The organism is Curtobacterium sp. 9128 (assembly GCF_900086645.1).
GTDB lineage: Bacteria > Actinomycetota > Actinomycetes > Actinomycetales > Microbacteriaceae > Curtobacterium.
On record NZ_LT576451.1, the window covers coordinates 953577 to 1009323 of the forward strand.

Sequence of the window (55747 nt, forward strand, 5' to 3'; positions counted from 1 at the left end):
CCGTACGTCGTGTTCGTCGTCGCGCTCGTCGTCGCCTTCGTGGCGGTCCTCGCCGCCCCGGAGACCGTCGGCCGTCCCGAGGAGCGTGTGCCCTACCGACCGCAGCGCGTGCAGGCCCCTGCTGGCAAGGGCGGCGCGTTCTGGACCGCGGGCATCGCGGCGTTCGCGGCCTTCGGGGTGCAGGGGCTCTTCACGTCGGTCGCGCCGTCGTTCCTCGGTTCGACGTTCCACGTGACCGACCGTCTGGCCGCAGGAGCCACGACCTTCGGGGTGTTCGCCGCGAGTTCCGTCTCCCAGCTCGTGTTCGCCCGGCTCTCGCAGCGCGCCCAGATCCGGCTCGGCGTCGTCCTCCTCGTCGGCGGGCTCGTCGTGCTCGGTGTCGCGGCGGTCCTGCTGCAGGTCACCGGGTTCATCGGCGGGGGCGTCGTCGCCGGCGCGGGGGTGGGGCTGCTCTTCCGGGCGGCGATCGCGAGCGCGGGTGCCCTGGTCGGCCCCGAGCAACGCGGCGGGGTGCTCGCGGCGACGTTCCTCGTCGCGTACGCCGGGCTGACGGTGCCCGTCGTGGCGGTCGGCGCGGCGCTCCTCGTGCTCCCGACGCTCCCCGTGCTCCTCGGGTACGTCGTGCTCGTCGCCGCGCTCGCCGCCGTCGCCGGGACGCGACTGGCCGCGCGCGCCTGACGCACCCCGAGCCTCCCGTCCGGAACCCTGGTCGGCGCCACCGGACGGGAGGCTCGCCCCACCTCCGGCATACTGGCCGCATGCCGTCGAGACGCAACCGTTCCGTCGTCACCGGTGTCGCCGCGGTCGTGGCCGCCGGTCTCGTGGTCGGCGGGCTCTTCCTCACGGCGCAGCAGGGTGCGGACGACCCGGTGCTCTCCGGGCCGACGACCGCGCCGACCGCCGTCGCGACGAGTGACGGCACCGTCGTCATCGACCGGACCGGTCCGGACCTGCCGGGTGGCTCCGTGCTCGCGTCCTGCGATCGGGACTCCCGCGCGACCGTCGCTCGCTACGACACGGCCGCGCTCGGCGACGTCGTGCTGCAGTGCGGGAACTCGAGTCAGGGGTACGAGCACATCCGCGTGCGGCACACCGCTGACTGGGAGGACGTCCTCGCGGGCCACGGCGACCGTGACTGGGACGACGCGATGCTCACCGCGGTGCAGACGGCGCTCACCAGCCCGCGGGACGGGTTCCCGATCGACGCCGGCGACGGCAAGGTCTGCTACGCCGCTGCCGTCCGGTTCGACGACGGGACCGCGCCGAGTCCCGACGGCTTCGTGAAGGTCATCGTCTCCGCGACGACCGATCGCGTGATCACCGCGTACCCCACGAACGACGACGACTGCTGACGGGTCGCGCCGCCCGTCGCGCGTCCCGCCCCGCCCGCCCGCGCCTGCCCCGCGTGGTGCGCCCGCCCTTCCCGCGCGCGCCTGCCCCGTCCCGCCCGTTCGCGCCTGCCTCGTCCCGACTCCGAACGACAGCGTCGTTGTCGTACGACAGCGCGCGTGTCGCCCGTTGCACGCGCGGGCAGTTGCGCACGCGTGGGAGCGACAGCGTCGTTGTCGTACGACAGCGACTGTGTCGTTCCGAGTCGGCAACGGCGTCACAGCCCCGCGAGGACCTGCCCTGCCCCGCCCCGCCCCGCCAGCCAGACCGCTCCGGCCGTACCCGCCCTACGCGTGCACGTCGTGCTCGTGCCGACGGTGCGACGCGGGCTCGAGCTGGAACGTGGAGTGCTCGACCGGCACGTCGAAGTGCTCCGCCACGCACTGCTGCAACTCGTCGAGGATCGCCGGGGCGTGCGCCGTCGTGAAGCAGTGGTCGTCCACCACCACGTGCGCCGTCAGGTTCGGCACCCCGGTCGCGACGAGCGTCGCGTGCAGGTCGTGCACCGCGATCACGTGGTCGAGCTCCAGGATGTGGCCGCGCACGTCCTCCAGGTCGAGCCCCGGCGGCGTGGCCTCGAGCAGCACGTTCGCGGTCTCCCGCAGCAACCGGATCGCCCGCGGCAGGATCAGCCCACCGATGACGAGCGCAGCGACCGAGTCCGCTCGCTCCCACCCCGTCAGCGCCAACACGACGGCCGCGGCGATGACCGCGACGGAGCCGAGCGTGTCGTTGAGGACCTCGAGCCGCGCAGCCCGCGACGTGAAGTTCTCGCCGGAAGCCCGCAGCAGCACGGCGTAGGCCACCAGGTTCCCGACGAGCCCGATCACCCCGAACACGAGCAGCGGCCCGGAGTGGATCTCGGCGGGGACGAACAGTCGCTGGATCGCCGAGATGATCACGTACACGCCGACCGCCAGCAGGATCGCCGCCTGCGCGGTGGCACCGAGCACCTCGGCCCGCTGGAACCCCCAGGTGCGCTGCGAGGTCGGGGAGCGTCGGGCCAGCCGCGTCGCGACGAGTCCGATCCCGATGCCGCCGGTGTCGACGACCATGTGTCCGGCGTCGACGAGGAGCGCGAGGGACCCGGTCACGACGGCGCCGACGACCTCGGCCAGCAGGATCGTCGCGGAGATGCAGAACGCCACCCACAGGGCGCGTTCGTTCGCACCCCCGTGCGCGTGTCCGTGGTCGTGTCCCATGCACACGATCGTACGGATCCGCAGCGCCGACATGCCAGGATCGAGGCGTGACCCGGTCGCCCTACGAGCTGAGCACCACGCCCGACGTCGTCGAACGGCTGCACCCCCGTCTCCGGACGTACTTCGGGGCGATCCCACCGGGGCACGTCGGCCGCGGCGACGGCGTCTTCGACGTCGTCGGGACACCGCGCCGGTGGCTCTGGCCGGTCCTCGCGCTGTTCGCGCGCGACGCGGTGATGTTCCCGGTCTGGGAACGGCAGGTCCCCTTCACCGTCGAGAACCAGCCGGCGCGCGTCGGTCGGGGCAGCAGCCTGGAGGCTCGTGTCGCGGTCCGCGCGCACCGCACCTTCCACCTCCGCTCCGGAGACCGCACGATGGTGGACGCCATCACCGCTGAACCGGACGGCCTGGTCGACCACCTCGGTCGCCACGGGCGCGTCAGCGCCCGTCTGCGCGTGGAGGTCGACGCCGACGGGCCGGACGCGGGTGCCCTGCGCCTGGTCTCCACTCGTGTGGCGTTCCGTGCGCTCGGACGCGGGTGGAGCCTCCCGGCCCTGATCGCACCGCGTGTGACGCTCACGGAACGATTCGATGACGAAGCCGACCTTCAGCGCGTGTCCCTGGTGCTGACGGCACCGATCGTCGGCACGCTGTACCGGTACGAGGGGGCGTTCCGGTACGTGATCGCGCCGGACGAGGAGACGGGGACGAGATGAACGACGACAGCGCCGACGCGCGCAGGGGTCGCGCGGTGATCGCGGGGGCGAGCGGCTTCGTGGGCAGGTACCTGCAGGACGCCTTCCGCGAGGAGGGCTACGACGTCGTCACGATCGGCCGGACGGGCGATGCCGTGTGGGGCAACACCCTTCGTATCCGCGAGCTCGTGGACGGTGCCGCGATCGTCGTGAACATGGCCGGCAAGACCGTCAACTGCCGCTACGGACGCCGGAACCGCGCCGAGATCATCCGTTCCCGGGTGGACACCACGCTCGAACTCGCCGAGGCGATCCGCACGTCGGAGCACCCGCCGCCGCTGTGGTTGAACGCCTCGACCGCGACGATCTACCGGCACGCCGACGACCGGCCGCAGGACGAGGCGACGGGGGAGCTCGGCGAGGGCTTCTCGGTCGGGGTCGCCCGCGCGTGGGAGGACGCCTTCTTCGGGACGGACCTGCCCGGTACCCGCCGTGTGGCGCTCCGGATGGCGATCGTCCTCGGTGACGGCAGCGCCCTGGTCCCGCTGATCCGGCTCGCGCAGGCCGGGCTCGGCGGCCCGCAGTACGACGGTGCCTGGTTCCCGACGCCGGCGCGCCTGGCCGCGGGCACCTACCACCACGACCGGCACACCCGGGGCCGGCAGCGGTTCAGCTGGGTGCACATCGCGGACGTCCTCGGCTCCGTCCGGTTCATCCGCGACCACGACGCGATCGACGGCGTCGTGAACGTCACGAGCCCGAACCCGTCGGACAACCGCACGGTGATGGCGACGATCCGGGACGCGGTCGGGCGACGGTTCGGCCTGCCGACCCGGCGGTGGACGCTCGAGATCGGGTCCTTCGCGATCCGGACCGAGACCGAGCTCGTGCTGAAGAGCCGGTGGGTCGTCCCGACACGTCTGGTCGAGGCGGGCTACGAGTTCCGGTACCCGCTGCTGCGCGGCGCCCTCGCGAACATCATCGCCGAGCGTCGACAGCACCGGGGCTGAGCACCGGCAACGCCACCGGAACCGCGGCCCGCGGCGGCCTGGACGCCCACAGCACCCCGCCGACGACGACCGCGCCCGCCAGCACCTCGACCAGGTCGGGCACCTCGCCGAAGGCCGCCCACGATGCGAGCACCCCGACGACGGGGACGAGCATCGAGAACGGTGCGACGGTACTCGACGGGTACGTCGCCAGCAGCCGCGACCAGATCCCGTACCCGACGAGCGTCGCCACGAGCACGATGTACAGCAGTCCGAGGTCTGCGGGCAGCGCTGCCGGCGTGAAGGCCGTGCCGAGCGCGCGACCGATGCGCGCCGGCCCCTCGACCGTCAGCGACAGCACGGCCATCGGGATCGGCGGCACGACCGACCACCAGAGCGTCAGGTGCAGCGGGTTCGCGGCCCCCGCACGACGGGTCGCGACGTTGCCGATCGCCCACCCCATCGCACCGCACAGCGCGAGCACGACGGGCAGCAGCGCCGCCGTCTGCGACCGGTGCACGGCGATGGCGGCGAGCGCGCACACGGCGATCGTCACGCCGGCGACCTGCCGACCGCTGAGCCGTTCGCGGAGGAACACCCCGGCGAGCACGACCGTGAACGGCGCAGAGGCCTGCAGCACGAGCGACGCGAGCCCCGACGGCATGCCCGACGCCATGCTGAGGTACAGGAAGGCGAACTGCAGGACCCCGAGCCCGAACCCGACCAGCAGCAGCCGCGCGAACGGGATCCGCGGCCGCGGGACGAACAACAGCGTCGGGATCGCGAGCAGCGTGAACCGCAGGGCGGCGAGCAGGAACGGCGGGAAGTGCTCCAGGGCGAGCGCCGTCGCGGGGAAGTTCAGTCCCCAGACGACGGCGACGACGAGGGCGAGGAGACGGTCACGAACGAGCACACCACGATGGTGGCGCGGAGAACGCGGTAGCACCAGCGAACGTTTCTGCACCGACGTTGTAGGGTCACTGCATGTTCGACGTCACGCTGTTGCCGGTGCTCCGCGAGCTCGCCGAACGCGGCTCCGTGACCGCGGTCGCAACGGCCACCCACCGCACGCCGAGCGCGGTCTCGCAGCAGCTCCAGACGCTGCAGCGCCAGGTCGGCGTTCCGCTCGTCGAACGGGTCGGCCGCGGCGTCCGGCTCACCGAGCACGGCCGGGTGCTCGCCGGCCTCGCGAACGGCGTCGCCACTGCGATCGCGACCGTCGACGCGGCCTGGCAGGAACACCTCGGCGGCGGATCGGGGACCGTCGACCTGGCGATCTTCCCGTCAGCGGCCGAGCTGTTGCTGCCGGGTCTCCTGACCCGGATGCGCGCCCACCCCGGCATCCGACTGACCCTGTCCGACGTGGACGTCAGCGAGGGGGAGTTCGCCCCGCTCACCGCCGACCACGACGTCGTCGTCGGGCACCGGCCCGACGGTGCCGCTCCCGCCGGCCGGGCAGCGCTCGAGACCGTTCCGCTGCTCCGGGAACCGCTCGACGTCGCGTTGCCGCCCGGACACCGACTGGCGGGCCACGACCGCGTGCACATCGACGAGGTCCTCGACGAGACCTGGATCGGCGTCCCCGAGGACTACCCGATCGACCGGGTGCTCACCGCGATGGCGGCGGCCACGGACACCCCTCCGGAGGTCGCGTTCCGCACGATCCACCTGCCCGTGATCGAGAACCTCGTGGCAGCGGGACACGGTGTCGCGCTCGTCCCGCGCTACACCTCCGGCACGCGTGCGCCGGGGCGCTTCCACCTGGCGGAGCTGGCGGACGTCCGCGCCGGCCGCCGGATCGAGGCGCTGGTCCGGCAGGACCGTGCGGTCCGTCCCGTGGTCCGCACCGTCCTGGAGGCACTGGTCGCGACCGCCCTGGACGTCACCACCTGAGCTGGTGCGGTCCCCACCGGACCCGCCCGAGCCTCCCGTCAGCCAGATCGCACCACGAGGCGGACTCGCGCGTCGGGGGGGGGGGGGGGGGCGAATCGCGCGTAGGGGGTCGAATCGCGCGTGGGCGGTCGGTTCTTCCGACCACCCACGCGCGATCCGACATCCCATCGCGAACGTTGTGGGACGGACCGTCAGCGGACCTGGAAGGGCGTGCCGAGCGGCAGGAGCTTCGCCAGCGCGGTGATGTCGGCGTTGTGCATGCGGACGCACCCGTGCGAGGCACCCGACCCGATGCTCGACGAGTCGTTGGTGCCGTGCAGCCCGATCTGACCGGGGCCGCCACCGAACGAGTTGAGGACGTCCGAGAACGCCGTCGTGCCGTACGCGTACGGGCCGTACCCGTCGTTCGTCGGCGCGAGGAGCTCCGTGAGCGCGAACCGCCCGGTGGGGGTCGGTGTGCCGCCGGTGCCGGTCGCGACCGGGTAGCTGTGCAGGACCGAGCCGTCCTTGTACAGGTCGAGCGTGTTCGTCGACTCGGTGACGACGATCGCGTACGGCGTGCTGGACAGCGTCACGGCGCTCGTCGGCACCCAGCCCGTGCTGCCGTTCGGGCGCTGCGCGAGCTGCACCTGCGCCCAGCCGTCCCGCTGGTCCACCACCCGGAGGACGAGCGGAGCACCGGACTTCTGGGGGTTGGACAGGCGTTCCGTCACGGCGCCGTCCGGCTCGGCGCTCACCGGGACCGAGTCACCCGTGGCCGCGGCGACCGTGGTCGTCGCAGGGGCGTCGATCGCGTCCTGTGGGGCCGGTGAACCGGAGGCGCGCGGAGTGGGCGTCGCGCTGGGCGCCGCCGCGACCGCGCTGTGGGACGGCGCCGGGGTCCCGGTGGACATCGTGCTGGTCACGACGATGGCGACGGCACCCGCGCACACGACGGCCACGGCGGCGGCGACCAGGGTCGCGCGCCGCCGTGGCTCGGTCGGGATGAACCGCAAGGTCAGCCGGTGAAGGTCGCCCGACCCGAGACCGGGGTCGCGACGGGTGCCACGGCCGGGTCGGCGGTCACGGTGATCGCGACCGAGGCGGTCTGCGCCGAGGAGGTCCCGACGAACACCAGCGTCCAGGCACCGGCGGTCGCGCCGGCCGGCAGGACGACGGTGCCGGTGATGTTGCCGTCGGCGTCCGCGGTCAGCGTTCCGGGCAGCTCGGTGCCGGACTGGCCCTGGGCGAGGGCGACACCGACGGTCTCGCCCGGTGCGAAGCCGGACCCCGTCACGGGGAAGCCGGTGCTGGTGGCCTGGCTGACGGTCAGCGACAGCGAGGTGCTCGACACCGCTGCGGTGGGCTGCGGGGTGAAGTACGTCGTGCTGTCGTCGATCACCAGGTCGGCGATGCCGGAGTCGGCGGGGACGGCGGCGCGCGCGGCGAACGTGCTCGCGGCCGATGCCTGCGGCAGGAGCTTCTCGACACCCTGTTCCGGTGCGGCCGAGCGGGCGGCCGGGGTGCTGGTCGGAGCCGTGGTCTCGCTCGGAGCGGGCGTCTCGGTCGGTGCCGGCGTCTCGGTCGGTGCGGGCGTCTCGGTCGGGGCCGGCGTGGGCTCGTCGGTCGCGGGCGGCGTCGCGGTCGCGCCGTTCAGGACGACGGCGTACCCGAAGACGACGTCACCATCGGCCTGCAGCTGGGTCGCGAGCTCGTCGGTCGACTCCCCGCCGGCCCAGACGGTGTCGGCGCCCTGCAGGCCACCCGTCGTGTAGACGGTCTCCTCGACGAGGGTCGGTGAGCTCGCCTTCGCGACGAGGAGGCCGACCTCGGTGTCGCCACCGGCGTTCGCGGCCGCATCGTCGATGAGTCCGGCGAGTGCGTTCGGGGCGACCGTGGACTGCAGCGGGTGCAGCAGCAGCACCGCGGAGCCGTCCTTCGCCGTGACGCCGTCGGCGCCGAACGAAGCAACCTGGTCCAGGGAGGTCGCGTAGTCGCTCCCGTCCTGCTGGATGCCCAACCAGGACCAGCCGGCCGGGATCGCCGGCGTCGAGGAGTCGGTGTCGATGGCGGTGAAGTCGGCGGCGCTGTCGGCCCACGTGACCACGGAGGTGGCCGGCGCGACGGAGTCGTCCGCTGCGTTGGAGACGGTGGGGACGAGTGCGGCGGTGACGCCGAGCACGGTGACGCCGACGGCGGCCGCGGCGATTCGGGAGCGAAGCACGGTGTGGAGTTCCATCCGGTCGTGAGGGACGCAGGGTGCATCTCCTGCGACGCCCCCCGGCCTGAGTTGTACTCAGCTCGTCGAACCTAGCAGGAACCTGGGGATCGGTGGGAATCCCTGTCGGAAAACGCAGCACACCCGGCAGGACGGCCTGCCGGGTGTGCGTTCGACGTGCGGGTGTGCGGGCGCTCAGACCTCGAGGTGGTCGACGAGCTCGTCCGCGAGACCCGTGTAGGTCGCCGGGGTGAGGTTCGTCAGCCGGGCCTTCGCGCCGTCCGAGATGTCGAGTCCGTTCACGAACGCGATCAGGTCCTGCTGGCCGATGCGCTTGCCGCGGGTCAGTTCCTTCAGCATCGCGTAGGGGTCCTCGATGTCGGACTGCCCTGCGGTGACCTCGGCGCGGATGACCGTCTGGATCGCCTCCCCGAGCACCTCCCAGTTGCCGTCGAGGTCCTCGGCCAGGCGCTGCTCGTTCACGGCGATCTCGCCGAGCCCGCGACGGAGGTTGTCGAGCGCGAGCAGCGAGTGCCCGACCGCGACACCGACGTTGCGCTGCGTGGTGGAGTCCGTGAGGTCGCGCTGCAGGCGGCTCGTGACGAGGGTCTCGGACAGGGTCGAGAAGAGCGCCGACGAGATCTCGAGGTTCGCCTCCGCGTTCTCGAAGCGGATCGGGTTGATCTTGTGCGGCATCGTCGACGAGCCCGTGGCGCCGGCGACGGGGATCTGCGTGAAGTACCCCATCGAGATGTAGGTCCACACGTCGGTCGCCAGGTTGTGCAGGATCCGGTTCGCGTGGCGGATCCGGTCGTAGAGCTCCGCCTGCCAGTCGTGCGACTCGATCTGCGTGGTCAGCGGGTTCCACGTCAGGCCGAGGCCCTCGACGAACTCGCGGCTGAGCGCGGGCCAGTCGGCCTCGGGATCCGCGGCGAGGTGTGCCGAGAACGTGCCGGTCGCGCCGGAGAACTTGCCGAGGTACTCGCCGCCCTCGATCTGGGCGAGGACGCGCTCCAGGCGGTACACGACCACTGCGAGCTCCTTGCCGAGCGTCGTCGGGGTCGCGGGCTGCCCGTGCGTGTGGGACAGCATCGGGACGGCGCGGAGCTCCGTGGCGATCTCGGTCAGACGGGCGACGACGGCCTTGAACGCGGGCAGCCAGACCTGTTCGACGGCGTCCTTGATCGTCAGCGCGTAGGAGAGGTTGTTGATGTCCTCGCTCGTGCAGGCGAAGTGCGTCAGCTCGGCGATGGCGTCGAGGCCGAGGTCGGAGAGCCGACGGCGCACGAAGTACTCGACCGCCTTGACGTCGTGCCGGGTCGTCGCCTCGATCTCCGCGAGCTCGGCGATCTGCGCCTGGCCGAAGTCGGTGACGACGGCGCGGAGGGCGGCCTTGTCGTCGACGGACAGCGGCGACGTGGTGAACATCGCGTGGTCGGTGAGGAACACGAGCCACTCCACCTCGACGGTGATGCGGGCACGGTTCAGGCCGGCCTCGGAGAGGTGCTCGCCCACCGTGTGCACGACCGGGTAGTACCGCCCGTCGAGGGGGCTGATCGGCTGCGGGGGAAGGGGGGTCATGGTGCTCCCTGGCGGACGGCCGGTTCGATCTGGTGGAAGAGTGCTCGGCAGGCCCGTTCGACCGTGCTGAGGACCCGGTCGAACTCGTGCCGGTCCGCGTAATACGGATCCGGAACGTCGGCCTGCTCGGGCCAGGCGTCGTCGTACCGCAGCAACAGCGTCACCTTCGCGGCGTCGTCCATCGTGGGTGCCCACGAGCGCAGGATGCGTTCGTGGGAGCGGTCGAGTGCGACCACCAGGTCGAGTTCCGGGAACCGGTCCGGGTCGAACTGACGGGCGCGATGCCTGCTGCCATCGTATCCGCGCGCCGCGAGTGCTGCGATCGTGCGCTCGTCGGCGGGTTCACCCACGTGCCAGTCACCCGTGCCGGCCGACTCGACCTGGAACTGCTCGGTCAGACCGGCGTCCTCGACGATCTTCGCGAAGACGATCTCGGCCATCGGCGACCGGCAGATGTTCCCGCTGCAGACGAACGAGACGCGGAAGGACGGTCCGGTCACGCGCGCTGACGGTTGAGGACCGGGCGGACGAAGAGCCCGATGAGCCACGCGAAGACGGCGAGCACGAGGGCGCCGACGACACCCCAGCCGAACGAGTCGACCTGCAGGCCGAAGCCGATCGCGGACGAGATCCCGGCGACGATGAGCAGCAGGATGGCGTTCACGACGAGGGAGATGAGCCCGAGGGTGAGGATGTAGATCGGGAACGCCACGATCCGGATGAGCGTGCCGATCACCGCGTTGACGAGTCCGAAGACGAACGCGACGAGCAGGTAGGTGAGGACGGTCGCGATCGCGCCGCCGTCCCCGAAGGCGATGACGGAGACACCGCTGACGATGAGCGTGGTGAGCCACAGCGCGACGGCGTTGATGACGAGGCGGACGAGGAATCGCATGCACCCATGATGCCCGGGACCGGCCGGTTACGCTTGCAAGGTGACTGTGCACATCCGCCCCGAGATCGCATCGCTGCCCGCCTACAAGCAGGGCCGACAGGCCGCGGCGGACGCCTTCAAGCTCTCCAGCAACGAGAACCCGTTCCCGCCGCTGCCCGGCGTGATCGAGGCCGTGCAGGCGCAGACGGCGTACAACCGCTACCCGGACGCCTCGGCGCTCGCGCTGCGGGCCGAGCTCGCGAACCGTTTCGGGACCACCGTCGACGAGGTCCACATCGCCCCTGGGAGCGTCGCGATCCTGCACGAGCTCGCCAAGGCCACGTCCGGCCCCGGTGACGAGATCGTCTACGCCTGGCGCTCCTTCGAGGCGTACCCGGGCGTCGTCACGGTCGCCGGTGCCACGAGCGTGCAGGTCCCGAACCGCGCAGACGGCGGGCACGACCTCGACGCCATGGCTGCCGCGGTGACCGATCGCACCCGCATGGTGATCGTCTGCACGCCCAACAACCCGACCGGGCCGATCGTGACCGCGGCCGAGTTCCAGGCGTTCATGGGCGCAGTTCCGGAGTCCGTGCTGGTCGTCCTGGACGAGGCCTACGCCGAGTTCGTCACCGACCCCGACGCCGTGCACGGTGTCCCGCTGCTGGAGCGCCACCCGAACCTCGTCGTGCTCCGCACCTTCTCGAAGGCGTACGGCCTCGCCGGCCTCCGCGTCGGGTACGCGCTCGGACCGGCATACGTCCTCGACGCCGTCCGCGCGTGTGCCATCCCGCTCAGCGTGACGGCGCAGGGCCAGGCGGCAGCGCTCGCCAGCCTGGAGCGCGAGGACGAGCTCCTGGCGCGCGTCGCCGAGCTGGCCGAGCGCCGGGACACCATCGTCACGGAGCTGCGTGCCCAGGGCTGGGACGTCCCGGACGCCCAGGGCAACTTCGTGTGGCTCGCGACGCGGGAGCGCACGGCGGTCGCCGCCGAGCGGTTCGAGCAGGCCGGGATCATCGTCCGGGCGTTCGCCGACGAAGGGGTCCGCATCTCGATCGGCGAGCACGAGGCTGTCGGGAAGCTCCTCGAAACGGCCCGTTCGCTTGTCGGGGGACTCACAAGGGTGGCCGAAGCCCGGCCGCTACGCTGACCCGCATGTCCTTCCACGCCGCGGCTCCCGCGACGACCACCATCCGGCTCCTCGACTCAGAGGGCCGGTTCGTGGAGACCGACGAGAACGCCGAGTACGCCGCCGCCGCGCGGGCCATCCCGGACGAGACCCTGCTGGCGATGCACCGTCGCATGGTCATCACCCGTCGGTTCGACCACGCCGCCCACAACCTCCAGCGCACGGGCCAGCTCGGCCTGTGGGTGCCGAGCCACGGACAGGAAGCGGCGCAGGTCGGCTCGGTGTTCGCGCTCCGCCCGCAGGACCACGTGTTCCCGTCGTACCGCGAGCACGCCGTCACGATGACCCGTGGTGTCGAGCCGATGGAGATCATCAGTCTGTACCGCGGGCTGACCCACGGCGGCTGGGACCCGGACGAGCGCGGCAACACCCACATCTCGACGCTCGTGATCGGGTCGCAGACCCTGCACGCGACCGGCTACGCGATGGGCATGCGGCTCGACGGCGACGTCGGCACGGGCGACCCGGACCGCGACGCCTGCTCGATCGTGTACTTCGGCGACGGCGCCACCAGCCAGGGTGACGTGAACGAGGCGTACGTCTTCGCCGCGTCCTACAAGGCACCGGTCGTCTTCTTTCTGCAGAACAACCACTGGGCGATCTCGGTCCCGGTGTCGGTGCAGTCGCCGACACCGCTGGTCGACCGGCCCCGCGGCTTCGGCATCCCCGCGATCAAGGTGGACGGCAACGACATCCTGGCGTCCTACACGGCGAGCGTCGTCGCGACCGACCACGCCAGGAGCGGACAGGGCCCGGCGTTCGTCGAGGCCGAGACGTACCGCATCGGTGCGCACACCAGCTCCGACGACCCGACCCGCTACCGCGGCGACGACGAGCTCGCGAGCTGGGTCGAGCGGGACCCGATCGCTCGATCAGAGGGCTACCTCCGCAGCCGTGGCGTCACCGACGCCCAGCTCGCCGAGTTCGACGCAGAGGGCGAAGCCGTCGCGGCTGACATCCGCACGCGCACGCCGCAGCTCGTCGCGCCGCCGATGCAGGTGATGTTCGACCACGTCTACCGCGAGCCCCACCCCAGGATCGACGAGCAGCGCGGGTGGCTCGAAGCGTACGAAGCCGACCAGGACGGAGCATCGCACGCATGAGCACCACCGAGCAGCTCTTCGACTACACGCTGCGCTCGCACCCGGGCGCCGGCGAGGTCCCGACCGACCCGACCCCGACGCTCCCGATGGCCAAGGCGCTCAACGCCGGACTGGCCGCCGCGATGCAGGCGGACGACAAGGTCCTGCTGATGGGCGAGGACATCGGCCGCCTCGGCGGTGTCTTCCGCATCACCGAGGGCCTGCAGGAACGCTTCGGCGACACCCGCGTGATGGACACCCCGCTCGCGGAGTCCGGCATCATCGGCACCGCGATCGGCCTGGCGCTCCGCGGCTACCGGCCCGTCATCGAGATCCAGTTCGACGGGTTCGTCTGGCCCGGCTTCGACCAGATCACGTCGCAGCTCGCGAAGATGGCGAACCGTCTCCCCGAGCACATGTCGCTGCCGATCGTCATCCGCATCCCCTACGGCGGGCACATCGGCGCGGTGGAGCACCACCAGGAGTCCCCGGAGACGTACTTCGCGCACACCCCCGGCCTGCGCGTGGTGAGCCCGAGCACCCCGAACGACGCCTACTGGATGATCCAGGAGGCGATCGCGTCGAAGGACCCCGTGATCTTCATGGAGCCCAAGTCGCGGTACTGGCCGAAGGGGCAGGTCGACCTGGTCGACGGGCACGTGCCCATGCACACCACCCGCGTCGCCCGCACCGGCACCGAGGTCACGCTCGTGGGCCACGGCGCCATGGTCGCGACGCTCATGCAGGCCGCGGACATCGCCGAGGGCGAAGGGACGAGCTGCGAGGTCGTCGACCTCCGCTCGATCTCGCCGATCGACTGGGAGCCGCTGCTGGCATCGGTCCGCAAGACCGGCCGGCTCGTCATCGCGCAGGAAGCCTCCGGCTTCGTGAGCGTGGGCAGCGAGATCGCCGCGACGGTCGCCGAGCGGACCTTCTACACGCTGCAGGCGCCACCGCTCCGGGTGTCCGGGTTCGACATCCCGTTCCCGGTCTCGAAGCTCGAACACCTGCACCTGCCGGACGCCGACCGCGTCCTCGAGGCCGTCGACCGCGCCCTCGCCTACTGACCCGGACCATCCCCGCACGACCGACCGACGAAGGAGCCGACGTGGCCGTCGCCGAATTCCCCCTCCCCGACGTGGGTGAAGGCCTGACCGAGGCCGAGATCGTGCAGTGGCGCGTGGCGATCGGCGACGACATCGCGGTGGACCAGGTCCTCGTCGAGATCGAGACCGCCAAGTCCCTCGTCGAGCTGCCGTCGCCCTTCGCGGGCAAGGTCACCGGGCTGCTCGTCAGCGAGGGCGACACGGTCGAGGTCGGCAAGCCGATCATCCGGGTCGAGTCCGACGCGCACGTCCCGTCGGCACAGCCGGGAGGCTCGGCTCCTGTTGCCGACGTCGCTCCGGTCTCGCCCGACGTGACGCCCGCCATCCCGACGCCTCCGGCGCCGCCTGCGGCCTCGACGCCCGCAGCACCGGCTCCGGCACCCGCCGTGCCCGTTCCCGCCCCGGCACGCGCTGCCGAGGCACCCGCGTCCCCGATCCAGGCCGCCGACGGCGCCTCGGTCATCGGCACCGACGAGTCCTCCGGCGCCGTCCTCGTCGGCTACGGCTCCGCGACCAGCGCACCGTCCCGCCGGAAGCCGGGCGCCCGCCGGGCCGCAGCCGTCGCTGCGGAGGCGAGCCGTGCCTCCAGTCGGGAAGCCGACCTCGACCTGGTCACCGACGACGGCGAGGCGAGCACCGCCGATGCCGTGGCCGAGCAGGGCAAGCGTCCAGCGCGCCCGTCGTCCGTGCCCGCTTCCCACGCGCTGCCGGTGATCGCGAAGCCGCCGATCCGGAAGCTCGCGAAGGACCTCGGGGTCGACCTGACCACCGTCGTCGCGACCGGGCTCGCCGGCGAGGTGACCCGTGACGACGTGATCCGTCACGCGACGCAGGCCACCGTCTTCCGCAACATCGAGACGCCCGAGTGGGGCGACGTCCGCCAGGAGACCATCCCGGTCAAGGGCGTCCGCAAGGCGATCGCGACCGCGATGACCACGTCGGCCTTCACGGCGCCGCACGTCTCCCTGTTCGTCGACGTCGACGCGACCCGCACCATGGAGTTCGTCAAGCGGCTGAAGTCCTCGCCGACGTTCGCCGGGGTCAAGGTGTCGCCGCTGCTCATCATGGCGAAGGCCGTGATCTGGGCCGTGCGCCGCAACCGCTCGGTCAACTCGTCGTGGACCGACCGCGAGATCATCGTGCACCACTTCGTGAACCTCGGCATCGCGGCGGCGACCCCCCGCGGGCTCATCGTGCCGAACATCAAGGACGCGCAGGACATGTCGCTCCTCGAGCTCGCGAAGGCGCTCGAGCAGATGACGCTCACGGCGCGTGACGGCAAGACCAGCCCGGCCGAGATGGCCGACGGCACGATCACCGTGACGAACATCGGGGTGTTCGGCATGGACACCGGCACGCCGATCCTCAACCCGGGGCAGGTCGCCATCGTCGCGATGGGCACGATCAAGCCGAAGCCGTGGGTCGTCGACGGCGAGGTCCGCTCGCGCATGGTGACCACGATCGGTGCCTCGTTCGACCACCGCGTGGTGGACGGCGACGTCGCGTCGCGGTTCGTGCACGACGTGGCCTCGGTGCTCGAGGAGCCGGCGCTCCTGCTCGACTGAGCTGTTGTTGGCGTGGTGTTCACGCGGATGTCGGTGGTCGGGGCGATGATCGACACATGGTCCACCAGCTCCTGAGCGCCCCGCAGGAGATCCGAACGGATCGCCTCGTCCTGACCCCCGTGACACCGGCGGACATCGACGCCGTGCACGCGATCTACTCCGATGCCCGGACCTGGACCCACCTGCCTTCTGGTCGACACGTGTCGCGCGAGCAGACGCAGGACCTCGTCCAGCGGAAGATCGGCGGCCGGGTCCGGCACGGGCTCGGGTCGTGGACGATCCGGCACGACGGCGTGGTGATCGGGGTGGGCGGCGTGGACATGACCGCCGGCGGGGTGTGGAACCTCGGGTACCGCCTCGCACCGAGCGCGTGGGGGAACGGCTACGCGACCGAGATCGCCCAGGCGGCCGTCAGGGCTGCGCTCGAGACGGCCCCGGGAACGCCGATCACTGGACGGGTGCTGACGAACAACCCCGCCTCGGCGACGGTGCTCGCCCGCGCCGGGCTGTCACTCGTCTGGCAGGGCACCACCGCCGCGCCGACGCCGAGCGGTGTCGAGCGGCAGGTCTGGGCCGATCGTGCGCTGACCGACGCCCAGTACGACTGGCTCGTCGCGAACGCCTGACGGCCCGCGTCAGCGTCGCCCGGGGAATCGCTCGTCGGTCCAGTGATCGAGTGCGCAGAAGTGGGCCGATGCCGGGCGGACTGGACCCGTTGTCTGCGCAGTCGATCGTTCCGGCGCCGGCGCCGGCGCTCGGGGCCCGGCCCGCGTCAGCGTCGTCCTGGGCCGAGCGTGACGATGAACGCGCCGGCGACGGTGGCGAGCACGAGCAGCACGCTGCCGAGGGCCCACTCCGCCGAGCAGCAGGTCAGCACGACGACCGCGACGAACACCGCGACCCCCAACACGGCCACGCGCATCGCCGTGATCGCCGAGCGGTCGTTCATCCGTGCACCACGCCGGGAGCGGTGAGCAGGACGTCCGCCTCGTGCGGGAGCTCGTTCGACACGGACCACTGCACGGTGTTCCAGTCGTGGCCGCTGCCCGGTGCCGATGCCACCGTCGTGCGGATCCCGGCCGCCCGCGCCGCCGACCCGAGGTGCTGGGCGGACCGGACGAACTCGCCGTCCGTGGACCCTGCGGTCAGCCACACCGACGTGTCCGGGTACGGCCGGTTCGCGGCCATCAGCGCCCCCGGTGCGGCGGCTCGCCAGCGGCTCAGGGAACCGCCGAACGCCTCGTCCGCGCTGTTCTGCGGTGAGCGGTCGATCGGCTGCGGTTCGCTGGAGATCGCGAGCGCCGCGCTGAACTGGTCGGGGTGCCCGGCGAGGAACTGCATGGCACAGGTCGCCCCCTGCGAGAACCCGACGAGCCCCCACCCGCGGCGGTCGGTCGTGACGCGGAGGTGCGACGTGATCCAGTCGGGGACGTCCCGCGTGATGTAGGTCGCGGCGTTCCCGATGGTCGAGTCCACGCACATCGTGTTGTGCCCGGGGACGGCGAGCTGGTCGGCCGACACGACGATCGGCGCGATCCCGTGGTGGGCGGCTGCGTAGGCGTCCAGTGTGGTCGCGAGGCCGCCGACGGTGAACATGTCACTCGGTGAGCCCGGCTGGCCGGACAGGGACACGATGACGGGCAGTGGCGGCGGGTCGGCCGTGCGGGCCGCCGGCGGCAGGTACACGACTGCGGGGCGGGCGGGGAAGCCGGACTCCCGGCCGGGGAGCCGCACGGTGCCGACCAGGCCGGTGGCGGGCATCGTCGCGGGCGGAGCCCAAGCGCCAGCCGCACCGGCCGCGCCGGCACCGGCGGACCCGGCCGCGCCGGCGCCGGCCGCCGCCCCGACAGCGCCGGTCTCGGCACCCAGGTCGAGCGCCGGGAACGGATCGGTCTGGACGAGCGCGTTCAGCGTCGGGTACGCGGCGTAGTCGACGTTCACGCCGAGCGCGGGCACGAGGAGTGCGAGGGGGACGAGCACCACCGCGAGGACGCGTCGGACCCGTCCGCCCTGCACGAGACCGACGGCGGCCAGCCCGAGCCCGGCGAACGCGAACGCCACCCACATCCGCGTCACGTCGGTCAACCGCACGTCGAAGGCGTTGAGCAGGTCGCCGACCACCCAGCAGGCGAGGAGCCCGACGAGCCCACCGCCGACGGCGCCGAGCGCACGGATCCCGGTCCGGCGCCAGGCAGCGCGGTCTGGCCACCGGCTCCGGGGGCCTCCGTCGCGCCCGGTCGACCGGAACGCCGGCAACGTCACGAGCAGGACGAGCACGACGAACACGACGTCGGCCGGCACGAGCTTCGTGAGTACCTGCAGCCGCGTGCCCATCACCCAGTGGAACGGGTCCGTCACGAGCGTGCTCCGGCCGCCGCGCGGTGTGCTCGGCCGAGTTCGAGCAGGTGCCGCGGGCGGAACCCGGGGACGTACGCACTCGCGAGCGCCCGTGCCACCCGCGGGACGTGCAGGGGCGTGAGGACGACCAGCCACAGGGGCTCGTGCGCTGCGCCGAACTTCTCCTTGAAGCGCTGGAGCGAGCGGAACCCGTAGACCGGCTCGAGGACCCGCGAGACGAGCAGCGAACCCCGGTCGAGCACCCCGCGCGCCGTCGGGTCGTGCGCGGCGAGCGGCGTACCGGAGAGGCTCAGCATGGTCAGCCCGGCCTCACGGGAGCGCAGGGCGGTCCTGGCGATCAGGAACTCGATCACGCCGGGCATCCCGGACTCCCCGCGACGCATCACGTCGAGCGTGTAGCCGATGAGCGTCCCGTGCGCGTACACCGGCAGCCAGCTCGTCACCGCGACGACCCGCTCCTCGGCGTCGACGGCGAGCGCGAGACGGACGTCCGGGTCATCGAGCTCCCGGAACCCGCCGAGCGTGAACCCCATCTCCGGCAGACGACGATCGGCAGCCCAACGGGTGCAGATCGCCTCGACCTGTGCGCGCTGCTCGGCGCCGAGCGCTTCGAGGCGCGTCCACTCGTCACGCACACCCTCGCGATCGGCGCGGTTCGACGCGGTGCGCAGGTCCTGGCGGCGCTTCCCGCGCAGGTCGAACGTGGTGACGTCGAGCACGGCTTCGACGCCGACGGGCAGCGCGGTCCAACCCTCGGCGGCCAGGACCTCCCGCACCGGTGCGTGCACGCTCGTGAACGCCGGCGTCCAGCCGTTCTGGTCGCAGTGCACGACGAACCCCGCGATCACCGCGGCACGGTCGTCGGCACAGCACACCGGGTCGGAGACGGTGAGTGCGACGTCCCCGCGGACCCGGTAGGCCACGGCGCCGAGCCCCTCGGGGTGCGACCAGACGGCGTTGCCCCGCCAGGTCCCCATGTGCCCGAGGGTCCCGGCGTCGCCGTCGCGGAGCATCGCCACGAGGTCGGTCGTGCTGGTCGCCGCACGGAACCGTCCCCGGACCAGGCGGTCGCGGAGCAGCAGGACGGCGAGGAGCACCCCGGCCGGGACGACCCACGCACCGATGAGCGTGATCTGCCACTCGATCTCGTCGAGCCCGAGGCCCTGCCACTGCAGCGCGTCGGCGGTCATCGGTTCGATGACGAACGCGTCCGCCAGCACGGCGGTGACGACCACGAGCACGGTCACCGCCACGACGACACCGGCCCGCCGGCCGTGCGACACGAGCCAGGCCGCGAGCAGCAGGAGCGCACCGACCAGCACGACGGCCCGGTCGGTCATCGCGTCGGCGAACGGCGAGAGGACGCCGTCCGGATCGGGGACGACGAGCGTCACGAGCGATCCGGAGCCGAGGGCCGCGAGCGCGGCCGTGACGACGGGGCGGACCGACAGCGGGTCACGACGGGCCGGACGGGAGGCTCGGCCCAGCACGAGCGCGCCGCTCGCCACCCCGAGCAGCGCGGCCAGGGCACGGGCCACGTCCGACCCGTGGCCCGCGAAGAGCAGCAGGGTGACGGTCACCGTCCAGAGGACGGTGCGGACGCGCCAGCGGCGCTGCGTGGGCAGCGCAGCGGAGGACGCGGCGAAGAGCGCCACCGCGACGGTGCTCGGCGCCATGAGCTGCTGCCCGTGGGCGACCTCGGCGTGGGCTTCACCGAGGGCGGCGCCGACCGTGACCGCGACACGGGTGAGGAGGATCGCGACGGTCGGGACCACGAGTCCCACGACGATCGTCCGGACCGATCCGATCGCGCGCTCGGACACCGCCGTCGCGACGAGCAGGGCGAGCAACGCGACGCACGCGACGGGCGGGTGGTGCGGGAAGTCCGGCTCGGACCCGTTCAGCCGTGCGGCGGCGACGAGCGCGACGGTCACGGCCGTGACGACGACGGTCACCGGGTACTGACGGAGCCGAGCGACGAAGGGAGTGATGCGCACCCTTGCATCACAGCGGATCGGCGCGCAGGGGACATCGACCCGCGGGCTGAACCGCGCTGGCCGGTCGGCCATCCCGGGCTGGCCGTCGGATCAGGCGGCCGGGGCGGGGGGCAGGTGCTCGACGGGCAGCCGGAGGTGCAGTGCGAACCCGCCGTCGTCGGTCGGACCGCTCTCGAGCGAGCCCCCGAGCAACGACGCACGCTCGCCGAGCCCGATCAGTCCGAGGCCGGATCCGGGGAGCTCGAGCCGTGCGCCCCGTGCCGGCCCGTTGGACACGCGGACGTCCACGTCACCGTCCTCGACGAGCCCGGTGATGTGGACGGCGGCGTCGGGGGCGTGCTTCCGGACGTTGGTCAGGGCCTCCTGCACGAAGCGGTACACGGCGCGCTGGACCGGCTGCCCGAGGGTCTCCGGCAGGACGACGTCCGTGCGGGTGTCCAGTCCGGAGTCGTCGATGAGTCGCTGCAGGTCGGCGAGCACCGGCTGCGGAGCGATCTCGCGGTCCGTGCCACCCGATGCGCGCAGGACCTGGACCATCTCGCGCAGTTCCTGCAGGGTCACGACGCACAGCTGCCGGATCGTCCGTGCGAACCCGCGCTCGGCCTCGTCCCTGCCCGCCATCTGCATCCCGCCCGCCTGGACCGCGATGAGCGTGACCTGGTGCGAGACGACGTCGTGCATCTCCCGCGCGAGCAGCGCACGTTCCCGCGACAGCGCCACGGCTGCCGCCTGCCGGCGTTCGTCCGCCCGGGCGGCGTCGCGTTCCACCAGGCGCTCGGTGAGGCTGGCGCGGGTCTGCACCAGGAGCCCGATCGAGATCGGGCCGAGCGCGAAGATGAGCGCGTAGATGATGGACACGACGATGTCGTCCAGCGTCTGCGGCGGGCCGACGAACCCGCTGAAGCCGACGAACTCGACGACCGCGGCGAGGAGCATCACCCACCGCCGCTGGGTGCGCGCGCCGATCGTGAACAGCGCCACCGCTGAGGCGACCACCGCCGAGCCGATGAAGAGCCCGGGAAGGGTCAGCGCGAACGCGGTGACGGGGAGCCGGCGCCGGAGGAGCAGCGCTGCGGCGGCCACCAGGGACATCGCGGTCTCGAACTGCGTCGCCCCCGAGATGTCGAGCACGGCGTCCGCGACGGCGGCGGCGACGAAGAACGCGTCGACCAGCCACCACGGTGCCCGGTGCGTGCGCACCCAGCGCAGGCCGGCGTCGACTGCCGTGTCGAGCCTCCCGTCGGTCGCCTTGGCGAGCCGCCGGATCCGCCGTGCGCTCACGTGAGCAGGCCAGCGGCTGCGGCGCGGAGCGCGAGCTGGACGCGGCTCGTGACGCCGAAGGCGGCGAGGAGGCCGCGGACGTCCTCCTTGACGGTGCCGGTGCTCACGCCCAGGTGGGCGGCGATCTCCGGGTTGCTCGCGCCGTCGGCGAGGAGCCGGAGCACCTCGTGCCCACGATCGGAGAGCGGCGGCGAGGCGACCGGTTCGGACGTCTGCGCGAAGAGCCGGGTCCGGTCGAGCCCCGGGGCGAGCACCACGCCACCGGCGGCGAGCACGCGGACGTACTGCGCGAGGTGCTCGGGGTCGGTGTCCTTGAGCAGGAAGCCCGCTGCGCCGAGCTCCATCGCGCGGCCCAGGTGCTCCGCGGCGTCGAAGGTCGTGAGCATCGCGACCGCAGGGGGGTCCGGCATCGCCGTGATCCCGGCGAGCAGGTCGAGGCCGCTGATCCGGGGCATCCGGACGTCGAGCAGGACGACGTCGGGGTGGTGCTCGGCGACGATCGACAAGGCGTCGGTGTCGTTGCCGCTCGCCACGACCTCGATGTCGTCGGCGGCCCCGAGGATGAGCCCGAAGCCGTAGCGGACGAGCCCCTCGTCGTCGATGATCACCACGGATGTCACGGCGACATCCTGGCAGCTTCCGATGGAGCGTCCCAGAGGGCCCCCTCGGGGATCGGTGAGAATCCGTCCACATGTCGCGTTCTGTCATGCACATCGACTGGGCGGTCGCGACTCGCTAGTGTGATGAAAACTGGTCATGTCCGCCCATGACCAGCTGCCGAACCACCGCGATGGAGCACGAGGAGCCGATGACGACCCGCATCACCGAAGGAGCCGAGCCCAAGCACCAGCAGCTCCGGCGCATCCTCCTCGAACTCGCGACGGTGCGACTGGCTCCCGGTGCGGCGATCCCGTCCGAACGCCAGCTCATCGCGGAGTACGGCGTCTCCCGGATCACCGTGCGCGAGGCCCTCGGGCAGCTCGTCAACGAGGGCTACCTGGAACGGGTCCGCGGCAAGGGCACCTTCGTGGCACACCGGCCCGTGCAGTCGACGCTGCACCTGGCGTCGTTCACCGAGGAGATGCGGGCGATGGGGCACGTACCGACGACGGTCGTGCTGGTCCGCGAAGAACGTGTGCCGCCGGCCGACACCGCCGCTGCGCTCCGTCTGGGTGAGACCGACACGGCGTACCACGTGAAGCGCCTGCGCATGGCGGACGGGGCGCCGGTGTCCATCGACGACGCCTGGCTCTCCGCGGGGGCGTTCCCCGGGCTGCTCGAGCACGACCTGTCCGGGTCGGTGTACTCGATCGTCGCGAACGAGTACGGCCTGCCGATCGACCGCGCGCAGCAGACGGTCGCGGCGAAGCCGGCAGCGGACGACGTCGCCACGCTGCTCGGCACGAAGACCGGCGCGCCCGTGCTCGAGTTCGACCGGGTGTCGTACTCGCGGGACCGCCCGGTCGAGCACGCGATGAGCTGGTACCGGTCGGACCGCTACCGCGTGCAGATGGAGGTCACCGCGACGCAGTCCGTCGTGTAGCGCGGCGCTGCCCGCTGCCCGCTGCCCGCTGCCCGCGCTCGCTGCCCGCGTTCGCCCGGACCGCGAAAGCGACAGTCTGCCGCGGAACATCGGCGGCAGACTGTCGCTTTCGCGAAGGGGTCGTGCGGGCTCGGCGGCGAACTGTCGCTTTGGCGAAGGGGTCCCGGCGGGGGTCAGGCCTCGAAGAGGGTGTCGCCCGCGGTGACCGTGGTGCCGACGGCGCCCTGCGCGATCGAGTCCGGCGCGGAGCCGAGCACGACGACGGGGCACACGGGGGAGTAGCCGGCCGCGGTGATCGTCGCCGGAGTGAAGCGGACGACGGGGTCCCCGGCGGCGACGGTGTCACCCTCGGCCGCGACGAGCTCGAAGCCCTCGCCCGACATCTTCACGGTGTCGATGCCGACGTGCACGAGCACGTCCGTCCCCGCAGTGCCCTGCAGCGCGAAGGCGTGCGGGTGCAGCTTCACGATGGTGCCGTCGACGGGTGCGACCGCGGTGACCGTGCCCTCGACACCGGTCGGGTCCACCGCGACACCGGCACCGACGAGCTGCCCGGCGAACACCGGGTCCGGCACGTCGGCGAGTGCGACGACCGGCCCGGCGAACGGCGTCAGGACTGCGGTCACAGCTCGTCCTGGATGTCCTGCGCGAGGTTGTCGGCGATCGGACCGACGATGACCTGCCAGCCGGTGCCACCACCGACGACGGCCTGGGCGCCGGCGGCCTGGAGCGCGCCCTTGTCGACGAGGTCACCGTCCTCGACCTCGACGCGGAGGCGCGTGATGCAGCCCTCGACCTCTTCGATGTTGTCGGCACCGCCGAGCGCGGCGATGATCTCGGCAGCCTTGATGTCGGCCATCTGTTTCCTCCTCGTTAAGGGTGCGCGTCCAGGTTGACATGCCGTGCGCGGTCATCGACACTACGTACTGGTCATGACCGGACAGGACCGGGCCTGGCGATACCGCCGAGGTTACCTGCGCCGGCTGCGCGACTCAACTCACCCCGACCAGCTCCACCCAATGACGAGAGGAACTCCGATGAGCACGACTGCTGCCACGGATGTGCCGGAGAAGAAGACGCCGAAGAAGCAGAGCAAGCTCTTCGCCAACGCCCAGCGGCTCGGCCGGAGTCTGCTGCTCCCCATCGCGGTCATGCCCGCCGCGGGCATCCTGCTCCGACTCGGCCAGTCCGACATGCTCGGTGCCATCCCCGGCTTCGAGAAGGGCGCCACGATCATCGCGGCCGCCGGCAACGGTGTGTTCACCTGGCTGCCGCTGCTCTTCGCGGTCGGCATCGCGATCGGCTGGGCGAAGAAGTCCGACGGCACCACGGCGCTCGCCGCGGTCGTCGGCTACATGGTCATGTACCAGGTCTTCGCGGCGATGTCGCCGATCGTGCTCGCCGGGGTGAAGGACGCCAACGGCGCTCAGGCGACGATCAACTTCGGCGTCCTCGGCGGCATCGTGATGGGTCTCGTCTCCGCGTGGCTCTGGCAGAAGTTCCACCGCACGAAGATGCCCGACTTCCTCGGGTTCTTCTCCGGTCGTCGCCTCGTGCCGATCCTGACCGCGGTCGCCGGTCTGATCATCGCCGTGCTCATGTCCTTCGTGTACCGCTACTTCGACATCGCGCTGACCGCAGCCGGCCAGGCCGTCGCGGACAACGCCGTCATCGGTGGTGGCATCTTCGGGTTCGTCAACCGCATGCTCATCCCGATCGGCCTGCACCAGCTGCTCAACTTCTTCCCGTGGTTCCAGCTCGGCAGCTTCACGACCGGTGGCGTGACCTACCACGGTGACATCGCGCGCTTCCTCGCGGGCGACCCGACCGCCGGCATCTTCCAGACCGGCTTCTTCCCGATCATGATGTTCGCGCTGCCGGCCGGTGCGCTCGCGATCTGGCGCAACGCCAAGCCGCAGAACCGCAAGCTCGTCGGCGGCATCATGCTCTCCGCCGCGCTGACCTCGTTCGTGACGGGCATCACCGAGCCGCTCGAGTACTCGTTCATGTTCGTGGCGTTCCCGCTGTACATCATCCACGCGGTGCTCACGGGTACGTCGCTGGCGCTCGTGAACGCGCTCGGGATCCACGACGGGTTCTCGTTCTCGGCCGGTGCGATCGACTACGTGCTCAACTTCGGCAAGGCGGACGGGGCGATCTGGCTCATCCCGATCGGCCTCGGCTACGCGGTGATCTACTACTTCCTCTTCGGCTGGGTGATCAGGAAGTGGAACCTCCGGACCCCCGGCCGCGAGGAGGACACGATCGCCGAGAACACGATCGAGGCGGCCACCAAGGCGTAGGACGCGACCACCGGTCGGACAGGAGGCACGGTGCCAGCTGGCACCGTGCCTCCTGTCCGTCTCCAGCACGTTCCTTCCCATCGCGACCGGAGTGGAAAGCGGAATCGCGCGTGGGTGGCCGGAACTTCAAGCCTGCTACGCGCGAAACGACCTCCCACGCGCGAATCGACCCCCCGACGCGGAGACCGCAACGGTGATACCGGTTTTGACAATCGTTATCAACAACGGCTAGCGTGGACGACATGCACAACCGCCTCCTCGCCCTGCCGCTCGTCGCCGGCGCCGCCGCGCTCGCCCTGACCGGCTGCGCGACCTCCTCCGCGTCCACGAACGACAGCGGTGACGACACGATCAAGGTCGTCGCCTCCACGAACGTCTACGGCTCCCTCGTCGAGACCATCGGGGGTGACCACGTCGACGTCACGAGCATCCTGAACGACCCCTCGCAGGACCCGCACTCGTTCGAGTCCAGCGCCAAGACGCAGCTCGCGGTGTCGAAGGCCGACCTCCTCATCGAGAACGGCGGCGGGTACGACGACTTCATGACGACGCTGTCGGACTCCTCGAAGACCAAGGCCGACACGATCAACGTCGTGAAGCTCTCCGGCCTCGACAAGGGCGGCGACGCGGAGTTCAACGAGCACGTGTTCTACAGCTACCCGACGATGGTCAAGTTCGTCGCCGACGTGTCGAAGCGGCTCGGCACGCTCGACAGCGCGGACAAGGCGACCTTCGAGAAGAACGCCGAGGCGCTCACGTCGAAGCTCGAGGACCTCGAGTCGCAGACCGCCGACCTCAAGAAGCAGTACGACGGCGAGAAGGTGACGTACACCGAGCCGGTCCCCGGGTACCTGTTCGACGCGATCGGCCTCGACAACGTCACGCCGGACGACTTCTCCGAGGCGATCGAGGAGGGCGACGACGTCCCGCCGGCAGCGCTCAACGACACGCTGAAGCTCTACTCGAGCCACACCGCGAAGCTGCTCGCGTACAACGAGCAGACCTCGAGCCCGGAGACCGAACAGGTCAAGAAGGCCGCAGAGGACAACGGTGTGCCCGTGGTCGGTGTCACGGAGACGCTCCCGAAGGGGAAGAATTACGTCTCGTGGCAGCAGGCGAACATCGACGCGGTGCAGGCGGCGCTGGCGAAGTGACAGCAGTCCAGCCCCGACAGGACCGGTCCCAGCCCCGACAGGACCCGCGAACCGCCACTGCCGAGCGCAGTGGCGGTTCCGCCGTGCTCGCGCTCCGCGACGCCGGCCTGTCCTACGGCACCCGCAAGCTCTGGGACGGCCTCGACCTCGACGTCGCGCCGGGGGAGTTCCTCGCGGTCCTCGGCCCGAACGGTGCCGGCAAGACGAGCCTGCTGAAGACCGTGCTCGGGCAGCAGCGGCTGACCAGTGGCACGATGTCGTTCCTCGGCCAGCCCGTCCGCCGCGGGCACCGGAAGATCGGCTACATCCCGCAGCAGCGGCTGATGGATTCCGGTACACCGCTCCGCGCCCGGGACATGATCGCGCAGGGCGTCACCGGGTCCCGCTGGGGCATCCGGCCGGAGCGGAAGGCCGAGCGGGAACGGATCGACCGGATCATCGACGAGGTCGGCGCCACCGCGTTCGCGGACGCACCCGTCGCCGAACTGTCCGGCGGCGAGCAGCAGCGCACCCGGGTGGGGCAGGCCATCGCCGCCGACCCCGCACTGCTCCTCTGCGACGAACCCCTCATCTCCCTCGACCTGCGCCACCAGCGCGGTGTCACCGAACTCATCGATCGGCAGCGCCGCCAGCGGGGCGCCGCGGTGCTGTTCGTCACGCACGACGTGAACCCGATCCTCGACGTGGTCGACCGGGTGCTCTACATCGCCGGCGGTCGGTTCCGCATCGGATCGCCGGACGAGGTGCTCCGCGCCGACGTGCTGAGCGACCTGTACGGCACCCCCGTCGACGTCGTCCGGACGATGGGGCGCATCGTGATCGTCGGCGCGAACGACGCCCACGACCACCACTGCGACCCGGACCCGCACGCTGCGGCGCCGGACGAAGGGCGGATCTGATGGACGTCTGGTCGACGATCTTCTCGTTCCAGGACTACGGCGAGCTCCTCGCGCTCGTGCAGAACTCGATCATCGCGGGTGCGGTGCTCGGCGTCGTCGGCGGACTCATCGGCCCGTTCGTGGTCGCGCGGAACATGCCGTTCGCGGTGCACGGCATCAGCGAGCTCTCGTTCGCCGGCGCCAGTGCGTCCCTGCTGCTCGGGGTGAACGTCGTGACGGGCTCGCTCGTCGGGTCGGTCATCGCGGCGCTCCTCATCGGGCTGCTCGGCTCCCGGGCGCGCGACCGCAACTCGATCATCGCCGTGCTGATGCCGTTCGGGCTCGGCCTCGGGATCCTCTGCCTGGCGCTCTACAAGGGCCGTGCCGCCAACAAGTTCGGGCTGCTCACCGGGCAGATCGTCTCGGTGGACCAGCCCCAGCTGCAGTCGCTCATCGTGATCAGCGCGATCGTCGTCATCGCCCTGCTGGTCATCTGGCGCCCGTTGATGTTCGCGTCCGTCGACCCGGACGTCGCAGCGGCCGCCGGTGTCCCCGTCCGCACCCTGGCGCTCGTCTTCATGCTGCTGCTCGGGCTCGCGACCGCGGTCTCCGTGCAGATCGTCGGCGCGTTGCTCGTGCTCTCGTTGCTCGTCACACCGGCTGCCGCGGCACTCCGGCTGACGGTGCACCCCGTCCTGGTCCCCGTGCTGAGCATGGTGTTCGCGGTCGTGTCGGTCGTCGGTGGCATCCTGCTGGCACTCGGCGGCGGTCTGCCGATCAGCCCGTACGTGACGTCGATCTCGTTCGCCATCTGGGTGGTGTGCCGGATCGTCGGTGCCCGGAAGGAACGACGTGGTCGCGACCGGGTCGCGGTCCGCGACGAACACGACACGACCGCGGCGCCGTCGCGTCGCACGGAAGGAGTGAACGCGTGAACGCCGTCCAGAAGCCCAAGCGCAACACCTGGCAGCGCGAAGCCGTCCGCGGCGCGCTCGACTCCACCGAGGGGTTCGTCAGCGCACAGGCGCTGCACGCGCACCTCCGCGAAGGCGGCTCGACGATCGGCCTGGCCACGGTCTACCGGGCCCTCGCGGACCTCGCGACCGAGGGGGACGCCGACTCGCTCCAGCAGGACGGCGAGTCGTTGTACCGGGCGTGCACGACGGACAAGCACCACCACCACCTGATCTGCCGGAACTGCGGTCGGACGGTCGAGATCCAGGCCGACCCGGTCGAGCAGTGGGCGAAGCAGGTCGCCGCTGAGCACGGCTTCACGAACGCCAGTCACGTGGTCGACATCTTCGGCGAATGCGCAGCGTGCACGGCAGCACGCGGCAACGCGTCCGCGTAGCGTCCACGCCATGCACGTGATCCTGGTGCCGGGCTTCTGGCTCGAAGCGGACGCGTGGGACGAGGTGCTGCCCGTCCTCCGCGAGGCCGGTCACTCCGTCGAGGCCCTCACCCGCGACGGGGACACGCTCGACGAGCAGGTGGCGGCGATCGTCGAGCGACTCGACGACGTCGCGACCGCGGACGAACCGGTCGCGCTCGCCGGGCACTCCGGCGCCGGGCCGATCGCGTACATGGCCGCAGACCAACGTCCGTCGCTCGTCGGGCACCTGCTCTACGTCGACACCTTCCCCGGTCCGTCCGGCGGCTGCGTCAACGACGAGCTGCCGGTCGTGGACGGCGTCGTGCCGCTGCCGCCGTGGGACTTCTGGGAGCCGGCGACCCTGCGGGGGATGACGCCGGAACTCCGCGCCGCCTTCGAGCACCGTGCGATCCCGGAGCCCGCTCGACTGCCCGTCGACCGGTTCCACTACGACGACGCCGCACGGCACACGATCCCGGCGACGGTCGTCACGTGTGAGATCCGACCCGAGGAGCTCGCCGCCATGGTCGCCGACCACCAGGCGTGGGCGGCCGAGCTCGTCGCGACCGAGGAACTCACCATCGTCGGTCTCGACACCGGCCACTGGCCGATGTTCACGGCGCCGAGGCGGCTCGGCGAGTTGCTGGTCCACGCGTTGGCACCGAAACCCACGGACGGTCCGTAGCCGAACGGGAGGCCGTGCCTCCGTCCGCGACGCAGGCGCGGCCCGTGGACGTGACCACCTGCAGGGCCGCGGTCGCGTTGCGGGGCCGGCCCGGGCCTCCAGACCGGCGGCCGACTTGCGACACGCCCGGCCGTCCCGTAATGTGGATGGCTGGTCCGCGCCTGCGCGGGCCCAGTTGTTCAGCCCTCCTGCCGTCGCGAACGCCGCGGCCGGATCGGGCGGCACGCACACCCCCCTCGCAGAACCACCGTCGGTGGCGACGCGCGTGCGTGCCAGGCAAGTGACCTTGGGTGTGGCCGATCGGCCGCACGGTACTCAACAGGAGGAAACCATGGCAGCAGTGTGCCAGGTGACCGGAGCCACCCCCGGCTTCGGACACAACATCTCGCACTCGCACCGCCGGACGAAGCGCCGCTTCGACCCGAACGTGCAGAAGAAGACGTACTACGTGCCCTCGCTTCGTCGTAACGTCACGCTCACGCTCAGCGCAAAGGGCATCAAGGTCATCGACGCACGCGGCATCGAGTCCGTCGTCAAGGACCTCCTCGCCCGTGGGGAGAAGATCTGATGGCCAAGAAGGGTCAGGACGTTCGTCCGATCATCAAGCTCCGCTCCACGGCGGGCACCGGGTTCACCTACGTGACCAAGAAGAACCGTCGCAACAACCCGGACCGTCTCGTGCTGAAGAAGTACGACCCGGTGGTCCGCAAGCACGTCGACTTCCGTGAGGAGCGCTAAGCATGGCGAAGAAGAGCAAGATCGCGAAGAACAACCAGCGCGCCGAGATCATCGCGCGCTACGCCGACCGTCGTCTCGAGCTGAAGAAGGCCCTCGTGGACCCGAACGGCACGGACGAGTCGCGTGAGGCCGCTCGCGTGGGGCTGCAGAAGCTCCCCCGCGACGCCTCGCCGATCCGCTACCGCAACCGCGACGCCATCGACGGCCGCCCCCGTGGCCACCTCGGTGAGTTCGGCATCAGCCGTGTCCGCTTCCGCGACATGGCCCACCGTGGCGAGCTCCCCGGCATCACGAAGAGCTCCTGGTAAGCACTCGCTTCCCGAACGCCCCGTCACCCTCACCGGTGGCGGGGCGTTCGTCGTCCGCGGGTGGACTCGATTCGCTCTCGGGGGACAAGTTCGTCACATTCGTCACATCTGTCACTCCAGCACCTCAACAACCCCGGAAATCCGGGCGAGTCGGCAGGTTTCGTCTCACCCTGCTGGTAGTTTCAACTCCGGTTCCGCCGGGCTCCGGCCCGCTGGTCCGAAGCACCGGGCAACCGCCCGGGGCAACGGACGCCACGTGCGTCCGACCGATACGCAAGAAGTCCGAGGAGGACATCCAATGGCTGACAAGTCACTGAACCGCACCGAGCTCGTCGCGGCCGTCGCCGCCGAGTCCGGCCAGAGCCAGGCCACCGTCAACGGCGTCGTCGACGCACTCTTCAGCGTCGTCTCGGGCTCCGTCGCCGACGGCACGAAGGTCACGATCCCCGGTTGGATCGCCTTCGAGAAGACGCACCGTGCCGCCCGCACCGGCCGCAACCCGCAGACGGGTGAGGCCATCGAGATCGCCGCGAGCGACTCGGTCAAGGTCAGCGCCGGCTCGAAGCTCAAGGCTGCGGTCAAGTAAGACTGCTCCGGCACGAAGGGGACGGCGTTTCGCCGTCCCCTTCGTCGTTCGTTCTCCACATCTGCCACCGGCGATTCTGCTGGGGGTCTGGCACGCCCGTAGGCTGTCCTGGTGAACCGGATCGCACGTGTCAGCGGCCCAGCCGTGCTCGTGCTGGTCGCGTTCGTCGCGGTCCTCGTCGCGCTCGTGATCGGCGGGGGAGCGAACGCCGCGCTCATCGCCGACCCCGGTGCCGTCGTGCGGTTCGGGCTCCCGATCGCCCGGGTCTTCGTCGACCTGTCCGCCGCCGCCACGATCGGCGGACTCGCCCTCGCCACCGTCGGCCTCTCGCGCACCGCCCCCGAGTGGAACCGGGCGATCGACGTCGCCGCCGCCTCGGCCGGCGTCTGGACGGTCGCCTCGGCCGTCACCACCTTCTTCACCTTCCTGAGCGTCGCCGGGTCGAAGGTCAGCCTCGACGAGCAGTTCGGGCAGTCGATGGGGGTCTTCCTCACCGGTACGGACCTCGGCCTCGCGTGGCTGGTCACCGTCCTCGTCGCCGCCGCGGTCACCGTGCTGTGCTTCGCCGTCCGGTCGCGTGGCATGGTCGCGCTCACTGCCGGCGTCTCGATGATCGGGCTCATCCCACTGGCGCAGCAGGGGCACGCCGCCGGCACGGCCAGCCACGACGCCGCCGTCACGGCCCTCGGGCTGCACCTCGTCGGTGCGGCGCTCTGGATCGGCGGGCTGCTCATGCTGGTCCTCGTCCGGGGTGTCGTCCCCGCCGATCGTCTGGCTCCGCTCGTCGGGCGGTACTCGAGCATCGCGCTCGGGTGTTTCGTGCTCGTCGCCGTGTCCGGCGTCGCCTCCGCACAGATCCGCGTCGGCGCGCTGTCGAACCTGTTCACCCCGTACGGCGTCCTGATCCTCGTGAAGATCGGTGCGATCGTCGCCATGGGGGTGCTCGGCGCGGTGCAACGACGTCGCACGATCTCCTCGCTCGTGTCGACGCCTGCCCGGTCGCGCCCGTTCTGGCTCCTCGTCGTCGTGGAACTCGCGGTGATGGGTGTCGCGTCCGGGTTCGCCGCGGCGCTCGGTCGCACGGCCACCCCGGTCGACCAGATCGCGTTGAGCAAGACCACGAACCCGTCCCCGGCGGAGCTCCTCACCGACGACCTCCTCCCGCACGACCCGGGAACCTGGGGCTGGCTGACGTCCTGGAACATCGACCTGTTCTGGCTGATGGCGTCGGTCCTGCTCGCGGCGACCTACGTGGCCGGGGTCGTCCGCCTGCGCCGTCGGGGCGTCTCGTGGCCGGTCCGCCGGTCGGTGGCCGCCGCGATCGCGATCGTGTGCCTGGTCGTCGCGACGTCCGGCTCCCTGCACGACTACGACCGCTTCCTGGTCTCCGCGAACGTCGGCGCGCACGTGCTGCTCGGGCTCGTCGTGCCCGGGCTCGTCTGGGCGGCGGCGCCCGTGCAGCTCATCCGCGCCGCAGTGCTGCCGCGTGACGACGACAGCACGGGTGTCCGCGAGTGGACGGACGTCTTCGTCGACCACCCGGCCGTCCGGTACCTCGCGCAACCGTTCCCCGCGTTCCTGCTGCTCGCCGGCATCTGGTGGGCCTTCTTCGGCACCCAGGCCCTCCGCTGGTCCACGAGCGACCCGACCGGACGCACCGTGATCGACACGGTGTTCCTGCTCGTGGGGCTCCTGGCCCTCCCGACGCTCCTCACGCCGATCGCCGCTGGTGCGAGGACGCCGTCGTGGCCCGCGTTCCTGGTGCGTGCCGTCGGTGCAGTCGTCGTCGCCGCGGGGCTGGTGTCGCTCGGCATCGCGATGCAGGGGCCACTCGGGCTGCTGCAGGCGTCGTGGTTCGGTGCGATGGGTCGCACGTGGGGCCCTGACCCCCTGGTCGACCAGGCCCGGGGTGGTGTCGTGCTCGTCGTCGCCGGCGTCCTGCTGCTCGTGACGGTGCTCGTCGTCGGGCTCGTGCGAGTGCGGCGGGGCACCGGCGGTGCTGGTCGGCCGCAGCACCCCGCAGTGGACACAGAACCGCGAGGTCCGGAACACGGTTCCGTGCAGGCGGCGGAGCACGACTTCGACGACGTCAGCGCGGACTCCGAGGCGAGCACCCCGTGAGCGTCGAGCTCAGCGCCGAGCAGCGGGCCGTCTTCGAGTACATCGAGTCGACCCGCGACCACGTGTTCATCACCGGCCGTGCGGGTACGGGCAAGTCCACACTGCTGAACCACCTGGCGTGGAACACCGAGAAACAGGTCGTGATCTGCGCGCCGACCGGTGTCGCGGCCCTCAACGTCGGCGGCCAGACGATCCACTCGTTGTTCCGGCTGCCGATCGGGCTCATCGCCGACGCCGAACTGCGTCAGGGACCGGAGACCCGCAAGCTCCTCAACACGATGGACACCCTGGTCATCGACGAGGTCTCGATGGTCAACGCCGACCTGCTCGACGCGATGGACCGCTCGCTCCGCAAGGCCCGCGGGCGTCAGTTCGAGGCGTTCGGCGGGGTGCAGGTCGTCATGTTCGGCGACCCGTACCAGCTGCCCCCGGTCCCTGGTGACGCCGACGAGCGCGCGTACTTCACGGACCACTACCGGTCGTTGTGGTTCTTCGACGCGAAGGTGTGGCTCGAAGCCGAGCTCAACATCATCGAGCTCGCGACCGTGCACCGGCAGCGGGACGACGCCTTCGCCGCGATGCTCACGGCCGTGCGGCACGGGCGGGTCACGGCGGACATCGCGGGTCGCCTGAACGAAGCGGGAGCGCGGCCGGCCCCGGACGACGCCATCACGCTCGCGACCAGGAACGACACCGTCGCGAAGATCAACAAGGCCGCGCTCGACCGGTTGCCCGGCGCCACGAAGACGGCCAGGGCGGACGTCAACGGCGACTTCGGCGGGCGGAACTTCCCCGCCGACGAAGCCCTCGAGCTCAAGCCGGGGGCGCACGTCATGTTCCTCCGCAACGACCCGGACCAGCGTTGGGTGAACGGCACGCTCGGCATCGTGCAGACCATCCGCGACACCGTGTGGGTCGACGTCGACGGGGAGTCCTTCGAGGTGCAGCCGTCGGTGTGGGAGAAGTTCAAGTACTCCTACGACGCGGACAAGAAGGAACTGAAGAAGGACACCGTCGGGGAGTTCCAGCAGTTCCCCCTGCGCCTGGCCTGGGCGGTCACCATCCACAAGTCGCAGGGCAGCACCTACGACCGGGCGGTGGTCGACCTCGGCAACCGGGTGTTCAGCGCTGGGCAGACCTACGTCGCGTTGTCGCGGCTGACCTCGCTCGACGGGCTCTACCTGAGCCGGCCGCTGCGCCCGCAGGACATCATCGTGGACCTCGACGTCCGGCGCTTCATGTCAGAGGCCCCGCGCATCGTCGCCACGCAGCTCGAGGCCCCGAAGGACACGACCGGGTCCTGAGCACGTCGCCGCCGGGCACGTGGTGGTCCGGGTTCGTGGCGGTCCGGGTTCGCGCTGCGCAGGTCGTTGCGCGTGCAACGGGCGACACCACCGTTGTCGTACGACAGCGATTTTGTCGTTCCGAGTCGGTCGGGATGCTTGCGCGTGCAACGGGCGACACCACCGTTGTCGTACGACAGCGAGTCTGTCGTTCCGAGTCGGGTGCCAGCGACCACCCCACCCGCACCTCACACACGACGACGCCCGCCTGCCGAGCGGCAGACGGGCGTCGAGGTGTCGCGGAACGCGTCAGGCAGTAGCCGAGGCGCGCAGCGCGCGGATGTTCTGCTTGTCGGCGCCGAGCGCGGTGAGGAGCAGCACCACGCCGACGATGGCGTTGAAGACGTTGTCGGCGGTGTTCAGCGCGAAGACGTTGGCCGAGGTGTTCACGAACACGAAGCCGTACGCCGCGAGGACGATCAGCACGACGCCCACGAGGAGGTTGACGTTGCGGGACCCGATCGTGTTGCCGAGTCCGACGATGAAGAGCGCCGCGGCGAGGATCGTCCACAGGAACGCGAGTGCCGGGTTCACCTGGAAGGCGTTCCAGAGCATGCCGCCCGAGTCGCCGAAGAACGCGTGGCCACCGTCACCGGCGAAGAAGAAGCCGAGGACACCCCAGATGACGAGCAGGGTACCGACCGTCAGCGCGAGTGCGCGGTTCGGCGATGCGATGATGCTCGGTTCCTTGACGGCCACTTCGGTCTCCTCTTCTTGCGCCACGAGGGTCGTCGTGGCTGACTCCTGCGGCGCGGTGCGTCCAGCGCTGCTGGACACTGCCTGCCGGAACAGGCCGATCGGGCCCTGGTTCCCAGGTTCCGACCGGCGCGACAACGGTATCGTGTCCGACCCCGACCGACCCAATCGGACGGCCGACGATCCGCTCCGGCGACCGCCCGTCCGGAGCGCCGTGACGAGGCGCACCACCAAGCCCGCGACGACGACCCCGAGGAGGACGATCCCCGTGACCCGCACGCCGGAGCGCACAGCGCCCGATCCGCGCGACGACGGGCGCGGACCGAGCGTCTCGCGCCGGTTCCGGTGGGCTGTGCTGTCGGCTCTGGGGTTCGTGATCGTGCCTCTCGTCTACGCGGTCGCCGTGCTGACGCCGCTCGGGCAACGGGTCGAGGACTCCGCGCTCGGCGGGGTCCGGGAGACCGACCTGTTCGGGTCGGACACCGCACTCAACGTCATCTCGGTCCCGGTGATCCTGCTGCTCGTCGTGGTGATCGCCGCCGTCGCGTTCGCACGGAGGCGGCTCGCCGTCGGACTGGCGGCGGGTGTGGTGGTGCTCGCCTCGGCTGGCACCTCCACGCTCCTCAAGCGTATCGCCGTGCGCCCGGAGATCGCCGGGTCCACGACGCCGAACTCGTACCCGTCCGGTCACGCGACGATCGCGATGGCGGCGTTGTTCGCGGTCCTGATGGTCACACCCCGTCGGTTCCGGCCGATCGTGCTGCTCCTCGGAGCCGCGTACGCGGTGTTCGTGGCGAACCAGACGGTGGTCTACGGCTGGCACCGGGTGAGCGACATCGTCGGCGCATGTGCGGTCGCCCTGTTCTGGGTGGGGCTGGTCCGTGCCGTCGGGCCCGTCGTCGACCGTGGTGCGCGTGGAGACCGGGACGGCCGGAGGGGTCCCCGCCGCGTGGTGACGGCGGTGCTGCTGGTCTCGACGGGGGTGACGCTCGCCGTGGGGATCGCCGCGCTCGTGCTCGCGGTGACGAACGGCAGCGGGCACGACCACGACGCGATGCTCGTCGCGGGGCGGATGGCGTCCTCGGTGAGCGTGCTCCTCGCGGTGACCGCGGTGTGGCTCGCGGACGGCATGCACCACACCGCCCCCACGACGAACACCAAGGGGTTGCCCGCACCCGTCTGAGCACGCCGTGTCACAGCCCGGTAACGCGTCGGTTGGCGGCTGCGCTTTCCGACTAGCGTCGTCGGCGTCAGCGGTGTCGGGACCCGCCGCGGACGAGGGGAAGCATGCGGGCGCAGCACACCGCGGGGACGACACGTCGCCGCCAGCGGACGCTCGCCGCTGCGCTCGGATTCGTCCTCGCGATCGCAGCCGAGGTCATCCCGAGCGCCCCCGCGAGCGCGATGACCCAGGTCGGCCCCGTGCCGTCCGGTGTGCCGGGCACGCAGGTGGTCGCGACCGTCCAGAACCAGACGGGCGGCACCGGCAACTGGACGATCACCGCGCCACCGGAGACCCGCATCACCGCCGCCGCGACCAAGCCGGGGACCGGCCTCGCGCCGTTCACCTGCACGCCGTCCGCAGACGGCGCGTCCGCCGCGTGCGGGAACCTCTTCTGGGGAGCACCCAACACCGTCGACGTCCAGCTCGTGATCGACGCGGACGCAACGCTCGGTACGAAGACCGGTAGCTCCGCCATCGTCCCGGTCGATCCAGCGGCACCGTACTCGATCACCGTCGTCGCGCCGGCGGCCCCCGGCGCCCCGACCATCACCGCACCCGCCGCCGGCAGCGAGTCCATCGCGACCCAGCCGACGATCACCGGCGCGAAGACGGCCGGGAACGCCGCGACCGTCACGCTCGACGACCAGGCCCCGTGCACGATCCCGGCCGACGCCGCCACCACATGGAGCTGCCCGGCTCCGAGCGAGCCGCTCACCGTCGGCCAGCACACGGTCACCGCCACGCAGGCCGACCGGTTCGGCCAGACCTCCCCGGTCGCGACGAGCACCTTCACCGTCCTCGCGTCGGCAACGTTCTCGATCACCCAGTCCGGCGCGACCGAGCTCTTGCCGACCCGTGAGGCGACGCACACGATCACGATCGACAACACGGGCGACGGCGAGGCGAGGGACGTCACCTTCACCGCGGACCTCGGCGGCTTCCCGGCGACCGTGTGCACGGTCGACGGCGCCGCGGTGGACTGTTCGGCGCTGCCCGGCGGGGTCGCGCTGGGGACACTTGCGCCTGGTGCCTCGGTCGTGGTGACCGTCACGGGGGCAGCGCCGGCGGGAACGGCTCCCGGCACGACCTACGCGATCGCGACCAGCACGGTGTCGAGCACCGACCCGGACTCCCCGGTCGCGTCCTCCGCGACGCTCGAGGTCGTCCCGCTCAACGCCCCGGTCTTCACCTCGCCGACCGCTGGGTCGGTCACGACGAACGCGACCCCGGTCATCCGCGGCGCACAGGCGGTCGAGGATGCCGTGGTCACGGTCTTCCAGGGCCCCACCGCGATGTGCACGGCGACCGCGGACAGCGCGGGCCTGTGGTCCTGCACGCCGTCGCCGCGGTTCGCGTACGGTGCGGTGAACATCACCGCCTCGCAGACGTACGGCGGCATCACCTCGGAACGCGCGACGCTCGACTTCACGGTCCGGCAGACACCGGTCACGCCGGCTCCGCCGACGACCCGGCCTGGAGGCTCGGCTCCCGTTCCCGGGGCGCCCTCGGCTCCGGCAGGCGGCGGCTCCACCCCGACGGGCGGGGCCGGCGGGTCCGGCGCCTCCGCCGGGTCCGGCGCGGACGGCAGCGGCGGGAACGCCGGCGCGGGTGCCGGGTCGGCAACGCCCTCCACACCAGCGGCCCCTCCGTCGAGCGCCCCGTCGAGCGCCCCGGGGAGCGGCTCCGGTGGCGGCGGCTCCGGCTCGGGTGGCGGGAACGGCGCCGGCACGAGCAACGGTGCGCTCCCGATGGACCTGCGGTTCGGGACGCAGCGGATCATGCCCGGCACGGCAGCCGACATGCGCGGCACGCTCGGGCCGAACGCCTCCGGTGCCACCGTGGCGATCACGTTCTCGGCCCGCATGAGCACCGGCATGGTCTACCGGAACGTCGACGTCGAGGTCGACGAGCAACCGGTCGACTGCTCGGTGGCGACGACGACGTTCTCGTGCCTGATCCCGCTCGACCCCGGCGAGCAGGCCGACGTGGCGATCCGGGTGTTCGCCGACGCCGTGAACGCTCCGGACACCGCCGTGCAGCAGATCCAGGTGGCGTCGAACCGGTCGTCGCAGGCCAACGCGATGACGGTGACGACCGCGGTCGCGAAGGGCGAGACCGAGGCGTCCCAGCTCGCCGACCAGATCACCACGTTCAACGTCACCGAGTTCCCCGGCGCGATGGTGCCGCTCCTCGCGATGCTGCTCTTCGCGCTCGCCGCCACGGTGGCGGGCCGTCGGGCGACCGGCGGGAGCCCCACGGCCCCGGTGGCGACCGGCCCACCTCCGGGAGCCGACCCAGCGGGCGGCACCACAGCCTCCAGTCCGATCCGACCTGACGACCAGTCCGGGAGCAACCGATGACGCAGACGACCGAAGCCCCGCCGGAACGGCGCACCCGACGCAACCCCGCGCCGATCATCCTGCTGGTCGCGGTGGTGCTGCTGGCGGTGTACTACGTCGTGATCGGGCTCTCCGGAGCCCTGAAGACCACGACGACCGTGCCGGTGTCCGGGCCGAACGACCGGACCGGCAACTCCATGTCGCTGCGGATGAGCGTGCAGGACGTCGACCTGTCGAACCGGGTGATGCAGGCGAACGTGCTGCCGATCCCGCACGGGGACTTCGTCGGCGACAAGGCCGGTGAGATCTCGGAGCCGTTGCGCATCGAGGTGTCGAGCGGCGGCGTGACCACGAGCGTCGTGACGTTCCCCGGCCAGTCCGTGGTGGACGCGACCTCGTTGACGTTGACGCTCGACCGCGGTGACACCTCGTACCCGTTCGACCAGCCGTTCGCGAACTTCCAGCTCAGCGTGCAGAACGACGACACCGGTCGAGCGGTCCCCTTCCAGGTCGACATGTCGAACTCCGCGCGACCGTGGAACATGCAGGCCGAGCGCTCCGGTGCCGAGCAGCAGGACGGGCGCACCCTGGTCCCGATGCAGATCGACGGACACCGCGACGCGCTGAGCATCGTGATCGTGTCGTTCTACATCCTCGCGATCCTGTTCACGACGCTGATGGCGGTCGTCACGGTCGGCAGTGCGATCCTCCGGCGGAGGCTCGAGTTCGCGAACGTGATCTGGCTGAGCGCGACGCTGCTGTCGTTCCCGGCGCTGCGGTCCGCGATGCCGGGTGCGCCGCCGATCGGGACGACGCTCGACTTCGTGTTCCTGTTCCCGTGTCTGGCGCTCGTCGCGATCATGTTCGTCTGGACGGGCGCGTACCTGCTGTGGCGCGAGTCGAAGGTGCTGCGCGGCAGGGTGATCGAGGACGACGCCTAGTCGCGCTGCCCCTCCGCGGGCTGCGGCTCGTCGGCGTGGTGCAGGGTCCGGAGGATCCGCCGGGCGATCCGTGCTTCCTCGTCGGAACCGAGCTCGTCGCGCACGGCACGGACGGACAGCCCGAGGATCTCGGCGATCTCGGACGGCGCGACGTTGAGCTCGGTGAGCCGTGCGACCAGGGCGTCGCGGTCGTCGGCGACGGCCTCCTCGAGCGCCCGGGCCTCGGCGCGCATCGCCCGCGCTCGCTCGCTCGCACAGCGGACGGCGGCGATGCGGGAGGCGGTCGAGGGGTCGCCGACGACGAACTCGATGCGCGGGGTCTCGCCCGCGAAGTCGTGGACCATCGTGCGGTGCTGGACGACGACGTCGTCGAGCCACGCGCCGTGGTGTTCGATCGCCGGGTAGTCGACGCAGCGCAGCACCCATTCGTCGTCGACGAGTGCGGCTGTCGAGGTGATGGTCGTCACGGTGGAACCTCGTCCTGATCAGCGAACCTGGTGAGGGGTTCCGGTTCGACGCTACGCGGATCGGCGGGCTCCCGCGGTCCGCAGTTCGGCGGACAGGAGCGGGCCGCTGCCCGGTCGCGGGCGGGCCCGCCGCTCGGTCGTGTGGCGGGCCCGCTGCTCGCGGGAATACCGTGTGGTGCGCTACGTTGTACCCGGCAGTTCGATGCAAACGCATTGATCTCACGGAAGGCGGCATCATGCAGTTCGGCATCTTCACGGTCAGTGACGTCACGACCGACCCGACCACGGGGACCACTCCGGACGACACGCAGCGCGTCCGCGACATCATGACGATCGCCGAGCACGCCGACCAGGCCGGGCTCGACGTCTTCGCCACGGGTGAGCACCACAACCCGCCGTTCGTCGCGTCCTCGCCGACGACGATGCTCGGCTACCTGGCCGGACGGACGAAGCACATCACGCTCTCGACGTCGACGACCCTCATCACGACGAACGACCCGGTGCGCATCGCCGAGGAGTACGCGATGCTCCAGGTGATCTCCGACGGCCGCATGGACCTGATGATGGGCCGAGGCAACACCGGCCCGGTCTACCCGTGGTTCGGGCAGGACATCCGGCAGGGCGTGAACCTGGCGATCGAGAACTACGCGCTGGTCCGCCAGCTCTGGGAGAACGAGGTCGTCAACTGGCAGGGCAAGTTCCGCACGCCGCTGCAGGGCTTCACCTCGACGCCGCGTCCGCTCGACGGTGTTGCGCCGTTCGTCTGGCACGGCTCGATCCGCACGCCCGAGATCGCGGAGCAGGCCGCCTACTACGGCGACGGCTTCTTCCACAACAACATCTTCTGGCCGATCGAGCACACCGCGCAGATGGTCGGGCTCTACCGGCAGCGCTTCGAGCACTACGGGCACGGTGCCGCGAACCAGGCGATCGTCGGGCTCGGCGGGCAGTTCTTCGCGCGCAAGAACTCGCAGGACGCCATCGCCGAGTTCCGCCCGTACTTCGACAACGCCCCGGTCTACGGGCACGGGCCGTCGATGGAGGACTTCACCGAGCAGACCCCGCTGACCGTCGGGTCGCCGCAGCAGGTCATCGACCGGTACGCGGCGATGAAGGACAGCGTCGGGCACTACCAGCGCCAGCTGTTCCTCGTCGACCACGCGGGCCTGCCGCTCAAGACGGTCCTCGAGCAGATCGACATCCTCGCGTCGGACATCGTGCCGGAGCTCCGCAAGATCAACGACGAGGGGCGCCCGGCAGGCGTGCCGTCGAACCCGCCGTCGCACGCGGAGCGTGTCGCCGCCGCCCGCGCAGCGGGCACGGTCGGCACCGACCACGTGGCCGCTGTCGACGAGTGGACCGGAGCGTCGGTCTGATCGCACCATCCGCATGACGGGAGGCCCGGTGCCAGCTGGCACCGGGCCTCCCGTCCGTCGGTGGTTCCCACCCATGTCACGTGCGGTGGGAAGCCGAATCGCGCGTAGGAGGTCGGAAGAACCGACCTCCTACGCGCGATTCGACTTCCTACGCGCGATTCGACCGGGCGGGGAGGCGGGCGAAGCGGAGGAGGCGGGCGCGGGGGCGGGCGCGACCGGGCGGGCCGGCAGGAGCTTCAGGCCGACGACGCAGCCGACGATGCCGGCGATGAACACCAGGCGGAGCACCGTGACGGGCTCGGCGCCGGTGGCCATGCCCCAGAGCACCGTGAGCGCAGCGCCGGTCCCCGTCCACACCGCGTACGCCGTGCTGATCGGGATGTGCTTCAGGACGTAGCCGAACGCGACGAGGCTGATCACGATCGTGATCGCGAAGACGATGGTCGGCTCGAGCCGGGTGAAGCCGTGACTCTGGCCGAGCGCGGTCGCCCAGACGGTCTCGAGCGCGGCACTGACGAAGAGGACGATCCAAGCCATCTAGCTCACCACCTTGAGTCCGACGACGCAGGCCACCAGGCCGAGCACCAGGGCGACCCGGCCGAACGACGCTGCTTCCTGCTTCCGGGCGATCGCGACGAGCACCGTGAGCGACGCACCGATGCCGACCCACACCGCGTAGGCCGTGCCGACCGGGATCGCCGTCATCGCGTACGCCAGGCCGGCCATGCTCGCGGCCATGCCGAGGACGAAGACGATCGTCGGCACCACCTTCTTGAACCCGTTCGACGCGCCGAGTGCGGTGGCCCACACCGCTTCGAGCACGCCGGAGAGGACCAGGACGATCCAGGTCATGACGCTTCCCTTCCGATAGTCGCACGACTGTGCGACACGACCTTTCTAGCACGAGTCGTACAGTCGTGCCAGAATGATCGGGTGACGCGCAGCATCGACCTCGAGGAACGGCGCCGCACCGTGTCCGAAGCCGCCTGCCAGGTGCTCGCGCGCGACGGCCTCGGCGCGCTGAGCGTCCGGAACGTCGCGGCCGAAGCCGGACTCCCGCCGAGCACCGTCCGCTACGTGTTCCCGACGCAGGCGAGCGTCCGGGAGCACGCGCTGAACCTCGTCTTCGACGGCACCGCCGCCCGCATCGACGCGCTGTCCGCCTCGCTCGGTGGCACGGACTTCGCGCACGCGGTCCTCGTGGAGCTGCTGCCCCTCGACGAGGAGCGCCGCATCGAGCTCGACGTGTACCTCGCCCTCGGGACGGCGGCCCTGACGGACCCCGAGCTCCGTCCGTTCCACGACCGGGTCGTCGACGAGATGCGGCAGTGGTGCGTGCGGATCCTCGACGCGGTCGGCGTCCCCGCGGCGGACACCGAGTACGAGACGCAGCGGCTGCACGCCCTGGTGGACGGGCTCGCGCTGCACGTGGTGCGGCTCGACCCCGCTGGCGACGCCACGTGGGCGATCGACCTGCTCGACCGCCACGTCGCTGCGCTGGCCGCGGGCTGAGGCCGGCCGGCCACGCTCGTCGCCTATCCTGAGCCGGTGACGACGCGCACCACCACGCCGCCGCAGCAGCGTGCCCGGACCCGCACCGGCCCCGGTCTCGTGCTGCTCGCCGTCGTCGTGCTGCTCGGGATCCGGCTCGCCACCCCGGCCGTCGGCACCGCCGGGCTCCCCGACGTCGTGCAGGACTTCCTCACGCTCGCGATCAGCGTCGTCGTGGAGTCCCTGCCGTTCGTCGTGCTCGGCATCGTGCTGTCGATCGTCGTCGAGGTGTGGGTCCCGCACGGCGCCCTCGAACGCATCCTGCCGAGTCGCCCGATGCCCCGTCGCGCGGTGATCTCCCTGATCGGCATGCTCTTCCCGGTGTGCGAGTGCGGCAACGTCCCCCTCGCCCGCGGCCTCATGCTCCGCGGGTTCACCCCGGCCGAGGCGGTCACGTTCCTCGTCGCGGCCCCGATCCTCAACCCACTCGTGATCGTCAGCACCGCGCAGGCGTTCGGCTGGTCCGGGTGGATCCTCCCCGTCCGCATCGTCGGTGGCTTCGTGGTCGCGAACCTCGTCGGCTGGATCGTCGCAGCGCACCGACGTCCCGCCGACCTGCTGCTCCCGGCGTTCGAGGCCCGCTGCCGCGCCGCGGTCGGTGCCACCGCCCCGACCAACCGCTGGCGTGAGAGTGCAGCCCAGTTCGGCGGGGAGACCGCCACGATGATGCCGGCGCTCTTCGTCGGCGCCGGGCTCGCGGCGGCGATCCAGGTCGCGGTGCCGCGGAGCACCCTCGTCGCGATCGGGTCGAACCCGGTGCTGTCCGTGCTCGCGATGATGCTCCTCGCGATGACGGTGTCGCTCTGCTCGAACGTGGACGCCTTCTTCGCGCTGTCCTTCGCCTCGACGTTCCTGCCCGGTTCGATCACGGCGTTCCTCATCATCGGGCCGATCATCGACGTCAAGATGATCGCCCTGCTCCGCACGACGTTCCGCGCCCGCTTCCTCGTGCTGCTCGCCGTCGTGTGCGTCCTGTTCGCCCTCGCCGTGGGGTTGGTGATGAATGTCCTCGTCTGAATCGCGGAAGCCCGCGTACCTCGGCCTCGGCTCCGTCCTCGCGGTCGCGCTCTGCACCCTCTGGCTCGCCGTCGCCGGGCACCTCGACCTGTACATCAACCCCCGCTACGCGGTCTTCACGATCGTGCTCGCGGCCGTCGCCGTGCCGGCGTCGATCGCGGGGCTCGTCGTGGTCGCGCGGGGAGCCGGTCACACGCACGACCACGCGGGTCCGGACGACGCACCGGTCGCCCGGCCTGGAGGCTCGGCTCGGCTCGTGCGCGCCACGCTCGGTGGCATCGCGGCCGCGATCACGATCGGGGTCACCGTGGCCATGCTGGTCCTGCCCCCGGCGACGCTGTCGGCGCGGACCGCTCAGCAGCGGAGTGTCGACTCCGCGACGCTGTCGAACGCCACCGGGTCCGGCACCGTGTCGCTCCTCGGCAGCGAGTCGGTCGACACGTCCGGGTACGGCGTGAAGGACTGGGCAGCGCTCATCCGGCAGACCACCGACACGAGCTCCCTCGTCGGCAAGCGGGTCACTCTCACCGGGTTCGTCGTCCCCGGATCGGACGGCTCGTTCACCCTCACCCGCTTCGTGATCAGCTGCTGCGCCGTCGACGCACAGCCGGTCGGCCTCGGCGTGACCACCGACGGCACCGTCCCGGCCGAGAACGAGTGGGTGACCGTCACGGGGGCCCTCGCCGCGAACCCCGACCAGTCCGCCGACGCCCGGATCGTCATCAAGGCCGCCACCGTCAAGCGGGTCGACCAGCCGAGGGACCCGTATGAGTACTGAGTCAGAACCGCGCCGCCCGGTCGCGCACCGGTTCCGGCGGCGGTTCACGGCCGTCGTGCTCGTGCTCGTCGTGGTGGCGGCGCTCGCCGCGGTCGTCGGGTCGCAGCAGGGCCCGCGGCTGAAGTCGGTGTCCTACGACGCGAGCGGCATCGTCTCCCGTCCGGCGCAGCGTGTGATCATCACGGCGAACCAGGCGCTCCAGAAGGTGTCCGCGGACGACGTCCGGGTCTCGCCGGCAGCGGCCCACACCGTGACGTCGAGCGGCAACACCGTCGCCGTCGAGTTCGCCGGCCCGCTCGCCTACGACCGGTCGTACACGGTGACCGTCGCCGGCGCGCGGGCACCGGGACAGCGTGCGACCGCCGACCTCCGCGCGACGATCCGCACCGGGACCACCGACGTGCTCGCCCTCGTCCCGGGCACCGACGGCGCGAAGGACCGCATCGTGCGCCGGTCGCTCGACGCATCGGGCGCGACGAGCGTGTACCAGGGGACGGGCATCACCGAGTACATCCGCCTGAGCCGGTTCCTCGTCGTGCTGAGCGACTCCGACGTCGGCGACTCCCGGATCGACGTCGTGACGCTGCGGAACGGCGTGGAGGACCCCGACGCGCCGGTCGAGCACCTCACGCTCCCGACCTCCGAAGGACACGCGAGCGCGTTGCACGCCGCAGACGACGGCGCGTCCTTCGGGTTCCAGTACGCGGACACGTCGTCGGGGCAGTCGAAGGACGTCGGGCTCTACGTCGTCGACATGACGGGCACCCACATGCCCCAGGCGATCGCGGCCGACGGCAAGCCCACCACCGGAGCCGTCCCGATGACCGTCAGCCAGTGGGCGTACGTCCCGCGCACCGAGACCGCCCTGGTCCGCACGGCGACCGACGAGCTGTTCCTCGTCGACATGAGCGGGCGCGCCGACCTCGTGCGGCTCGGCTCCGCCACCTACCTGCACGGCTTCGTCGGCACCGGCACCACCGCGGTCGTCGAGTCCGGCACCGGGATCGAACGCGTGGACCTGACCGACGGCAAGCGGACCGCGATCGTCGCACCCGCCGCGAGCACGGACGCGCAGTACCTCGGTCGGATCGCCCAGTTGACGGACGACACGTACCTGCGCACGGTGGGCGACGTCCGGGGTGACGGGACGATCGCCAGCCGCATCGTGCGCGTGGACGGGAGCCGAGCCTCCCGGCTGCCCGTCACCATCCCGGACGACGCGAGCCTGACGGCGGTCTGCCCGTCGCCGAACGGCCAGTTCGTCGCGGTCGCGACGAAGTCGCCGACCGGAGCGCTCGTCAGCATCGTCGATGCGACGTCCGGGGCGCTCGAGGCGAGCACCGTCGGTGAGGACGTCGACTGGTGCGGCGCGCTGCCGAGCGGCGACGAGGTCGGATAGCGTCGAGCTCGATGCATGCAGCGGTCGTCGAGCGGTGGGTCGCCGGGTGGGCCCGGTCGCGGTCGATGCCGTTCGAGGCGGACGGCAGCGGCTGGCACGTCACCGTCGGCGCGGAGACCCGGCTGGACGAGTACGTCGTCGCGGAGCCGTCCGGCGTCGAGGCGCTCCGGCTCGCCCGTGCTGTGGCGCCGCGGTCCACGAGCTGGCTCACGGTCGTCGGCGGGATCGCCCCGGACGCGCTGGCCGCACTCGGCTCGCTCGACCGGATGGCCAGGCCGGGCACCGTGATGGAGGCTCGGCTCGCGCCCGTCGGGATGCCGGCGGACGTCGTGGTGGACACGGTCGACGGGGTGGCGTTCCTACGGATCGAGGTGGACGGGGTCCGCGCTGCGCGCGGCCAGGTCGCGCTGGTCGGCCGTGACGCGGTGTTCGACTGCATCGAGACCGAGGAGCCGTACCGACGGCGGGGCCTCGGTGGGCAGATCGTGGCCGGTCTGACGGCGTGGGCGGTGTCGCACGGCGCGGACACCGGGCTGCTGGTGGCCTCGGACGAAGGCCGTGCGCTCTACCGAACCGTTGGCTGGCGCGACGTGGCCCCGGTGGTGACCTACCGAGGCTTCGCGTGAGTCCCGCGGGCGTCGGCGCCCGAGGGGTGGCACTTCCGAGCGTGGTAAGCGGAATCGCGCGTAGGCGGTCGGCTTTCCCGACCTCCTACGCGCGAATCGACTTCCGATCGCACCCGTCATGGGTGCGAACGGACTACGCCAGCGTCGCCGCGTCGATGACGAAGCGGTAGCGGACGTCCGAGTTCAGGACGCGCTCGTAGGCCTCGTTGATCTGGTCGGCGCTGATGAGCTCGGTCTCCGGGAGGATCCCCTTCTCGGCGCAGAAGTCGAGCATCTCCTGGGTCTCGCGGATGCCGCCGATGGCCGAACCGGCCCAGCTGCGACGGTGTCCGATGAGCGAGAACGCGGGGACCTCGAGGGGCTCGGCCGGGGCGCCGACGTTGACGATCGTGCCGTCGACGGCGAGGAGGCCCAGGTAGGCGCCCATGTCGATCTTCGCCGACACCGTGTTGATGATCAGGTCGAACGAGCTGGCCAGCTGCTCGAAGGTCGCAGCGTCCTTCGTCGCGTAGTGCGCCTTCGCGCCGTAGCGGAGCGAGTCGGCTTCCTTCGACGTGGTCTGCGACAGGACGGTGACCTCGGCGCCCAGGGCGACGGCGATCTTCACGGCCATGTGGCCGAGGCCGCCCATGCCGACGACGGCGACGCGCTTGCCGGGGCCGGCCTTCCAGTGGTGCAGCGGCGAGTAGGTCGTGATGCCAGCGCAGAGCAGCGGCGCGACCTTCTCGATGTCGAGCGACTCGGGGACGCGGAGGACGAAGTCCTCGTTCACGACGACGGCCTGCGAGTACCCGCCCTGGGTGATCGAACCGTCTGCCGGGTCGACGCCCGCGTAGGTCTGGATGTTGCCCTTGAGGCAGTACTGCTCCTCGCCGGCGACGCAGTTCTCGCACTCGCCGCAGGAGTTCACCATGCAGCCGACGCCGACGCGGTCGCCGACCTTGTGCTTCGTGACGTCCTCACCGACGGACGAGACGTGGCCGACGATCTCGTGACCGACGACCTGCGGGTACTGGATGGGGCCCCACTCGCCGCGGACGGTGTGGATGTCCGAGTGGCAGATGCCGGCGTAGGCGATGTCGATCTCGACGTCGTTCGGGCCGAGGTCACGACGGGTGATCGTGGTCTTGACGAGCGGTTCGGTGGCGGACGGTGCCGCGTACGCGTTGACGGTGCGCAATGGTCTCCTCGTGGGGTTGACGTCGGGCCGCTTCCGGCCCGACCACAATCGTGCCCGCTGGAGCGCTCCCGTGGGGGGTACCGACAGGGCACCCCGGAGGGGGAACACCGAGTGCTCGTCCAGAACACGCACGCCCTTCGACAGCGCCCGATCGGGACCGTACGGTTGCTGTACCGAGTCGAAACGAATCCGTCGTCACGATGCCGTCCGCGTCCTGCGGATCCCTGGCACAGCGGAGCGACCTCGGGAGACACCGGGCCAGTGGCCCACGAAGGGCTGGTCCTGATGACCGCCACATCCGCATCCCTGCCGTCCCACGAGTGGCACCGCCGAGGCCTCCGTTCCCCGTCCGAGATCGCCGCACTCGTCGAGGCGCGCCTCGGCCACCCCGTGCTCGCGGTCGTCGACGAGCCCACCTACGCCGACTTCCTCCGGGCCCCCGCCGCCTGACGCCGGCGCCCGGGCCCGTGTGCCGGCCCGCCGGGCCGGCCGGGCGTTCCGCGAAAGCGACACCCTCCCGCCGAAGTCCCGCGGCAATCTGTCGCTTCCGCGGCACTGACCGCGGGTCAGGCCATGCGAGCCAGGCGCTGCCCCGCGATCCGGGCGAAGCGCAACGGGTCGGCCAGCGCGTCCGACGGTGAACCAGTGGTCTGCGTGGCGATGACGGTTAGGGAAGCACCCGCGTCCCAGTCGTCGAGCGGAGCGTCGATCGCCCCCGCGACGAGCATCCGCCGACGTCCTGCAGCGAGCGAGGCCACGACCGACGGCACCTTGCCCACGGCACTCTGCCCGTCGTAGCGCCCCTCACCCGTCACCACGACGTCGGCGGTCGCGATGGCACCGGGGAGCCCGAGCACCGAGGCGACCCCGGACGCCCCACCCACGAGCGTCGCGCCCCACACCAGCAGCCCGAATCCGGCACCTCCCGCGGCACCCGCTCCTGGCGTGGACGGGTCGACGTCCGGGAACCGCGCGGCCCACGCCGTCAGTCGTTCCTCGTGCACGGGAACGCGCGACGGGGTGATGCCCTTCTGCGGACCGAACACCGCCGCAGCACCGGACGGCCCGAGCAGGGGTGATGTGACGTCGGTCAACACCGAGACCCCGAGCGGCGGCAGCGGGCGGAACGACCCGTCGGGGAGCGTCAGCGCGGACAGCAGTCCCTCGCCCCCGTCGGTCGACGCGCTCCCGCCGATGCCGAGCACGAGCCCGGTCGCCCCGGCGTCGAGCGCTGCGGCGATCGCCTGCCCGAAGCCGATCGTCTGCGCGGTGTCCGGCTGCAGCGTCGTCAGCAGCGGGAGCCCGCTCGTCGCCGCGAGCTCGACGACCGCACGTCCGTCGGACAGCGCCAGCCAGGAGGCGTCGACGGGGTCGCCAGCCGGCCCCGTCACGGTGATCGGCACGCGGCGGGCATCGGGGAACGCGGTCGCGAAGGCGTCGAGCGTGCCCTCTCCGCCGTCCGCCATGGGCATGAGCGTGAGGGTGTCGTCCGGGCGCTCCGATGCCCACCCCTCGCCGATCGCGGCGGCGACGGCGGCCGCGGTGGCGGTCCCCTTGAACGAGTCAGGAGCGATCACGACGTGCACGCGACCACCGTAGCGGTCGTGTCGCGGACTCAGGCCAGCGCGAACCTCGGGTGCGGAGCGCCGCCGGTCGCCAGGTCCGCGAGCATCTCCCCGAGGAGCGGCGCGAACTTGAAGCCGTGACCGGAGAAGCCCGTCGCGACGGTGATCGGCCCGCGACGGTCCATCACGAAGTCGTCGTCGGGGGAGTTGTCGTACAGGCAGCTGATCGGCGAGGGCTCGGTCGGATCGACACCTGGCACGAAGCGCGCGACGTACGCCTGCAGCCGCTTGAGCTCCTCCGGCACCGCGGTGAAGTCCCGCGCGTCCGGGTCGACGACCGGCCCGGTGCCGTGGAACCCGACCTTGACGCCCTCGCCCGGTGTGAGCAGTCCGTACACGTCCCCGCCGTCGAGCGGGTAGTGCACGAAGCTCGGCCAGGCGTCGTCCGCCAGGTGGCTGGGGAAGTGGGCCGGCTGCTCCTGGGTGACGCGGATGGCCGGGAGGCTCGCCCCGCGTGCCGCGAGCAGGTCGCCGACCAGCGCGGGAGCCCACGACCCCGCGGCCGCGACCACGGACCGGGTCGTCGTCCGCAGGACCGTTCCGTCTGGCTCGGTGGACGAGATGGTGACCGTGTCGCCGTGGTCCTCGATCCCGGTGACCCTGGTGTCGAACCGGAGTTCGGCGAGGCCGGTCCGCTCGGCGAGCGTGAGGAAGACCTCGATCGCGTCGGCGGAACGGATCCGGCCGGCGGTGGCGTGCGCGAGGACGTGCCCCTCGAAGGCGAGCCCGGGCCACCGTGCTGCTGCGGCCTCCTGGGTCAGGGTCTCGTGGGGGATGCCGGCGTCGGACAGCGCCGCGGCGATCGCGTCGACGACCTCGGGCCGACCGTGGTCGACGGCACCGGTCCGGTCGAGCAGCGTCTCGCCGCTCGCGGTCTCGAGCGCGTCCCATCGTTCGAGTGCGCGCGTGGTGAGCGCGACGTACTCAGGGTCTGCGTACCCCTGCCGGAAGATCCGCGTCGCGCCGTGGGACGAGCCGAGGTGGTGTCCGCGACCGTGCTGCTCGAGGAGCAGGACGCGCTCGCCGCGGGTCGCGAGGGCGTGGGCGGTCGCGGCGCCGACGACCCCGCCGCCGATGACGACGTGGGTGGTGGTCTGGTCCGAGGACATCTCCAGATCGTATGCGCTGGCCGCGACGGCCTCGATATCGTCGAGGACACTGAGACAAGGGTGGAGGGTCCGAAGTGAGCATGCAATCCGCGCTCCGGCGTGCACGACAGGTGGTCGCGGCCACGATGAACCCGGCGATCCCGGCGGACCGGTTCGAGTGGGTCGGTCCCGACGGGGCGGTCGACCGTGAGATGTTGTCGGAGACCAGGGAAGCGATCGAGCTCCTCCTCACCGACCGGGCTGTCCTGCACGTCGGACGGATCAGTGATCTGCCGATCGAAGTCAACAAGCGTCGAGAACTCTCCAACGCCATCGTGCGCACCGCGTTCGATCGGTTGCCGAGCCGGCGCAGCATCAACGAGGAGACGCTGAACGCCGCACTCGCGATGTTCGTCGAGGACGTCGCGCTCGTCCGCCGCGACGCCGTCGACTCCGGCATGCTCGTCCGCTCCCAGGACGGCTCCGCCTATCACCTCGAAGGACAGTGAAGAAACATTCTGTTGCGTCTTGCACCACGGTGGACAGACCGGTATGTTCATCCGCAATCGGCGGTTCGACCGGGCCGCCGAGTCGCACAGAGAGAGGAAATTCACATGAACTCGAACCTGTTCAGCGCCGCAGAGCGCAAGGTCGGAGCGACCCGTCAGGCTGGTGGGTACGGTCCCGGAATCGCGATCGACGCCCCTGCTGCACCGGTTACCGACGCTCACTGAGAGCTTCTGAGGAGAGCCCCGCGGGCAACCGCGGGGCTCTCCTGCTGTGAGGAACGATGAACTCGCTCGACACCATCCACGCCGAACTGGCCGGCATCTCGACGTTCCCGGGAGTTGCTTCCGAAGTCTTCGGTCGGGATCACCCGACCGAGCCGGGTCTCCGGGTCGCCTGGGCGCAGTCCGTCGATGCCCCGCAAGTCTGCGATGACTGCCTCGACCGGAAGGTCGCGCTGCTGTTCGATTCGCCGCACGCGCGACGATCGACGATCAGGCCCGAAGAACTCGACGGCATCGTTTCCCAGAGCGCGTCGCGTGGAATCGGCCTGGCGGTCACGAACATCGACGTGGCGCAGAGCTGGTCGCTCCTCGCCCCGTGGCCTGACTGCCGTCGTTGCGAACCTGCGATCACGCACCTGGTTGCCCCTGCGCCGACCGCCAACGCCGGGGATGACGACGGCGCGGTGTCTGGGAACGGGCTCCCACGGCGAGGAACGGCTCGCGACTTCGCGTCACGTCATCGGGGCCTCTTCGGCTTCGCCTCCGTCATGCTCAACCCGTCGTTCGACGACGCCGGCGGCCTGTACACGGTGGACACCGGGATCTTCCTCGGGACCCCGACGGCGTACGCGCCCGTCGGGGGGAAGGGTGACACCATCGACCAGGCGCTCGCGAGCTGCGTGGGTGAAGGGATCGAGCGGTACTACATCGCCACACGAGCGCGGCCGAGCCGGACGGAACCGATCCGTTCCTTCGCCGATGCGTCGTGGCGAGACGCGAAGGACTTCACAGGAGCGACGATCCCGGTTGATCCGGAAGCGCTGATCGAGGTCAGGACGCTCGAGCCCCTCGACGGCCTCGAGCCGATGACCCTCCCGGAATCCCTGGTGCGGGCACCCTACACCCCTCCGTCCGCTGGGGTGGTGGTCCCCACAGCGAGCAGCACGACCGGAGCGGCTGCTGGAGGCACGATCGGTGAAGCGACGCTCCAGGGCATCTTCGAGCTCCTCGAACGCGACGCTTTCTGGTTCGCGGCGCGGACAGGACTCCCGCTCGTGTCCGTCGATCCGAACCCGGTGTCGGAACTGCTTGCGTCGGTCCGACGGCTTCACGATGTCGACGTCGTCCTCCGGTGGATCCCGAACCCGCTCTCGCTTCCCATCGCGCACTGTGTCCTGGCGGGTCGGAAAGCGAACCCGATGGCAGCTCGTGGCATGGGTGTTTCGCCTTCTCCTGCGCACGCACTGCGCAAGAGCATCCTCGAGGCCATCCAGATGTGGCGATCCCTCGCGACTGGCGTCGACGTCGATCCTTCCGAGACCGACATGCGTTCTCTCTGGTGGTCCGGGCGAGCGCGAGAACGGTTTCCGGCGTTCTTCGGAGACACCGAGTCTGCTCGAGAGATCTCGCACTGGGGAAGCGATCTTGGCCCGGTGGCAGCCGAGGAGACGCTCGACGCCCTCGTCGACCATGCCGCTTGCTGTGGGCTGCGCTTCGCCCGCGCCGTCCTTGCCGACGAGCCGGGTCACAGCGTCGTCCGGTGCGCCAGCGACCGGATCCTCCCGCTCGACGACTTGTACTTCCCGTTCCTGCACCGATTCGATGAGTGGGAGCGGGTGAGCGGGCACGAGGCGATCGTCGACTACCGCGGCCCGTTGTTCATGTGAACGCGGTGAGACGGACCGGGATCGGGATCTGGCTCTTCCTGGGGTTCAGCGGGATCGGCATCGGCTGCTTCAGTGTCCTGGACAACTTCTACTTCCGGAGCCTGGGCTACTCCGTCGCCGTGATCGGCGCGCTCACGGCGACGTTCAACATCTCCCTTGCGGTCGCGGAACTCCCATCGGCGGTCGTTTTCGATCGACGGTCACACTGGGCGGCGATCCAGATCGGCAACGCGATCCGTCTCGTCGGACTCGTCCTCTTCTTCCTCGCGCTCGGTCCCGTCGGGGACTTTCTCGGTGAGGGGCTCGCCGGGATCGGCGCGGCAGCGATGAGCGGCACATCGGTCGCGTACATGCTCAACCGGCTCGGCGCGGTCGACTCCCACGAACGACGACGGGTGATGGGCTTCTCGGTCGCGTTGGGCGCGGCGACGTCGCTTGCGGGCGGTGCGCTCGGCCTCGCTGGCTACGCCATCGCGCCCAGGATGATCTGGGGCCTGGGCGCTCTGTGGATTGCAGTCGCCGGAGTGGTCTTCTTCGTCGGGCGTCCGAGGACGTCGACCGTCGCCTCACGCCAGGTGGAACCCCTGAACGCGTACGTCCGGGGGCTCATCGATGTCGGTAGGCACCCGCGGGCCTGGCTCGCGATCACGGCTGACGCGGCACTGGTCGGTCCACTGCTCCTCTGGCAACTCCGGTTGGGGGCGACCGACATCTCCGCCGTCTTCCTCGGTTTCGCTGTGATGAAGGTCGCAGGCCTGCTCGGGGGTCAGCTCCTCGGACATCGGCGGGTCGGAACCCGGGTGCTCCTCGCATGCCTGGCAGGCAACATCGTGTCGGTCGTGGGTTTCGCTGCCGCCAACGAGGTGGCGGTCATCGTCGGGTTCTTCGGAATCCACGTCCTGCTCCAGATCGCAGTGAGCGTGTACTGCCGATCCGAGCTGCACGCGGTGGTGGACGACTCGCGACGCGCCGGCGCGAGCTCGGTCGTCTCCCTGCTGGGGTCCCTCGTCAGTGGGATCGCTGCGCTCGTCGTCGGGCACATCGCGGACGTGTCCGGCGCACTGCCCGCGATGATCCCCAGCATCACCTTGTACGCGACGGTTGCGGTCCTGACGATCACGACAGCACGGACGCAACAACGCTGAGCTGCACCGGAAGACCGATTCGGCCCGAGCCCCGTCGAGAAGAGGCACGTACTGTCATGCCAGGTGGTCAGTGGAGCGAGTGACGGGAATCGAACCCGCGCTACCAGCTTGGGAAGCTGGAGTTCTACCATTGAACTACACTCGCGTGCCCGCTCGGCGGGACTCGACAACCATACCGGATTCTCGCCTGGAAGCCAGCCGACCGCGTGCCGTGTGCCGCCGTGCCGGGGCTGACCCGAGCCTCCCGTCCGGTGCCCGTGTCTCTTCTGTGAGCCCGCCCGCCTGACGGACAGGTGTCGGACGCGTGTGTACCGTCCAGGGAGTTCCAGCGACCCTGAACCGAGGAGGACCCGGATGGTCAGACATCCCCTCATCGACGACGTCGTCGGCCCCGCGATCGTGGTCGACTCCGACTCGCAGGTGGTGTGGCTGACCGAGGCGCTGGCCTCGCTGCTGCGGCGTGCGTCCGCGGCCGAACGCATGGTCGTGCTCCGGACCGGGCCGCAGGCTGCGCTCACGCCGGCGCTCCGCCACGCCCTGGGCGTGCACGGTGCCGCGTGGGCGGTGCGGGACTTCGACGGGACCCTCCGCGACGGCCGGACCGGTGTCCGTGCCGCCGGCGTCGAGGACTTCGTCGAGCGCGGGCCGGAACTGCTCGGGACACCCTCCCCTGAACACCCGGTCGCCGGTGACTCGGTGCGCCAGATCAGCATCGACCTCACGCTGCGCCACCACGACGAGCGGGCGATCGACATCGGGTCCGCGATCGAGGCCCTGTGCCACACGGTCGGTACCTGTCCGACGCGCTGGGGCACAGCCGAGCCGTTGTCAGTGCCGTGGGACCGCTGGGTCGTCACGCAGTACGCCAAGCACGAGTCGCCCGGCGTCAGTACCTCGTACGCCGTCGGCGACGGCTTCTCCGCGACCATGACCGCGCACCTCACCGACGGCGTCGTCATCGAGACCATGTCCGCCGTCCTGACGATCCCGGAGGACGGGGCGGACCCGGAGCTCGCGGACCGGCTGCTCGAGGCCGTGCACCGCGTCGCCGAGGACGTCGTCCCGGTGTTCGGCGTCGTCATGCAGCGGCGTGGGGACGCCGACCACCTCGTCCGTGCCGTGTCGCACGGCGAACCGGCACCGCTCGCCGTCGTGGTCGGACCGGAGGCGGCCGGGTTCCTCGACCGAGGTGCCGTGTGGCCGCCGCCGCACACCTCGACCTCGACGTTCGGTGCCGGTGCTGCGGTCGACGGAGGCGGGCAGGGACTCATCGTCCGGCTCGAAGACGGCTGGACGGCGCTCGAGTCGTTCCTCGACCGCATCGACGAGGACCGCTTCCTCCAGCTGGTCGGCGGCGCTCCGCTCGACCCGGCGCACGACGAGGGAACGCTCGACGGGCACGTCGGTGCCGGCGGTCGGCACGGTGGCATCGGTGCCCCGTGACGTGACCCTGCTCTGCCGGGAACA

60 protein-coding genes and 1 tRNA gene (2 of these 61 only partly in view) are annotated in these 55747 nt (G+C 71.1%); 39 read left to right on the forward strand and 22 right to left on the reverse strand.

The features are described from left to right. Positions 1 to 678 carry the 3' portion of an MFS transporter gene (locus QK288_RS04830; RefSeq protein ID WP_281266677.1) on the forward strand. Its footprint begins 582 nt before the window's first position, so only the last 678 of its 1260 coding nucleotides appear in the window; its start codon lies beyond the left edge, outside the window; the stop codon is at positions 676 to 678. 80 nt (positions 679 to 758) lie between these two features. Further along, positions 759 to 1352: a hypothetical protein gene (locus QK288_RS04835; RefSeq protein ID WP_281266678.1), complete on the forward strand. Its 594-nt coding sequence runs from the start codon at positions 759 to 761 to the stop codon at positions 1350 to 1352. A gap of 324 nt (positions 1353 to 1676) precedes the next feature. On the opposite strand, the gene QK288_RS04840 is transcribed toward QK288_RS04835, so the two are convergent. Next, positions 1677 to 2591, reverse strand: coding sequence for a cation diffusion facilitator family transporter (locus QK288_RS04840; protein WP_281266679.1), 915 nt, complete (start codon positions 2589 to 2591; stop codon positions 1677 to 1679). A 47-nt stretch (positions 2592 to 2638) separates the two neighbouring features. Between QK288_RS04840 and QK288_RS04845 the strand changes: the two genes are divergently transcribed. Both QK288_RS04845 and QK288_RS04850 read left to right on the forward strand, forming a co-directional pair. Beyond that, complete coding sequence (locus QK288_RS04845) at positions 2639 to 3307, forward strand: DUF4166 domain-containing protein (RefSeq protein WP_281266680.1); 669 nt, start codon at positions 2639 to 2641, stop codon at positions 3305 to 3307. Then, complete coding sequence (locus tag QK288_RS04850; protein ID WP_281266681.1) at positions 3304 to 4296, forward strand: DUF1731 domain-containing protein; 993 nt, start codon at positions 3304 to 3306, stop codon at positions 4294 to 4296. Before QK288_RS04845 ends, QK288_RS04850 begins: the two co-directional genes overlap by 4 nt. Here the strand turns inward: QK288_RS04850 and QK288_RS04855 are convergent. Continuing rightward, positions 4265 to 5188: an EamA family transporter gene (locus QK288_RS04855; RefSeq protein ID WP_281266682.1), complete on the reverse strand. Its 924-nt coding sequence runs from the start codon at positions 5186 to 5188 to the stop codon at positions 4265 to 4267. The two genes, QK288_RS04850 and QK288_RS04855, sit on opposite strands and share 32 nt — an antisense overlap. Positions 5189 to 5259: 71 nt before the next feature. On the opposite strand from QK288_RS04855, the gene QK288_RS04860 reads away from it, so the two are divergent. Continuing rightward, entirely contained in the window at positions 5260 to 6168 is a 909-nt protein-coding gene (locus QK288_RS04860) for a LysR family transcriptional regulator (protein ID WP_281266683.1), read from the forward strand. Positions 6169 to 6359: 191 nt separating this feature from the next. Here the strand turns inward: QK288_RS04860 and QK288_RS04865 are convergent, their stop codons facing one another. Further along, positions 6360 to 6905 (reverse strand): L,D-transpeptidase family protein, encoded by a 546-nt coding sequence (locus tag QK288_RS04865; RefSeq protein ID WP_281266684.1) that lies wholly within the window; start codon positions 6903 to 6905, stop codon positions 6360 to 6362. Positions 6906 to 6921: 16 nt separating this feature from the next. On the opposite strand from QK288_RS04865, the gene QK288_RS04870 reads away from it, so the two are divergent. Further along, positions 6922 to 7176, forward strand: a complete 255-nt coding sequence (locus QK288_RS04870) for a hypothetical protein (protein ID WP_281266685.1) — start codon at positions 6922 to 6924, stop codon at positions 7174 to 7176. Here QK288_RS04870 and QK288_RS04875 read toward each other — a convergent pair. The 4 genes from QK288_RS04875 to QK288_RS04890 all read right to left on the reverse strand — a co-directional run bounded on the left by QK288_RS04875 (position 7166) and on the right by QK288_RS04890 (position 10841). Next, positions 7166 to 8371: a hypothetical protein gene (locus tag QK288_RS04875; protein ID WP_281266686.1), complete on the reverse strand. Its 1206-nt coding sequence runs from the start codon at positions 8369 to 8371 to the stop codon at positions 7166 to 7168. The genes QK288_RS04870 and QK288_RS04875 overlap by 11 nt on opposite strands. Before the next feature lie 189 nt (positions 8372 to 8560). Further along, positions 8561 to 9946: an adenylosuccinate lyase gene (gene purB / locus QK288_RS04880; protein WP_281266687.1), complete on the reverse strand. Its 1386-nt coding sequence runs from the start codon at positions 9944 to 9946 to the stop codon at positions 8561 to 8563. Then, complete coding sequence (locus tag QK288_RS04885) at positions 9943 to 10446, reverse strand: low molecular weight protein-tyrosine-phosphatase (protein ID WP_281266688.1); 504 nt, start codon at positions 10444 to 10446, stop codon at positions 9943 to 9945. Before QK288_RS04885 ends, purB begins: the two co-directional genes overlap by 4 nt. Further along, positions 10443 to 10841 (reverse strand): phage holin family protein, encoded by a 399-nt coding sequence (locus tag QK288_RS04890; protein ID WP_281266689.1) that lies wholly within the window; start codon positions 10839 to 10841, stop codon positions 10443 to 10445. Before QK288_RS04890 ends, QK288_RS04885 begins: the two co-directional genes overlap by 4 nt. Before the next feature lie 46 nt (positions 10842 to 10887). Between QK288_RS04890 and QK288_RS04895 the strand changes: the two genes are divergently transcribed. From QK288_RS04895 to QK288_RS04915, 5 genes are all read left to right on the forward strand, one after another. After that, positions 10888 to 11970 carry a histidinol-phosphate transaminase gene (locus tag QK288_RS04895; RefSeq protein ID WP_281267658.1) on the forward strand — a complete coding sequence of 361 codons (1083 nt, stop codon included), beginning with the start codon at positions 10888 to 10890 and terminating at the stop codon, positions 11968 to 11970. Between the two features lie 5 nt (positions 11971 to 11975). Continuing rightward, positions 11976 to 13112 (forward strand): thiamine pyrophosphate-dependent enzyme, encoded by a 1137-nt coding sequence (locus tag QK288_RS04900; protein ID WP_281266690.1) that lies wholly within the window; start codon positions 11976 to 11978, stop codon positions 13110 to 13112. 86 nt (positions 13113 to 13198) lie between these two features. Then, positions 13199 to 14158, forward strand: a complete 960-nt coding sequence (locus QK288_RS04905; protein ID WP_281267659.1) for an alpha-ketoacid dehydrogenase subunit beta — start codon at positions 13199 to 13201, stop codon at positions 14156 to 14158. A gap of 41 nt (positions 14159 to 14199) precedes the next feature. Continuing rightward, positions 14200 to 15762 carry a dihydrolipoamide acetyltransferase family protein gene (locus QK288_RS04910; RefSeq protein ID WP_281266691.1) on the forward strand — a complete coding sequence of 521 codons (1563 nt, stop codon included), beginning with the start codon at positions 14200 to 14202 and terminating at the stop codon, positions 15760 to 15762. A 56-nt stretch (positions 15763 to 15818) separates the two neighbouring features. Beyond that, positions 15819 to 16388 carry a GNAT family N-acetyltransferase gene (locus tag QK288_RS04915; RefSeq protein ID WP_281266692.1) on the forward strand — a complete coding sequence of 190 codons (570 nt, stop codon included), beginning with the start codon at positions 15819 to 15821 and terminating at the stop codon, positions 16386 to 16388. Between the two features lie 146 nt (positions 16389 to 16534). On the opposite strand, the gene QK288_RS04920 is transcribed toward QK288_RS04915, so the two are convergent. The 5 genes from QK288_RS04920 to QK288_RS04940 form a co-directional block, all read right to left on the reverse strand. Further along, a complete protein-coding gene (locus QK288_RS04920) occupies positions 16535 to 16711 on the reverse strand; it encodes a hypothetical protein (RefSeq protein WP_281266693.1) in 177 nt (58 codons plus the stop codon). After that, the gene (locus tag QK288_RS04925; protein WP_281266694.1) at positions 16708 to 18120 is read right to left on the reverse strand and encodes an alpha/beta hydrolase-fold protein; all 1413 of its coding nucleotides are present in this window, start codon (positions 18118 to 18120) and stop codon (positions 16708 to 16710) included. Before QK288_RS04925 ends, QK288_RS04920 begins: the two co-directional genes overlap by 4 nt. Beyond that, entirely contained in the window at positions 18117 to 20117 is a 2001-nt protein-coding gene (locus QK288_RS04930; protein WP_281266695.1) for a DUF2156 domain-containing protein, read from the reverse strand. Before QK288_RS04930 ends, QK288_RS04925 begins: the two co-directional genes overlap by 4 nt. Positions 20118 to 20207: 90 nt before the next feature. Beyond that, positions 20208 to 21398 (reverse strand): histidine kinase, encoded by a 1191-nt coding sequence (locus tag QK288_RS04935; protein WP_281266696.1) that lies wholly within the window; start codon positions 21396 to 21398, stop codon positions 20208 to 20210. Then, complete coding sequence (locus QK288_RS04940) at positions 21395 to 22018, reverse strand: response regulator transcription factor (protein ID WP_281266697.1); 624 nt, start codon at positions 22016 to 22018, stop codon at positions 21395 to 21397. Before QK288_RS04940 ends, QK288_RS04935 begins: the two co-directional genes overlap by 4 nt. A 146-nt stretch (positions 22019 to 22164) precedes the next feature. Between QK288_RS04940 and QK288_RS04945 the strand changes: the two genes are divergently transcribed. Further along, on the forward strand, positions 22165 to 22941 hold the full coding sequence (locus tag QK288_RS04945) for a GntR family transcriptional regulator (RefSeq protein ID WP_281266698.1): 777 nt from the start codon (positions 22165 to 22167) through the stop codon (positions 22939 to 22941). Between the two features lie 173 nt (positions 22942 to 23114). On the opposite strand, the gene QK288_RS04950 is transcribed toward QK288_RS04945, so the two are convergent. Both QK288_RS04950 and QK288_RS04955 read right to left on the reverse strand, forming a co-directional pair. Then, complete coding sequence (locus tag QK288_RS04950) at positions 23115 to 23567, reverse strand: glucose PTS transporter subunit IIA (protein ID WP_281266699.1); 453 nt, start codon at positions 23565 to 23567, stop codon at positions 23115 to 23117. Then, positions 23564 to 23800, reverse strand: coding sequence for a PTS transporter subunit EIIB (locus tag QK288_RS04955; RefSeq protein ID WP_281266700.1), 237 nt, complete (start codon positions 23798 to 23800; stop codon positions 23564 to 23566). Before QK288_RS04955 ends, QK288_RS04950 begins: the two co-directional genes overlap by 4 nt. 178 nt (positions 23801 to 23978) lie before the next feature. Here QK288_RS04955 and QK288_RS04960 point away from each other — a divergent pair, with 178 nt between their 5' ends. The 12 genes from QK288_RS04960 (at position 23979) to QK288_RS05015 (ending at position 34390) form a co-directional block, all read left to right on the forward strand. Further along, a complete protein-coding gene (locus QK288_RS04960) occupies positions 23979 to 25244 on the forward strand; it encodes a PTS transporter subunit EIIC (RefSeq protein WP_281266701.1) in 1266 nt (421 codons plus the stop codon). 242 nt (positions 25245 to 25486) lie between these two features. After that, entirely contained in the window at positions 25487 to 26398 is a 912-nt protein-coding gene (locus QK288_RS04965; RefSeq protein WP_281266702.1) for a zinc ABC transporter substrate-binding protein, read from the forward strand. Positions 26399 to 26481: 83 nt separating this feature from the next. Then, complete coding sequence (locus tag QK288_RS04970; RefSeq protein WP_281266703.1) at positions 26482 to 27297, forward strand: ATP-binding cassette domain-containing protein; 816 nt, start codon at positions 26482 to 26484, stop codon at positions 27295 to 27297. Further along, on the forward strand, positions 27297 to 28211 hold the full coding sequence (locus QK288_RS04975; RefSeq protein ID WP_281266704.1) for a metal ABC transporter permease: 915 nt from the start codon (positions 27297 to 27299) through the stop codon (positions 28209 to 28211). The genes QK288_RS04970 and QK288_RS04975 overlap by 1 nt, the downstream gene beginning before the upstream one ends. After that, on the forward strand, positions 28208 to 28627 hold the full coding sequence (locus QK288_RS04980) for a transcriptional repressor (RefSeq protein ID WP_281266705.1): 420 nt from the start codon (positions 28208 to 28210) through the stop codon (positions 28625 to 28627). The genes QK288_RS04975 and QK288_RS04980 overlap by 4 nt, the downstream gene beginning before the upstream one ends. A 10-nt stretch (positions 28628 to 28637) precedes the next feature. Further along, positions 28638 to 29333 carry an alpha/beta hydrolase gene (locus QK288_RS04985; RefSeq protein ID WP_281266706.1) on the forward strand — a complete coding sequence of 232 codons (696 nt, stop codon included), beginning with the start codon at positions 28638 to 28640 and terminating at the stop codon, positions 29331 to 29333. 331 nt (positions 29334 to 29664) lie between these two features. Beyond that, positions 29665 to 29901: a 50S ribosomal protein L28 gene (gene rpmB / locus QK288_RS04990; protein WP_022903747.1), complete on the forward strand. Its 237-nt coding sequence runs from the start codon at positions 29665 to 29667 to the stop codon at positions 29899 to 29901. After that, positions 29901 to 30071 (forward strand): 50S ribosomal protein L33, encoded by a 171-nt coding sequence (gene rpmG, locus QK288_RS04995; RefSeq protein WP_056123557.1) that lies wholly within the window; start codon positions 29901 to 29903, stop codon positions 30069 to 30071. The genes rpmB and rpmG overlap by 1 nt, the downstream gene beginning before the upstream one ends. A gap of 2 nt (positions 30072 to 30073) precedes the next feature. Continuing rightward, positions 30074 to 30379 (forward strand): 30S ribosomal protein S14, encoded by a 306-nt coding sequence (gene rpsN, locus QK288_RS05000; RefSeq protein WP_071299872.1) that lies wholly within the window; start codon positions 30074 to 30076, stop codon positions 30377 to 30379. Between the two features lie 298 nt (positions 30380 to 30677). Next, positions 30678 to 30965, forward strand: a complete 288-nt coding sequence (locus QK288_RS05005) for an HU family DNA-binding protein (RefSeq protein ID WP_022908191.1) — start codon at positions 30678 to 30680, stop codon at positions 30963 to 30965. A 111-nt stretch (positions 30966 to 31076) separates the two neighbouring features. After that, positions 31077 to 33086 (forward strand): cytochrome c oxidase assembly protein, encoded by a 2010-nt coding sequence (locus QK288_RS05010; RefSeq protein ID WP_281266707.1) that lies wholly within the window; start codon positions 31077 to 31079, stop codon positions 33084 to 33086. Continuing rightward, complete coding sequence (locus QK288_RS05015) at positions 33083 to 34390, forward strand: AAA family ATPase (RefSeq protein ID WP_281266708.1); 1308 nt, start codon at positions 33083 to 33085, stop codon at positions 34388 to 34390. Before QK288_RS05010 ends, QK288_RS05015 begins: the two co-directional genes overlap by 4 nt. Positions 34391 to 34678: 288 nt before the next feature. Here QK288_RS05015 and QK288_RS05020 read toward each other — a convergent pair whose 3' ends face one another. Continuing rightward, positions 34679 to 35128, reverse strand: a complete 450-nt coding sequence (locus QK288_RS05020) for a DUF4383 domain-containing protein (protein WP_281266709.1) — start codon at positions 35126 to 35128, stop codon at positions 34679 to 34681. Positions 35129 to 35339: 211 nt separating this feature from the next. Here QK288_RS05020 and QK288_RS05025 point away from each other — a divergent pair, with 211 nt between their 5' ends. The 3 genes from QK288_RS05025 to QK288_RS05035 all read left to right on the forward strand — a co-directional run bounded on the left by QK288_RS05025 (position 35340) and on the right by QK288_RS05035 (position 39630). Beyond that, complete coding sequence (locus QK288_RS05025) at positions 35340 to 36308, forward strand: phosphatase PAP2 family protein (protein WP_281266710.1); 969 nt, start codon at positions 35340 to 35342, stop codon at positions 36306 to 36308. 104 nt (positions 36309 to 36412) lie between these two features. Further along, positions 36413 to 38710, forward strand: a complete 2298-nt coding sequence (locus QK288_RS05030; protein WP_281266711.1) for an Ig-like domain-containing protein — start codon at positions 36413 to 36415, stop codon at positions 38708 to 38710. Then, positions 38707 to 39630 (forward strand): DUF4436 family protein, encoded by a 924-nt coding sequence (locus tag QK288_RS05035; RefSeq protein WP_281266712.1) that lies wholly within the window; start codon positions 38707 to 38709, stop codon positions 39628 to 39630. The genes QK288_RS05030 and QK288_RS05035 overlap by 4 nt, the downstream gene beginning before the upstream one ends. Here the strand turns inward: QK288_RS05035 and QK288_RS05040 are convergent. Further along, positions 39627 to 40097, reverse strand: coding sequence for a hypothetical protein (locus tag QK288_RS05040; RefSeq protein WP_281266713.1), 471 nt, complete (start codon positions 40095 to 40097; stop codon positions 39627 to 39629). The two genes, QK288_RS05035 and QK288_RS05040, sit on opposite strands and share 4 nt — an antisense overlap. Positions 40098 to 40333: 236 nt before the next feature. Between QK288_RS05040 and QK288_RS05045 the strand changes: the two genes are divergently transcribed. After that, positions 40334 to 41473, forward strand: coding sequence for a CE1758 family FMN-dependent luciferase-like monooxygenase (locus QK288_RS05045; RefSeq protein ID WP_281266714.1), 1140 nt, complete (start codon positions 40334 to 40336; stop codon positions 41471 to 41473). Between the two features lie 129 nt (positions 41474 to 41602). Here QK288_RS05045 and QK288_RS05050 read toward each other — a convergent pair whose 3' ends face one another. After that, entirely contained in the window at positions 41603 to 42010 is a 408-nt protein-coding gene (locus QK288_RS05050) for a multidrug efflux SMR transporter (protein ID WP_281266715.1), read from the reverse strand. Continuing rightward, the gene (locus QK288_RS05055) at positions 42011 to 42325 is read right to left on the reverse strand and encodes a multidrug efflux SMR transporter (RefSeq protein ID WP_281266716.1); all 315 of its coding nucleotides are present in this window, start codon (positions 42323 to 42325) and stop codon (positions 42011 to 42013) included. A gap of 81 nt (positions 42326 to 42406) precedes the next feature. Between QK288_RS05055 and QK288_RS05060 the strand changes: the two genes are divergently transcribed. Genes QK288_RS05060 through QK288_RS05080 form a run of 5 tightly spaced genes read left to right on the forward strand, consistent with a single transcriptional unit; the run spans position 42407 to position 46844 of the window. Next, positions 42407 to 42985, forward strand: a complete 579-nt coding sequence (locus QK288_RS05060; protein WP_281266717.1) for a TetR family transcriptional regulator C-terminal domain-containing protein — start codon at positions 42407 to 42409, stop codon at positions 42983 to 42985. Positions 42986 to 43021: 36 nt separating this feature from the next. Continuing rightward, positions 43022 to 44041, forward strand: a complete 1020-nt coding sequence (locus QK288_RS05065) for a permease (protein ID WP_281266718.1) — start codon at positions 43022 to 43024, stop codon at positions 44039 to 44041. Then, the gene (locus QK288_RS05070; protein WP_281266719.1) at positions 44028 to 44819 is read left to right on the forward strand and encodes a TIGR03943 family protein; all 792 of its coding nucleotides are present in this window, start codon (positions 44028 to 44030) and stop codon (positions 44817 to 44819) included. Before QK288_RS05065 ends, QK288_RS05070 begins: the two co-directional genes overlap by 14 nt. Further along, entirely contained in the window at positions 44809 to 46218 is a 1410-nt protein-coding gene (locus tag QK288_RS05075; RefSeq protein WP_281266720.1) for a hypothetical protein, read from the forward strand. Before QK288_RS05070 ends, QK288_RS05075 begins: the two co-directional genes overlap by 11 nt. Before the next feature lie 11 nt (positions 46219 to 46229). Beyond that, positions 46230 to 46844, forward strand: coding sequence for a hypothetical protein (locus QK288_RS05080; protein ID WP_281266721.1), 615 nt, complete (start codon positions 46230 to 46232; stop codon positions 46842 to 46844). Positions 46845 to 46977: 133 nt separating this feature from the next. Here QK288_RS05080 and QK288_RS05085 read toward each other — a convergent pair whose 3' ends face one another. Then, complete coding sequence (locus QK288_RS05085) at positions 46978 to 48024, reverse strand: NAD(P)-dependent alcohol dehydrogenase (protein ID WP_281266722.1); 1047 nt, start codon at positions 48022 to 48024, stop codon at positions 46978 to 46980. Positions 48025 to 48309: 285 nt separating this feature from the next. Here QK288_RS05085 and QK288_RS05090 point away from each other — a divergent pair, with 285 nt between their 5' ends. Then, the gene (locus tag QK288_RS05090) at positions 48310 to 48474 is read left to right on the forward strand and encodes a hypothetical protein (RefSeq protein WP_281266723.1); all 165 of its coding nucleotides are present in this window, start codon (positions 48310 to 48312) and stop codon (positions 48472 to 48474) included. 116 nt (positions 48475 to 48590) lie between these two features. Here the strand turns inward: QK288_RS05090 and QK288_RS05095 are convergent, their stop codons facing one another. Both QK288_RS05095 and QK288_RS05100 read right to left on the reverse strand, forming a co-directional pair. Then, complete coding sequence (locus tag QK288_RS05095; RefSeq protein WP_281266724.1) at positions 48591 to 49610, reverse strand: glycerate kinase; 1020 nt, start codon at positions 49608 to 49610, stop codon at positions 48591 to 48593. A gap of 29 nt (positions 49611 to 49639) precedes the next feature. Next, entirely contained in the window at positions 49640 to 50758 is a 1119-nt protein-coding gene (locus tag QK288_RS05100) for an FAD-dependent oxidoreductase (protein ID WP_281266725.1), read from the reverse strand. 80 nt (positions 50759 to 50838) lie between these two features. On the opposite strand from QK288_RS05100, the gene QK288_RS05105 reads away from it, so the two are divergent. The 3 genes from QK288_RS05105 to QK288_RS05115 all read left to right on the forward strand — a co-directional run bounded on the left by QK288_RS05105 (position 50839) and on the right by QK288_RS05115 (position 54280). Beyond that, positions 50839 to 51246: a DUF2087 domain-containing protein gene (locus QK288_RS05105; RefSeq protein ID WP_281267660.1), complete on the forward strand. Its 408-nt coding sequence runs from the start codon at positions 50839 to 50841 to the stop codon at positions 51244 to 51246. Between the two features lie 770 nt (positions 51247 to 52016). Further along, positions 52017 to 53135 (forward strand): YcaO-like family protein, encoded by a 1119-nt coding sequence (locus QK288_RS05110; protein WP_281266726.1) that lies wholly within the window; start codon positions 52017 to 52019, stop codon positions 53133 to 53135. A gap of 5 nt (positions 53136 to 53140) precedes the next feature. Then, a complete protein-coding gene (locus QK288_RS05115; RefSeq protein WP_281266727.1) occupies positions 53141 to 54280 on the forward strand; it encodes a hypothetical protein in 1140 nt (379 codons plus the stop codon). Between the two features lie 71 nt (positions 54281 to 54351). Here QK288_RS05115 and QK288_RS05120 read toward each other — a convergent pair. After that, positions 54352 to 54425, reverse strand: a tRNA-Gly gene (locus tag QK288_RS05120). Positions 54426 to 54634: 209 nt separating this feature from the next. Between QK288_RS05120 and QK288_RS05125 the strand changes: the two genes are divergently transcribed. Continuing rightward, entirely contained in the window at positions 54635 to 55723 is a 1089-nt protein-coding gene (locus QK288_RS05125) for a DUF6177 family protein (protein ID WP_281266728.1), read from the forward strand. Then, positions 55713 to 55747 carry the beginning of a hypothetical protein gene (locus QK288_RS05130; protein WP_281266729.1) on the forward strand. 313 nt of this gene lie beyond the right edge of the window, so 35 of the gene's 348 nt are visible here — the first part of the coding sequence; the start codon lies at positions 55713 to 55715; its stop codon lies off the right edge, out of view. The genes QK288_RS05125 and QK288_RS05130 overlap by 11 nt, the downstream gene beginning before the upstream one ends.

Excerpts from the sequence above, each read along its gene's own strand:
- QK288_RS04860 (WP_281266683.1), top strand. The coding sequence starts at position 5,260 with ATGTTCGACGTCACGCTGTTGCCGGTGCTCCGCGAGCTCGCCGAACGC.
- QK288_RS04920 (WP_281266693.1), bottom strand. The coding sequence starts at position 16,711 with ATGAACGACCGCTCGGCGATCACGGCGATGCGCGTGGCCGTGTTGGGG.
- rpmB (WP_022903747.1), top strand. The coding sequence starts at position 29,665 with ATGGCAGCAGTGTGCCAGGTGACCGGAGCCACCCCCGGCTTCGGACAC.
- QK288_RS05105 (WP_281267660.1), top strand. The coding sequence starts at position 50,839 with ATGCAATCCGCGCTCCGGCGTGCACGACAGGTGGTCGCGGCCACGATG.
- QK288_RS05125 (WP_281266728.1), top strand. The coding sequence starts at position 54,635 with ATGGTCAGACATCCCCTCATCGACGACGTCGTCGGCCCCGCGATCGTG.
- QK288_RS05045 (WP_281266714.1), top strand. The coding sequence starts at position 40,334 with ATGCAGTTCGGCATCTTCACGGTCAGTGACGTCACGACCGACCCGACC.
- QK288_RS04905 (WP_281267659.1), top strand. The coding sequence starts at position 13,199 with ATGGCCAAGGCGCTCAACGCCGGACTGGCCGCCGCGATGCAGGCGGAC.
- QK288_RS04850 (WP_281266681.1), top strand. The coding sequence starts at position 3,304 with ATGAACGACGACAGCGCCGACGCGCGCAGGGGTCGCGCGGTGATCGCG.
- QK288_RS05050 (WP_281266715.1), bottom strand. The coding sequence starts at position 42,010 with ATGGCTTGGATCGTCCTCTTCGTCAGTGCCGCGCTCGAGACCGTCTGG.
- QK288_RS04945 (WP_281266698.1), top strand. The coding sequence starts at position 22,165 with ATGACCAGCTGCCGAACCACCGCGATGGAGCACGAGGAGCCGATGACG.
- QK288_RS04840 (WP_281266679.1), bottom strand. The coding sequence starts at position 2,591 with ATGGGACACGACCACGGACACGCGCACGGGGGTGCGAACGAACGCGCC.
- QK288_RS04890 (WP_281266689.1), bottom strand. The coding sequence starts at position 10,841 with ATGCGATTCCTCGTCCGCCTCGTCATCAACGCCGTCGCGCTGTGGCTC.
- QK288_RS04960 (WP_281266701.1), top strand. The coding sequence starts at position 23,979 with ATGAGCACGACTGCTGCCACGGATGTGCCGGAGAAGAAGACGCCGAAG.
- QK288_RS05080 (WP_281266721.1), top strand. The coding sequence starts at position 46,230 with ATGCATGCAGCGGTCGTCGAGCGGTGGGTCGCCGGGTGGGCCCGGTCG.
- QK288_RS04900 (WP_281266690.1), top strand. The coding sequence starts at position 11,976 with ATGTCCTTCCACGCCGCGGCTCCCGCGACGACCACCATCCGGCTCCTC.
- QK288_RS04965 (WP_281266702.1), top strand. The coding sequence starts at position 25,487 with ATGCACAACCGCCTCCTCGCCCTGCCGCTCGTCGCCGGCGCCGCCGCG.
- QK288_RS05110 (WP_281266726.1), top strand. The coding sequence starts at position 52,017 with ATGCTCAACCCGTCGTTCGACGACGCCGGCGGCCTGTACACGGTGGAC.
- QK288_RS04915 (WP_281266692.1), top strand. The coding sequence starts at position 15,819 with ATGGTCCACCAGCTCCTGAGCGCCCCGCAGGAGATCCGAACGGATCGC.
- rpsN (WP_071299872.1), top strand. The coding sequence starts at position 30,074 with ATGGCGAAGAAGAGCAAGATCGCGAAGAACAACCAGCGCGCCGAGATC.
- QK288_RS05100 (WP_281266725.1), bottom strand. The coding sequence starts at position 50,758 with ATGTCCTCGGACCAGACCACCACCCACGTCGTCATCGGCGGCGGGGTC.
- rpmG (WP_056123557.1), top strand. The coding sequence starts at position 29,901 with ATGGCCAAGAAGGGTCAGGACGTTCGTCCGATCATCAAGCTCCGCTCC.
- QK288_RS05030 (WP_281266711.1), top strand. The coding sequence starts at position 36,413 with ATGCGGGCGCAGCACACCGCGGGGACGACACGTCGCCGCCAGCGGACG.
- QK288_RS04835 (WP_281266678.1), top strand. The coding sequence starts at position 759 with ATGCCGTCGAGACGCAACCGTTCCGTCGTCACCGGTGTCGCCGCGGTC.
- QK288_RS05075 (WP_281266720.1), top strand. The coding sequence starts at position 44,809 with ATGAGTACTGAGTCAGAACCGCGCCGCCCGGTCGCGCACCGGTTCCGG.
- purB (WP_281266687.1), bottom strand. The coding sequence starts at position 9,946 with ATGACCCCCCTTCCCCCGCAGCCGATCAGCCCCCTCGACGGGCGGTAC.
- QK288_RS05035 (WP_281266712.1), top strand. The coding sequence starts at position 38,707 with ATGACGCAGACGACCGAAGCCCCGCCGGAACGGCGCACCCGACGCAAC.
- QK288_RS04975 (WP_281266704.1), top strand. The coding sequence starts at position 27,297 with ATGGACGTCTGGTCGACGATCTTCTCGTTCCAGGACTACGGCGAGCTC.
- QK288_RS05070 (WP_281266719.1), top strand. The coding sequence starts at position 44,028 with ATGTCCTCGTCTGAATCGCGGAAGCCCGCGTACCTCGGCCTCGGCTCC.
- QK288_RS04985 (WP_281266706.1), top strand. The coding sequence starts at position 28,638 with ATGCACGTGATCCTGGTGCCGGGCTTCTGGCTCGAAGCGGACGCGTGG.
- QK288_RS04955 (WP_281266700.1), bottom strand. The coding sequence starts at position 23,800 with ATGGCCGACATCAAGGCTGCCGAGATCATCGCCGCGCTCGGCGGTGCC.
- QK288_RS05005 (WP_022908191.1), top strand. The coding sequence starts at position 30,678 with ATGGCTGACAAGTCACTGAACCGCACCGAGCTCGTCGCGGCCGTCGCC.
- QK288_RS05090 (WP_281266723.1), top strand. The coding sequence starts at position 48,310 with ATGACCGCCACATCCGCATCCCTGCCGTCCCACGAGTGGCACCGCCGA.
- QK288_RS05055 (WP_281266716.1), bottom strand. The coding sequence starts at position 42,325 with ATGACCTGGATCGTCCTGGTCCTCTCCGGCGTGCTCGAAGCGGTGTGG.